The 56944-nt window shown below is 58.8% G+C and carries 55 protein-coding genes and 2 tRNA genes (2 of these 57 running past the window's edge); 18 read left to right on the plus strand and 39 right to left on the minus strand.

Annotation, left to right across the window (positions count from 1 at the left end; translation table 11 throughout):
- On the minus strand, nt 1-170 hold the start of the coding sequence (locus ACP39K_RS15330) for a GNAT family N-acetyltransferase (protein ID WP_016929312.1). It extends 334 nt beyond the left edge of the window; only the first 170 of its 504 coding nucleotides appear in the window; it begins with the start codon at nt 168-170; its stop codon lies off the left edge, out of view.
- Nucleotides 164-685 (minus strand): ubiquinone anaerobic biosynthesis accessory factor UbiT, encoded by a 522-nt coding sequence (gene ubiT / locus ACP39K_RS15335; RefSeq protein ID WP_028127577.1) that lies wholly within the window; start codon nt 683-685, stop codon nt 164-166. Before ubiT ends, ACP39K_RS15330 begins: the two co-directional genes overlap by 7 nt.
- Before the next feature lie 258 nt (nt 686-943).
- Here ubiT and ubiU point away from each other — a divergent pair, with 258 nt between their 5' ends.
- Together ubiU and ACP39K_RS15345 are read left to right on the plus strand one after the other, a co-directional pair.
- Nucleotides 944-1939, plus strand: a complete 996-nt coding sequence (ubiU, locus tag ACP39K_RS15340) for a ubiquinone anaerobic biosynthesis protein UbiU (RefSeq protein ID WP_497008640.1) — start codon at nt 944-946, stop codon at nt 1937-1939.
- 11 nt (nt 1940-1950) lie between these two features.
- Nucleotides 1951-2829: a U32 family peptidase gene (locus ACP39K_RS15345; protein WP_033638898.1), complete on the plus strand. Its 879-nt coding sequence runs from the start codon at nt 1951-1953 to the stop codon at nt 2827-2829.
- A gap of 420 nt (nt 2830-3249) precedes the next feature.
- On the opposite strand, the gene ACP39K_RS15350 is transcribed toward ACP39K_RS15345, so the two are convergent.
- The 4 genes from ACP39K_RS15350 to ACP39K_RS15365 form a co-directional block, all read right to left on the minus strand.
- Nucleotides 3250-3510 (minus strand): hypothetical protein, encoded by a 261-nt coding sequence (locus tag ACP39K_RS15350; RefSeq protein WP_497008641.1) that lies wholly within the window; start codon nt 3508-3510, stop codon nt 3250-3252.
- A gap of 153 nt (nt 3511-3663) precedes the next feature.
- A complete protein-coding gene (locus tag ACP39K_RS15355) occupies nt 3664-4803 on the minus strand; it encodes an ABC transporter permease (RefSeq protein ID WP_025305062.1) in 1140 nt (379 codons plus the stop codon).
- Nucleotides 4800-5954: an ABC transporter permease gene (locus ACP39K_RS15360; protein WP_028127576.1), complete on the minus strand. Its 1155-nt coding sequence runs from the start codon at nt 5952-5954 to the stop codon at nt 4800-4802. The genes ACP39K_RS15355 and ACP39K_RS15360 overlap by 4 nt, the downstream gene beginning before the upstream one ends.
- A complete protein-coding gene (locus tag ACP39K_RS15365; RefSeq protein WP_033638900.1) occupies nt 5936-6907 on the minus strand; it encodes an HlyD family secretion protein in 972 nt (323 codons plus the stop codon). Before ACP39K_RS15365 ends, ACP39K_RS15360 begins: the two co-directional genes overlap by 19 nt.
- Before the next feature lie 232 nt (nt 6908-7139).
- On the opposite strand from ACP39K_RS15365, the gene ACP39K_RS15370 reads away from it, so the two are divergent.
- Nucleotides 7140-8153 carry a luciferase-like monooxygenase gene (locus ACP39K_RS15370; protein ID WP_497008642.1) on the plus strand — a complete coding sequence of 338 codons (1014 nt, stop codon included), beginning with the start codon at nt 7140-7142 and terminating at the stop codon, nt 8151-8153.
- Between the two features lie 37 nt (nt 8154-8190).
- Here the strand turns inward: ACP39K_RS15370 and yedF are convergent, their stop codons facing one another.
- From yedF to rlmE, 19 genes are all read right to left on the minus strand, one after another.
- Nucleotides 8191-8430, minus strand: a complete 240-nt coding sequence (gene yedF / locus ACP39K_RS15375; RefSeq protein WP_004933486.1) for a sulfurtransferase-like selenium metabolism protein YedF — start codon at nt 8428-8430, stop codon at nt 8191-8193.
- Nucleotides 8427-9641 carry a selenium metabolism membrane protein YedE/FdhT gene (gene yedE / locus ACP39K_RS15380; RefSeq protein WP_048796080.1) on the minus strand — a complete coding sequence of 405 codons (1215 nt, stop codon included), beginning with the start codon at nt 9639-9641 and terminating at the stop codon, nt 8427-8429. Before yedE ends, yedF begins: the two co-directional genes overlap by 4 nt.
- A gap of 146 nt (nt 9642-9787) precedes the next feature.
- The gene (locus ACP39K_RS15385; protein WP_033638901.1) at nt 9788-11701 is read right to left on the minus strand and encodes a DEAD/DEAH family ATP-dependent RNA helicase; all 1914 of its coding nucleotides are present in this window, start codon (nt 11699-11701) and stop codon (nt 9788-9790) included.
- Nucleotides 11691-11771, minus strand: coding sequence for a protein YrbN (gene yrbN, locus ACP39K_RS15390; protein WP_099032700.1), 81 nt, complete (start codon nt 11769-11771; stop codon nt 11691-11693). Before yrbN ends, ACP39K_RS15385 begins: the two co-directional genes overlap by 11 nt.
- Before the next feature lie 116 nt (nt 11772-11887).
- Complete coding sequence (nlpI, locus tag ACP39K_RS15395; RefSeq protein ID WP_004933495.1) at nt 11888-12772, minus strand: lipoprotein NlpI; 885 nt, start codon at nt 12770-12772, stop codon at nt 11888-11890.
- A 128-nt stretch (nt 12773-12900) separates the two neighbouring features.
- A complete protein-coding gene (gene pnp, locus ACP39K_RS15400) occupies nt 12901-15018 on the minus strand; it encodes a polyribonucleotide nucleotidyltransferase (RefSeq protein ID WP_016929321.1) in 2118 nt (705 codons plus the stop codon).
- Between the two features lie 256 nt (nt 15019-15274).
- Nucleotides 15275-15544, minus strand: a complete 270-nt coding sequence (gene rpsO, locus ACP39K_RS15405) for a 30S ribosomal protein S15 (RefSeq protein ID WP_004933502.1) — start codon at nt 15542-15544, stop codon at nt 15275-15277.
- A gap of 124 nt (nt 15545-15668) precedes the next feature.
- A complete protein-coding gene (gene truB, locus ACP39K_RS15410) occupies nt 15669-16613 on the minus strand; it encodes a tRNA pseudouridine(55) synthase TruB (RefSeq protein ID WP_039567792.1) in 945 nt (314 codons plus the stop codon).
- Nucleotides 16613-17023: a 30S ribosome-binding factor RbfA gene (gene rbfA / locus ACP39K_RS15415; RefSeq protein ID WP_004933508.1), complete on the minus strand. Its 411-nt coding sequence runs from the start codon at nt 17021-17023 to the stop codon at nt 16613-16615. Before rbfA ends, truB begins: the two co-directional genes overlap by 1 nt.
- 70 nt (nt 17024-17093) lie before the next feature.
- Nucleotides 17094-19781, minus strand: coding sequence for a translation initiation factor IF-2 (gene infB, locus ACP39K_RS15420; protein WP_004933511.1), 2688 nt, complete (start codon nt 19779-19781; stop codon nt 17094-17096).
- 23 nt (nt 19782-19804) lie between these two features.
- A complete protein-coding gene (nusA, locus tag ACP39K_RS15425; protein ID WP_004933514.1) occupies nt 19805-21313 on the minus strand; it encodes a transcription termination factor NusA in 1509 nt (502 codons plus the stop codon).
- A gap of 21 nt (nt 21314-21334) precedes the next feature.
- Nucleotides 21335-21787 (minus strand): ribosome maturation factor RimP, encoded by a 453-nt coding sequence (rimP, locus tag ACP39K_RS15430; RefSeq protein ID WP_028127574.1) that lies wholly within the window; start codon nt 21785-21787, stop codon nt 21335-21337.
- 217 nt (nt 21788-22004) lie between these two features.
- A tRNA-Met gene (locus ACP39K_RS15435) sits at nt 22005-22081 on the minus strand.
- A 60-nt stretch (nt 22082-22141) separates the two neighbouring features.
- A tRNA-Leu gene (locus ACP39K_RS15440) sits at nt 22142-22228 on the minus strand.
- Between the two features lie 68 nt (nt 22229-22296).
- Nucleotides 22297-22632 carry a preprotein translocase subunit SecG gene (secG, locus tag ACP39K_RS15445; protein WP_004933519.1) on the minus strand — a complete coding sequence of 112 codons (336 nt, stop codon included), beginning with the start codon at nt 22630-22632 and terminating at the stop codon, nt 22297-22299.
- Nucleotides 22633-22852: 220 nt separating this feature from the next.
- On the minus strand, nt 22853-24190 hold the full coding sequence (glmM, locus tag ACP39K_RS15450) for a phosphoglucosamine mutase (protein WP_004933522.1): 1338 nt from the start codon (nt 24188-24190) through the stop codon (nt 22853-22855).
- Between the two features lie 4 nt (nt 24191-24194).
- Nucleotides 24195-25031, minus strand: coding sequence for a dihydropteroate synthase (gene folP, locus ACP39K_RS15455; RefSeq protein ID WP_033638906.1), 837 nt, complete (start codon nt 25029-25031; stop codon nt 24195-24197).
- 92 nt (nt 25032-25123) lie between these two features.
- The gene (ftsH, locus tag ACP39K_RS15460) at nt 25124-27055 is read right to left on the minus strand and encodes an ATP-dependent zinc metalloprotease FtsH (RefSeq protein ID WP_004933529.1); all 1932 of its coding nucleotides are present in this window, start codon (nt 27053-27055) and stop codon (nt 25124-25126) included.
- A 56-nt stretch (nt 27056-27111) separates the two neighbouring features.
- On the minus strand, nt 27112-27741 hold the full coding sequence (rlmE, locus tag ACP39K_RS15465; protein ID WP_004933533.1) for a 23S rRNA (uridine(2552)-2'-O)-methyltransferase RlmE: 630 nt from the start codon (nt 27739-27741) through the stop codon (nt 27112-27114).
- A gap of 143 nt (nt 27742-27884) precedes the next feature.
- Here rlmE and yhbY point away from each other — a divergent pair, with 143 nt between their 5' ends.
- Nucleotides 27885-28178 carry a ribosome assembly RNA-binding protein YhbY gene (yhbY, locus tag ACP39K_RS15470; RefSeq protein ID WP_004933536.1) on the plus strand — a complete coding sequence of 98 codons (294 nt, stop codon included), beginning with the start codon at nt 27885-27887 and terminating at the stop codon, nt 28176-28178.
- 112 nt (nt 28179-28290) lie between these two features.
- Here the strand turns inward: yhbY and greA are convergent, their stop codons facing one another.
- Nucleotides 28291-28767, minus strand: coding sequence for a transcription elongation factor GreA (greA, locus tag ACP39K_RS15475; protein WP_004933539.1), 477 nt, complete (start codon nt 28765-28767; stop codon nt 28291-28293).
- A gap of 256 nt (nt 28768-29023) precedes the next feature.
- On the opposite strand from greA, the gene dacB reads away from it, so the two are divergent.
- Genes dacB through pmrB form a run of 3 tightly spaced genes read left to right on the plus strand, consistent with a single transcriptional unit; the run spans nt 29024 to nt 32186 of the window.
- The gene (gene dacB, locus ACP39K_RS15480; RefSeq protein ID WP_497008643.1) at nt 29024-30457 is read left to right on the plus strand and encodes a serine-type D-Ala-D-Ala carboxypeptidase; all 1434 of its coding nucleotides are present in this window, start codon (nt 29024-29026) and stop codon (nt 30455-30457) included.
- Nucleotides 30458-30465: 8 nt separating this feature from the next.
- Complete coding sequence (gene pmrA, locus ACP39K_RS15485) at nt 30466-31128, plus strand: two-component system response regulator PmrA (protein ID WP_004933545.1); 663 nt, start codon at nt 30466-30468, stop codon at nt 31126-31128.
- Entirely contained in the window at nt 31125-32186 is a 1062-nt protein-coding gene (gene pmrB, locus ACP39K_RS15490) for a two-component system sensor histidine kinase PmrB (RefSeq protein WP_021504259.1), read from the plus strand. Before pmrA ends, pmrB begins: the two co-directional genes overlap by 4 nt.
- A 36-nt stretch (nt 32187-32222) precedes the next feature.
- Here pmrB and cgtA read toward each other — a convergent pair whose 3' ends face one another.
- From cgtA to rplU, 4 genes are all read right to left on the minus strand, one after another.
- Nucleotides 32223-33395, minus strand: a complete 1173-nt coding sequence (gene cgtA / locus ACP39K_RS15495) for an Obg family GTPase CgtA (protein ID WP_004933553.1) — start codon at nt 33393-33395, stop codon at nt 32223-32225.
- Between the two features lie 16 nt (nt 33396-33411).
- Nucleotides 33412-34383 (minus strand): DMT family transporter, encoded by a 972-nt coding sequence (locus ACP39K_RS15500; protein ID WP_021504260.1) that lies wholly within the window; start codon nt 34381-34383, stop codon nt 33412-33414.
- 105 nt (nt 34384-34488) lie between these two features.
- Entirely contained in the window at nt 34489-34746 is a 258-nt protein-coding gene (gene rpmA / locus ACP39K_RS15505) for a 50S ribosomal protein L27 (RefSeq protein ID WP_004933559.1), read from the minus strand.
- Nucleotides 34747-34763: 17 nt separating this feature from the next.
- Complete coding sequence (gene rplU / locus ACP39K_RS15510) at nt 34764-35075, minus strand: 50S ribosomal protein L21 (protein ID WP_004933561.1); 312 nt, start codon at nt 35073-35075, stop codon at nt 34764-34766.
- A gap of 270 nt (nt 35076-35345) precedes the next feature.
- Between rplU and ispB the strand changes: the two genes are divergently transcribed.
- The gene (ispB, locus tag ACP39K_RS15515) at nt 35346-36317 is read left to right on the plus strand and encodes an octaprenyl diphosphate synthase (RefSeq protein ID WP_049198340.1); all 972 of its coding nucleotides are present in this window, start codon (nt 35346-35348) and stop codon (nt 36315-36317) included.
- 49 nt (nt 36318-36366) lie between these two features.
- Here ispB and ACP39K_RS15520 read toward each other — a convergent pair whose 3' ends face one another.
- Nucleotides 36367-36723 (minus strand): DNA-binding protein, encoded by a 357-nt coding sequence (locus tag ACP39K_RS15520; RefSeq protein ID WP_028127572.1) that lies wholly within the window; start codon nt 36721-36723, stop codon nt 36367-36369.
- Between the two features lie 181 nt (nt 36724-36904).
- Here ACP39K_RS15520 and ACP39K_RS15525 point away from each other — a divergent pair, with 181 nt between their 5' ends.
- A complete protein-coding gene (locus ACP39K_RS15525; RefSeq protein ID WP_004933567.1) occupies nt 36905-37165 on the plus strand; it encodes a helix-turn-helix domain-containing protein in 261 nt (86 codons plus the stop codon).
- Between the two features lie 67 nt (nt 37166-37232).
- On the opposite strand, the gene mdh is transcribed toward ACP39K_RS15525, so the two are convergent.
- Nucleotides 37233-38171: a malate dehydrogenase gene (mdh, locus tag ACP39K_RS15530; RefSeq protein WP_048796300.1), complete on the minus strand. Its 939-nt coding sequence runs from the start codon at nt 38169-38171 to the stop codon at nt 37233-37235.
- A gap of 464 nt (nt 38172-38635) precedes the next feature.
- Here mdh and argR point away from each other — a divergent pair, with 464 nt between their 5' ends.
- The 3 genes from argR to yhcN (ACP39K_RS15545) all read left to right on the plus strand — a co-directional run bounded on the left by argR (nt 38636) and on the right by yhcN (ACP39K_RS15545) (nt 40157).
- Complete coding sequence (argR, locus tag ACP39K_RS15535; protein WP_016929335.1) at nt 38636-39106, plus strand: transcriptional regulator ArgR; 471 nt, start codon at nt 38636-38638, stop codon at nt 39104-39106.
- A 403-nt stretch (nt 39107-39509) separates the two neighbouring features.
- Nucleotides 39510-39773, plus strand: coding sequence for a peroxide/acid stress response protein YhcN (gene yhcN, locus ACP39K_RS15540; protein WP_004933574.1), 264 nt, complete (start codon nt 39510-39512; stop codon nt 39771-39773).
- Nucleotides 39774-39893: 120 nt separating this feature from the next.
- Nucleotides 39894-40157, plus strand: a complete 264-nt coding sequence (gene yhcN / locus ACP39K_RS15545) for a peroxide/acid stress response protein YhcN (RefSeq protein WP_497008644.1) — start codon at nt 39894-39896, stop codon at nt 40155-40157.
- A gap of 197 nt (nt 40158-40354) precedes the next feature.
- Here the strand turns inward: yhcN (ACP39K_RS15545) and mpl are convergent, their stop codons facing one another.
- Nucleotides 40355-41734: a UDP-N-acetylmuramate:L-alanyl-gamma-D-glutamyl-meso-diaminopimelate ligase gene (mpl, locus tag ACP39K_RS15550; protein WP_016929338.1), complete on the minus strand. Its 1380-nt coding sequence runs from the start codon at nt 41732-41734 to the stop codon at nt 40355-40357.
- Nucleotides 41735-41903: 169 nt separating this feature from the next.
- Between mpl and fbp the strand changes: the two genes are divergently transcribed.
- Nucleotides 41904-42908, plus strand: coding sequence for a class 1 fructose-bisphosphatase (fbp, locus tag ACP39K_RS15555; RefSeq protein WP_004933587.1), 1005 nt, complete (start codon nt 41904-41906; stop codon nt 42906-42908).
- A 45-nt stretch (nt 42909-42953) separates the two neighbouring features.
- Here fbp and ACP39K_RS15560 read toward each other — a convergent pair whose 3' ends face one another.
- Complete coding sequence (locus ACP39K_RS15560) at nt 42954-44507, minus strand: methyl-accepting chemotaxis protein (protein ID WP_016929339.1); 1554 nt, start codon at nt 44505-44507, stop codon at nt 42954-42956.
- A 260-nt stretch (nt 44508-44767) separates the two neighbouring features.
- Here ACP39K_RS15560 and ppa point away from each other — a divergent pair, with 260 nt between their 5' ends.
- Nucleotides 44768-45298 carry an inorganic diphosphatase gene (gene ppa, locus ACP39K_RS15565; RefSeq protein ID WP_004933594.1) on the plus strand — a complete coding sequence of 177 codons (531 nt, stop codon included), beginning with the start codon at nt 44768-44770 and terminating at the stop codon, nt 45296-45298.
- A 52-nt stretch (nt 45299-45350) separates the two neighbouring features.
- Here ppa and ACP39K_RS15570 read toward each other — a convergent pair whose 3' ends face one another.
- The 3 genes from ACP39K_RS15570 to tamA are packed head-to-tail and all read right to left on the minus strand — an operon-like array spanning nt 45351 to nt 51234.
- A complete protein-coding gene (locus ACP39K_RS15570) occupies nt 45351-45698 on the minus strand; it encodes a gamma-glutamylcyclotransferase family protein (RefSeq protein WP_004933596.1) in 348 nt (115 codons plus the stop codon).
- Nucleotides 45699-45700: 2 nt separating this feature from the next.
- Complete coding sequence (gene tamB / locus ACP39K_RS15575; protein ID WP_497008645.1) at nt 45701-49519, minus strand: autotransporter assembly complex protein TamB; 3819 nt, start codon at nt 49517-49519, stop codon at nt 45701-45703.
- Nucleotides 49516-51234, minus strand: a complete 1719-nt coding sequence (tamA, locus tag ACP39K_RS15580; protein ID WP_249339672.1) for an autotransporter assembly complex protein TamA — start codon at nt 51232-51234, stop codon at nt 49516-49518. Before tamA ends, tamB begins: the two co-directional genes overlap by 4 nt.
- A 307-nt stretch (nt 51235-51541) precedes the next feature.
- Between tamA and msrA the strand changes: the two genes are divergently transcribed.
- Complete coding sequence (gene msrA / locus ACP39K_RS15585; RefSeq protein WP_086013601.1) at nt 51542-52180, plus strand: peptide-methionine (S)-S-oxide reductase MsrA; 639 nt, start codon at nt 51542-51544, stop codon at nt 52178-52180.
- Nucleotides 52181-52360: 180 nt separating this feature from the next.
- Nucleotides 52361-53692 carry a polyamine export protein PaeA gene (gene paeA, locus ACP39K_RS15590; RefSeq protein ID WP_016929344.1) on the plus strand — a complete coding sequence of 444 codons (1332 nt, stop codon included), beginning with the start codon at nt 52361-52363 and terminating at the stop codon, nt 53690-53692.
- A 68-nt stretch (nt 53693-53760) separates the two neighbouring features.
- On the opposite strand, the gene ACP39K_RS15595 is transcribed toward paeA, so the two are convergent.
- Nucleotides 53761-53967, minus strand: a complete 207-nt coding sequence (locus ACP39K_RS15595; RefSeq protein ID WP_004933604.1) for a DUF1107 domain-containing protein — start codon at nt 53965-53967, stop codon at nt 53761-53763.
- A gap of 330 nt (nt 53968-54297) precedes the next feature.
- Between ACP39K_RS15595 and ACP39K_RS15600 the strand changes: the two genes are divergently transcribed.
- Complete coding sequence (locus tag ACP39K_RS15600) at nt 54298-54855, plus strand: YtfJ family protein (RefSeq protein WP_025159587.1); 558 nt, start codon at nt 54298-54300, stop codon at nt 54853-54855.
- A 1-nt stretch (nt 54856) separates the two neighbouring features.
- Here the strand turns inward: ACP39K_RS15600 and cysQ are convergent, their stop codons facing one another.
- The gene (gene cysQ / locus ACP39K_RS15605) at nt 54857-55597 is read right to left on the minus strand and encodes a 3'(2'),5'-bisphosphate nucleotidase CysQ (RefSeq protein ID WP_004933611.1); all 741 of its coding nucleotides are present in this window, start codon (nt 55595-55597) and stop codon (nt 54857-54859) included.
- Nucleotides 55598-55852: 255 nt separating this feature from the next.
- Here cysQ and ACP39K_RS15610 point away from each other — a divergent pair, with 255 nt between their 5' ends.
- Nucleotides 55853-56944, plus strand: partial view of a bifunctional 2',3'-cyclic-nucleotide 2'-phosphodiesterase/3'-nucleotidase gene (locus tag ACP39K_RS15610; protein ID WP_497008646.1) — the 5' portion only. The gene runs 861 nt beyond the window's last position; 1092 of the gene's 1953 nt are visible here — the first part of the coding sequence; its start codon is at nt 55853-55855; its stop codon lies off the right edge, out of view.

A 56944-nucleotide genomic window follows, 5' to 3' on the forward strand; every position in this document is an offset into this window, starting at 1 on the left:
GCGTAACCCACTACCCCGCCTTCGTCGTCAGTGGCGACCACGCCCAGCGTCAGCAGGCCGTCTTCACGCAGCTGCTGCACCAGATCGGCTTCGTCGTCGCGGCCAAAGGCGCGGCGCAGCAAGGCGTCAATGCCCGCCGCGTCTACCGGGATCTCTACGCGGATCAGCATGATACCGCCACACGGGAAACCGACGCCGTGCCCTCCTGCAGCCCTGCTTCGACAAAATCAGCCAACTGCAGCAGCCCCATGCGCAGCGGCGCAGGCATGCTTTCCAGCTCGATGGCGTCCATCAAATTTTTCACATACAGGCCCAATTCGGTATCCCCTTCAATCTGCAGCCGACGCTGAAAGAACAGCGTATCCGGATCTTGCTTGCGCGCCGCGATCAGGATCAGATCGTTGGCGTCGCCGCTGAAGCTGACGTCCGCTTCGGCGTGCTGGCTGACCACCAGTTTGTCGTTTTCTACCGTCATAAACCAGTGTAGCGCCAGATCGCGAACTTCGATCTTCAACCAGCGCGATTCGAGAAATTCCAGCTCGCCATCCGCCAACGCCTGGCGGAACTGCCAGCTCAGCACCTGTTGCAGCAACTGGCGCTGCAGGGCGAACGGCGTGAATTTCAGCGGGATGCGCAGCAGCGACGGCCCCTGGCGCACAAGGCGTGCTCGTAGTTGTTCCAACACGGTCATCCACTCCTTTCAATACGGACTACCGCTATTTTGCCACACTGGCGCGCGGCTTCAGCGGTCTATATCAACAAATAGTGCATTTCACCGCCATGTTTATCAATACGCCATAAGCTGCCCCAAATCAAAACCTGTGTGCGCCCCTTTGCCTAAAATGGCCTCCCCGATTCGCGTTTGCCGGCGGAACACCGCCGCCGGCAACCTTTAAAGACAGCGTGCGCCCGGCCGGGCGTACGGCTAAGCCAGGATAAATCTATGGAGCTGCTTTGTCCCGCCGGCAACCTGCCGGCCCTGAAGGCCGCGGTGGATAACGGCGCCGACGCCGTTTACATCGGTCTGAAAGACGATACCAACGCGCGCCACTTCGCCGGCCTCAACTTCACCGAGAAAAAGCTGCAGGAAGCGGTCGATTACGTGCATCGCCACGGCCGCAAACTGCATATCGCCATCAACACCTTCGCCCATCCCGACGGCTACGCCCGCTGGCAGCACGCGGTGGATATGGCGGCCCAACTGGGCGCCGACGCCCTGATTCTGGCGGATCTGGCGATGCTGGAATATGCCGCCCAACGCTACCCGCAGCTGGAGCGACACGTTTCGGTGCAGGCTTCCGCCACCAACGAGGAAGCGATCCGTTTCTACCAACGCAACTTCGAGGTCGGCCGGGTGGTGCTGCCGCGCGTGCTGTCGATGCACCAGGTGAAACAGCTGGCGCGCACCAGCCCGGTGCCGCTGGAAGTGTTCGCTTTCGGCAGCCTGTGCATCATGGCCGAGGGGCGCTGCTACCTCTCCTCCTACCTGACCGGCGAGTCGCCGAACACCGTCGGCGCCTGTTCGCCGGCGCGTTTCGTGCGCTGGCAGCAAACCCCGCAGGGCATGGAGTCGCGCCTGAACGACGTGCTGATCGACCGCTACCAGGACCATGAAAACGCCGGTTACCCGACGCTGTGCAAGGGCCGCTATCTGGTGGACGACGTGCGCTACCACGCGCTGGAAGAGCCCACCAGCCTCAATACGCTGGAGCTGCTGCCGGCGCTGCTGGCCGCCAACATCGCCTCGGTGAAGATCGAAGGCCGCCAGCGCAGCCCGGCTTACGTCAGCCAGGTGGCGCGCGTCTGGCGTCAGGCGATCGACCGTTGTCAGGCCAATCCCGCCGCCTATCGCGCCGACGCCGCCTGGATGGAGACGCTGGGCGCGATGTCCGAGGGCACCCAAACCACGTTGGGCGCCTATCACCGCAAATGGCAGTAGCCGGAGGAAACATGAAATACGCACTGGGGCCGGTGCTCTACTACTGGCCGAAAAACGACATCGCGGCGTTCTATCAACAGGCGGCGGAGAGCAGCGCCGACATCATTTACCTCGGCGAGAGCGTCTGCACCAAGCGGCGCGAGATGAAGGTCGGCGATTGGCTGGCGCTGGCGCGTGAAATCGCCCGCAGCGGCAAGCAGGTGGTGATCTCCACGTTGGCGCTGCTGCAGGCGCCGTCCGAACTGAATGAGCTGAAACGCTATGTGGAGAACGGCGAGTTTCTGTTTGAAGCCAACGACCTGGGCGCGGTCAACATGGCGGCGGAGCGCGGTCTGCCGTTCGTCGCCGGCCATGCGCTGAACTGCTACAACGCCTATACCCTGCGCCTGCTGCGCCGCCAGGGCATGATGCGCTGGTGCATGCCGGTCGAGCTGTCGCGCGACTGGCTGGCCAACCTGCTGACGCAGTGCGACGAACTGGGCTTCCGCCACGACTTCGAAGTGGAGGTGCTGAGCTACGGCCACCTGCCGCTGGCCTATTCGGCGCGCTGCTTCACCGCCCGCTCGGAAAACCGCGGCAAGGACGAGTGCGAAACCTGCTGCATCAAGTATCCGCAGGGTCGCATGATGCGCTCCCAGGAACAGCAGCAGGTGTTCGTGCTCAATGGCATCCAGACCATGAGCGGCTACTGCTACAACCTTGGCAACGAGCTGCCGAGCATGCAAGGGCTGGTGGACATCGTGCGGCTATCGCCGCAGGGCGCCGAGACGCTGGCGCAAATCGACGCCTTCCGCGCCAACGAGTATGGCGAGCAGCCGCTGACTTTGACCGACCACGCCGACTGCAACGGTTACTGGCGCCGCGTGGCGGGACTGGAGTTGGTGTCTTAGCGAGGTAAGCGCCGGCGGCGGACGCTGCCGGCACTGTTTATTTATCAAGATTAATGCGGTCATTTCTACCGTGGAACCAATGGAATAAACTCACACACATCAGGCAGCAGCTTCTGATACCAAAATACGTGAAAACCGCGATGGCCGCATCTACCAAATGTTCTCCGTATGAAATAATACTCAATGAGGAGAACGAGATAAGTAACATACTCAACGTTAGCGCCATCATATTACAAAGCGGGTTTAAAAGACGCCTGTTAACCATAACCCACCCTCTATTTTTGACACTCTAAAAGCGATTGACTCATCACCAGCGACATTGCCCATTAACGCTATTGGCGTTTTTATTCCCGCCCAAGGCACCACCGTTATTCTTATTATTCCCGGCTGGGCTGTTATCTGCGCAAGAGACCGCCCCCATTAAGCCACCGGCAACGGCCATTCCGACCATCCCAGGCGGGCTGCCGGAAAACCGGTAAATGCGCCAATGATAATGCCCATTCCAACCTGATTGGCACAAGAGTTTGGCGCACCTCTGCTTGGCCTATCACGATCGCCGCCGTTATTTCCATCGCCACAACCGCCAATCAGTTTCATCTCGTCAAATGTAAGCATTCTTATTGTTGACATATTATTCCATCCTTTAAATAACACGTTATAGATAAAATTAACGTCAACCATTAACTCCCTAAGCAGGTCGACAATTACAATTACCAAAGTCAAAATAAGAAATCAAATTAAAATAAGAGTGAACATCCCACTAAATAAATCACCTTAACCATATCAATAATACGAAATAATAAAGGCGCCGAAAATGGCGCCTTTATTTATCTCCTACGCCCGCCGCTTCCTGAACATCCCGCGCAGCGCCACGCTGTTGCGCAAGAAACCGACGCCGAAGCCCAGCAGGGTGTAGACCACGCCGAGCACCAGCATCATCATCACATCGCCCCACACTTCATTCAGCGACAGCCCCATCTGGTTGACGCCGGCGATCGCCTTGGTGCCCCAGGTGGAGGGAATGCTGTACGAGATGGCGCGCACCCAGGCCGGCATCGACTGCAGCGGCCAGATGGTGCCGGACAGGTAGAATACCGGCGTCGTGATGAACGCCAGCGTCAGGTAGATCATCTCGACGCTGCGCAGGCACTCGGTCACCAGCTTGCCCAGCCCCAATACCGCCAGCAGGAACGGGAAGGTCAGCAGCAGCAGTTCGGCGATGTTCGCCGTCTGCCGATAGCCCAATACCCACGGCCACAGCACGAACAGCACGATCGACAGGAACAGCCAGATCGGCAGCAGCGCCGTCAGCCCGCCGAGGTGCGCCGCCAGGGGCGCCTTGCCGCCGGGCATGCTCTTCATGGCGATATTGACGCGGATACAGGCGATCAGCAGCGAGTGCTGCAACAGCATCACCAGCAGGCCGGGGAAGATGATCGCCGCGAAGCTGATGCCGGGGTTGAACACGTCCAGCGTTTGCCCCAGTATCGGCGTCAGCAGTATCTGCGCCTGCCGTTCGCTGAAGCCGCTGCGCAGCAGCAGCCCGTTGTTGTACTCCGTCAGCAGCTGCTGGTAGGCCGCCACCACGTCTTGTTGGATCTGGCCGTTGGCCAGGCGGTTGGTGGCGTCGCCGTAGACCGGCACCACGATGTTTTGCCCGCTGAGAATTTTCTTCTCCAGATCCACCGGCATGATGATCACCGCAAACAGCTTGCGCCAGCTGAGATCGCGCTGCGCCTGTTCCAGGCTGTCGTAGGTTTCAATCGCGATCTTGGAGGTGGCGTCCAGTTGGCGGATCAGCTGGCGGCTGGCGGTGCTGTGATCCTGATCGACCACCCCCACCGGCAGATCCCACACCGTGCGGTTGGCGTACACCAGGCTCATGATGCACAGCGACAGGATCAGCATCAGCCACACCGGCCGCTCCAGCATGCCGAGCAGCACCTTAACGAAGGTTTGCCAATAGAGCTTCATCCGGCGTTCCCCTCTTTTGCCAGCCGCGCCGGCAGGCGATTGCGCACCAGCAGCGCGGCCACCAGCGGATAGACCGCCAGCAGCGCGCACACGCTGAAGATGGCGCTGGCGTGCACCTGCCGCAGGAACACGTCGAACATCGCGTACAGCGCGTGGGTCAGCGGTTCGATGTTGGAAATGATGCGCGCCGGCAGCGGCATCGACAGCTCAGGCACCGCCATGCCGGAGAAGGTCATCGCGATACTGACCAAAATACCGATCAGGCTGTAGGCGGTGATGGTGCTGCCGGTAAAGGTGTACAGCAGCAGGCCGATACTCTGCGCCGCCATCACGTAGAACAGGCCAATCATCAGCATAAACAGCGGGTTGCCGCTGACGCGGGCGTCAAAGATGCCCACCAGCGCCGCGATCTCGACCATCAGCAGGGTGGTGAAACACAGCGTGTACGGCGCCAGCTTGCCGAGCAGCGCCAGGCTGAACGGCTTGGCTTGCAGCAGCGACTTGCTGCGCGCCAGCACATAGATCATGCAGGTCACCGCGAACAGCTGCAGCAGGTGGATGGTGGCGGCGAACTGCTGGTAATAGATATAGCTGCCGCTGGCGTTGAACAGGCTGCCGTAGGAGAGCGTCACGTCCGCCAACGGCGGCAGGGTTTTACCCATCTCGGTGGCGATGATGCTGCGGGTGCTGGCGTTGATTTCGTTCATCAGGCCGCCGAAGTCCTGAGTGGAGTACAGCCCGGCGCCGTAGAACAACGCATTGTAGTACATCACCACGCTCGGCTGTTTGCCCGACAGCGCGTTGGCCTCAAGATCCGGCGGGATATACAGCAACGCGTAATCCTGCGCGCTGCGCAGGCGGCTAAGTGACTCCGGCAGCCCGCCGCCGTAAGCCTCGACGTGGGCGTGCGAACCGGCGTCCAGCCGGCGCGTCAGCGATTTGGACAGCGGGCTGTGATCGCTGTCCACCACCGAGACCGGCAGATCGAGCAGCGTGCCTTCGGAGAAGTTGCTGCTGATCAGCGCAAACAGGATCAGCGGAAAGATCCAGCTCAGCCAGTGCACCACCGGGCTGCGAAAGGCGACGCGACACTCTTTGTCGAACGCGTGACTGAAGCAGCGCCAGCCGGCCCTTACTCTTTCCATTGCCATAAGGTGCTCATCCCCGGACGCAGGCCGTCCACCGGCTGTGACGGATACAGGCGCACTTCGAAGGTTTTCAGGTCGAAGTCGCCGGTGGCGCGGGTGGCGCGTTTGGTGGCGTAATCCCCCAGCGGCGCGATGTAGCGCACCTCGGTGTCGATCATTTTGTCCTTCAGCGCCGGCACCCGCAGCTTGACCTTGTCGCCTTTGCGCACGTGGGCCAGGATGTCTTCACGCAGGTTAAACACGAAGTAGGCGTCCGGCACCCGGATCAACGTCACCAGCGGGCTGCCGGCGTTCAGCAATTCGCCCACTTCGGCCGGGATCGGCCCCACTTCACCGTCCACCGGCGCTTTCACCTGCAGATCGTCGCTCTGCGCCTGGATCTGCAGCAGGTTCTCTTCCGCCGCCCGCAGCGCCGCCGCATATTGCTGCCGCTGCTCGACGCGGTCGCCGTTGATGCCTTCATCCAGGTTGGCCTTGGCGGCCTGCACCTGCTGGAAGGCGGTGTCGCGCGACCGGCGCGAAGCGTCCAGCTCGGACTTCGAGATATAGCCCTTGCCGGCCACGCTCAGGTTACGGTTGTAGTCGTTTTGCGCATTGCGATACTGCGCCTCGGCCTGCGCCAGGTTGGCGCGCAGGTTGCGGATGCTCTCTTCACGGGTGCCGTGCAGCGACAGCTCGAGCTGCGCTTTGGCCTCGTCGCGCGTCGCCTGCGCGGAACGCAGCTGCGCCATCAGTTCGGGGCTGTCGAGTTGGATGATCAGTTGGCCGCTTTTCACGTCGTCGCCGCGTTCGATCAGGCGTTCAACGACTCGGCCTTTCGCCTTGGATGCGACGATCACTTCGGGGGCATCCACTTCACCCTGCAGTAACAGATCCTGATTGTGCGCGCGGAACAGGATCGCCAATGCGATCGCCGCCAACATCAGCAACAGGGTAAACAGCGTCTTTTTTTTCATTATGTCAGCTCCCGGAACGGTAAGCGGCGGGCGGGGATCATCATTTCCATGTCTCAAATTGCTCCAAAAAACACCATTGCACTCATGAGGATATCACAAGCACATATCTCCTCTTTTATAACTATAAATTGGATTATGCTTTTAACACTAAAAAGCATCTTTTTTTCGGCCTTTTAGTATGCAGACTCCTGCAATCGCCCTTTAAGCGATCCACTCTCTGATGGACGATGTCATGACTGAACACACTGCCGTACCGCTTTCGGTACTGGATTTATCGCCAATCCCGCAAGGGGCCAAGGCGCGCGACGCTTTCCACTGTTCGCTGGATCTGGCGCAGCACACCGAACGCTGGGGCTACCAGCGTTACTGGCTGGCCGAGCACCACAATATGACCGGCATCGGCAGCGCCGCCACCTCGGTGCTGCTGGGCTATCTGGCCGCCGGCACCCAGAGCATTCGCCTCGGCTCCGGCGGCGTGATGCTGCCGAACCATGCGCCGCTGGTGATCGCCGAGCAGTTCGGCACGCTGGAGTCGCTCTACCCCGGCCGCATCGATCTGGGGCTGGGCCGCGCGCCCGGCACCGATCAACGCACCATGATGGCGCTGCGTCGCCACCTGTCCGGCGACGTGGATACCTTCCCGCGCGACGTGCAGGAACTGCAAAACTACTTCTGCGACGCGCAGCCCGGCCAGCCGGTGCAGGCGGTGCCGGGCCAGGGGCTGCATGTGCCGCTCTGGCTGCTCGGCTCCAGCCTCTACAGCGCCCAGCTGGCGGCGCAGCTCGGCCTGCCGTTCGCCTTCGCTTCGCACTTCGCTCCGGATATGCTGTTCCAGGCGCTGCAGCTGTACCGCGAGAACTTCAAACCCTCCAAACAGCTGGCGCAGCCGCACGCCATGGTGTGCGTCAACGTGATCGCCGCCGACAGCGATAGCGACGCGCGCTTCCTGTTCAGCTCGATGCAGCAGCAATTCATCAATCTGCGCCGCGGTTCGCCCGGCCCGCTGCCGCCGCCGGTGGATAACATCCACGCGCTGTGGACCGCCGGCGAGCAGTACGGCGTCGAACAGGCGCTGCGGATGTCGATCGTCGGCGATGAAAAAACGGTGCGTCACGGGCTGCAAACGCTGCTGCGTGAAACCGATGCCGACGAGATCATGGTCAACGGCCAGATCTTCGATCATCAGGCGCGGCTGCGTTCGTTCGAGATCGTCGCCGGGGTGAAAGGCGACATCGTGAAGGGCTAAAAAGCGAAAAGGCGGTGGGAACCCCGCCGCCTTAGCGTTAACGCTGGATCAGATAGCGGATGGTCGGCCCGTCCTGCTGGATATCCAGAACCTTGTAGCCGTGGTTACGCGCATCAAGCGGGATGTTGTTGATCGACTGCGGGCAATCGCTGATCACCTCCAGGATCTCCCCCGGCTTCAGCTGCGGCATCGCCTCCAGCGTCGCCACCGCCGGGTACGGGCAAGGCTCGCCCAGCATGTCCAGCCGGTAGTCCGGCACTATCGTCGTCTCTTTCATGGCATGCTCCTCAAATTCACCACCTGCGCCTCAGGCCGGGCGCGGAAAAAGCGTTTCTCCCACCACAGCATGGCGGCGAAGGCCAGCGCCAGCAGCAGGTAAGTCACCAGCAGGCCGCCGATCGGGCCGAAGGTATCGAGCAGGTTGATCTTGTCGTAATCGGTCGCCAGCGCCGGCGCCAGCTCGTCCCAGTAATAGGCCAGCAGCGTAGCGCCGATGATGTTGCCCAGCCCCACCCACCAGTAGTGCACCTGCCCTTCCACCGCACGGTACATCCAACCGGTCTCGCAGCCGCCGGCCAGCACGATGCCGAAGCCGAACAGCAAACCGCCCAGCACCGCATTCGGGCCGGCCCACATGATCTTCGGCGCCACGCCGAGCTGCACATAGCTGAAGATGCCGATGGCGCTCACCGCCATGCCGATGATGATGGCTTTCGCCATGTGGGTGCGGCCGGTGATCCACAGATCGCGGAACGCCGAGGTGAAGCAGATCTGCGCGCGTTCGATCAGCAGGCCAAAGCCGATGCCGAACAGCATGGCGATGCCAAGCTTCGGCGCATCGAACAGCGTCCACAGCGACCAGGCCACCGCCAGGCCGAAGACGGCCATGCCCAGCCGGAAGCGGCGGCGCGCCTGCTCAGGCTTCTGCGTCAGCGGCGCGGCGGCCTTCACCTTTTGCAATTTGACCGGGATGCGGAACATCGGCAGCAGCGTGAATTTGGCGCCGAAGTAGGAGCCGGCGGCAGTCGCCAGCGCGAAGAACCAGGCGTGCAACGAGAACTGCGGAATGCCGGTGAAGAATGCCGCCAGGTTGCAGCCCATCGCCAGGCGTGCGCCGAAGCCGGCGATGATGCCGCCCAGCAGCGCCTGCACGATGCGAATGCGGTGCTGCGGCTGACGCAGTTTGATGTTGTTGGCCCACAGCGCGGCGGCGATGCAGCCGGCGAACATGCCGATGATCATGCGCCCGTCGATGCGCTCCAGCGGCGTGCCCTGCAGGCCGATAACCTTGAAATAGCCCCACTGCTCAGGGTGCAGGCCGAACCACTGCAGCACATGGCCGCCCCAGCGAGTGAATTCGCCGGTCACCGCCCAGAAGGTGCCGGTCATGCCGAAGTAGTAGGTAGAAAGGATCCCGGCGGCGATCACCGCCGGCAGCGGCGCCCAAAAGCGCACCAGGTATTGAGATTTAAACTGCTGCCAACTCATGGCATCTCCCGTGCATATCATCCGTAAGAAAAAACCTTATGAATGATACGCCATTCAGGGGCGTTTGACGGCAACTTTCAGGCATAAAAAAACCAGCCCGCAGGCTGGTTTTTCAGAGCGCTTCACCGCGAACGGCGAATCAGCGATTACGCGTCGCCGAAACGACGACGTGGTGCCGCCGGTGCGCCGTCATCACGGCGTGGAGCCGGCTTGCCGTCGCGGTTGTAGTTGCCGCCGCGACGCTCGCCGCCGTTACCGCCTTCACGACGTTCGCCGAAGGAGCGACGCGGGCCGCCTTCACGACGTTCGCCGTTGAACGGACGACCGTTGCCGCGACGCTCGCCGCCGTTGCCGCCGTCACGACGCTCGCGACGTTCGAACGGCTGTGCATCGCCCAGCAGCTGCATGTTCATCGGCTTGTTCAGGATGCGAGTGCGAGTGAAGTGATTCAGGATCTCGCCCGGCATGCCTTTTGGCAGTTCGATGGTGGAGTGGGAAGCGAACAGCTTGATGTTACCGATGTAACGGCTGCTGATGTCGCCTTCGTTAGCGATAGCGCCAACGATGTGACGCACTTCTACGCCATCGTCACGGCCCACTTCGATGCGGTACAGCTGCATTTCGCCAACGTCACGACGTTCGCGACGCGGACGATCGCCGTCACGGCTGTCACGACGGTCACCGCGACGATCGTCACGGTCGTTGAACTCGCGGCGCTGACGCGGTTTGAAGACCGGATCCGGCGGCAGGATCAGCGGACGTTCGCCCTGAGCCATTTTCAGCAGCGCTGCGGCCAGGGTTTCCATATCCAGCTCTTCTTCCGGCTGCAGTTTGGTCAGCAGTGCGCGGTACAGGTCCAGATCGCTGCTTTCCAGCTGCTGCTGAACTTTCGCGGCGAACTTGGCCAGACGACGCTCGCCCAGCAGTTCTGCGTTCGGCAGTTCCACTTCAGGGATGGTCAGCTTCATGGTGCGTTCGATATTGCGCAGCAGGCGGCGTTCGCGGTTTTCCACGAACAGCAGCGCGCGGCCGGCGCGGCCCGCACGACCGGTACGGCCGATACGGTGAACGTAAGACTCGGAGTCCATCGGGATGTCGTAGTTGACAACCAGGCTGATGCGCTCAACGTCCAGGCCACGGGCCGCAACGTCGGTCGCGATCAGGATATCCAGACGACCGTCTTTCAGACGCTCCAGAGTCTGCTCACGCAGCGCCTGGTTCATGTCGCCGTTCAGCGCGGCGCTGCTGTAACCGCTGCGCTCCAGCGCTTCGGCCACTTCCAGGGTCGCGTTCTTGGTACGGACGAAGATGATCGCCGCGTCAAAGTCTTCGGCTTCCAGGAAACGCACCAGCGCTTCGTTTTTACGCATGCCGTAGACCGACCAGTAGCTCTGGCTAATGTCCGGACGGGTGGTCACGCTGGATTGGATGCGCACTTCCTGCGGCTCTTTCATGAAGCGGCGGGTAATGCGACGGATCGCTTCCGGCATGGTGGCGGAGAACAGCGCGGTCTGATGTTCAGCCGGGATCTCAGCCATGATGGTTTCTACGTCTTCGATAAAGCCCATGCGCAGCATTTCGTCGGCTTCATCCAGCACCAGACCGCTCAGGTTGGAGAGGTTCAGGGTGCCGCGCTTCAGGTGGTCCAGCAGGCGGCCTGGGGTACCCACAACGATTTGCGGGCCCTGGCGCAGAGCGCGCAGCTGCACGTCGTAACGCTGGCCGCCGTACAGGGCTACCACGTTGACGCCGTTCATGTGTTTGGAGAAATCGGTCATCGCTTCGGCAACCTGAACCGCCAGTTCGCGGGTCGGCGCCAGCACCAGGATCTGAGGTGCTTTCAGGTCTGCCTGCAGGTTGTGCAGCAGCGGCAGCGAGAACGCTGCAGTTTTACCACTACCGGTCTGCGCCATGCCCAGCACGTCGCGGCCGTTCAACAGGTGAGGAATACACTCAGCCTGGATCGGAGATGGTTTTTCATAGCCCAGATCGTTCAGGGCGGAAATGATTGGAGCAGACAGCCCCAGATCAGCAAAAGAGGTTTCAAACTCAGTCGTCATGTACACGTGCCTCATTAATAATGGCAGCCAGTCTACATAACTCGTCGAGAAAATTTTCAGTCATTTTCATTGAAAAGTGTGAACCGGCTCAAATTAGATTATAAAACGAACAAAAAAGCCCTCGCCCGTGAAGGCGATAACTTTGGTTAAAAACCAATGTCCATCAGGCTGATAGGTGTTCGTCAGCTATTGCTGGTCCGATTCCGATAGGTCGTCTTGCTCTTGGCCCAAAAGCGCCAATTCCAACAATGCATAGCGGTGCTCAACGAAGTTGTGAACGTTGTTAGACACCGTCAGTTTGAACAGCGCCGAAGCGGTGTCCTTGTCCCCCAGACTCAGGTAGTGTTTACCCAAATAGAAGTCAGTTTCACTGAGATGCTCAGCGAGCGAAGTGTTATCCGTTGCATCTGCCTTGAGGCGTTCCATCAGCGTTTTTTCGCTGATCTTGCCCAGGTAGAATTCGACAATATTCCATCCCCATTGCCCTCTGTCCGCTTTGTCATAGCGCTGCTGAAGCGCTACCTCGGCCTTCTTGGGATCGATTTCTCTCTCCACCAGATACAGCCATAACGAACGGAAGGGATCGTTTGGGTCGTCTTGATAAAACGCCTGCAGATCATCCTGCGCCAACGGGAAGCGGCCGCCATAATACAGTGCGATGCCCCGGTTTAAACGCGCGTAATTGTAAGTTGGATCAAGCTCTAGTACAGAATCAAACGCTTCATAGGCAGCATCAAAATTGCCTGCCTGCGTTAAGTAAATGCCCAGGTAGTTGAAAACTTCCGGCATGTCGGGACGTATCGCCAGCGCCTGCGAGAAATCATTGCGCGCTAATGCACGTAACCCGAGGCTATCATACAGCACACCGCGCTCATATAAAAGCTGTGCGCGTTCGTCATCCGTCAGTGCCCGGCTGGCAAGAATTTGTTCCATGCGCGCCAGGATCACTTCCTGCTGCAACGTTGGCTGCAACGGGATTGCCAAAACTTCGTCTTTACGCCAATCATGGTTGCTGCATCCTGCCAGCATGAGTGCTGTCGCAACGTAACACCAGCGCAAGAAAGGCTTCATTTCCCACTCCCGAAGACAAACATTGGATGAACGTCCTGTCCTCCGTTTGCTAAAACGCGGGCATCCTACCCGCGCGATACGAACAGCTCCCAACCCCGTGGCGGGGAGCTGTAAAACTATCTATACAGTTATTCTGCTTCAGGCGCAGGTGAACCCGCTTCCGGCGCCATCGCTTCTTTGATGCTCAGACGCACGCGGCCCTGACGGTCAACTTCCAGTACCTTAACCGGCACTTCCTGACCCATCTGCAGATAGTCGGTCACTTTCTCAACGCGCTTGTCGGCGATCTGAGAAATGTGCACCAGGCCTTCTTTACCACCGCCGATAGCGACGAATGCGCCGAAATCAACGATACGGGTCACTTTACCCTGATAGATACGGCCAACTTCGATCTCTGCCGTGATCTCTTCGATGCGACGGATAGCGAATTTCGCTTTCTCACCGTCGGTCGCAGCGATTTTAACTGTACCATCATCTTCGATTTCGATGGTAGTGCCAGTCTCTTCGGTCAGCGCGCGGATAACGGAACCGCCCTTACCGATCACGTCTTTGATTTTATCCGGGTTGATGCGGATAGTATGAATGCGCGGTGCGAATTCGGAGATATCGCCGCGCGGAGTGCTGATAGCCTGTTCCATCACGCCCAGGATGTGCAGACGCGCGCCCTTGGCCTGGTTCAGAGCCACCTGCATGATTTCGCGGGTGATGCCTTCGATTTTGATGTCCATCTGCAGCGCGGTGATACCGTCGCGGCTACCGGCCACTTTGAAGTCCATGTCGCCCAGGTGATCTTCGTCACCCAGAATGTCGGACAGAACCACATAGTTGTCGGCTTCTTTCACCAGGCCCATCGCGATGCCCGCAACGGCAGCCTTGATTGGCACACCGGCGTCCATCAGCGCCAGAGACGCGCCGCACACGGAAGCCATGGAAGAAGAACCGTTGGATTCGGTGATTTCAGACACCACGCGAACCGTGTACGGGAAATCTTCCGGTTTAGGCATCATAGCCAATACGCCGCGTTTCGCCAGGCGACCGTGACCGATTTCACGACGCTTAGGAGAACCGACCATGCCGGTTTCACCTACGGAGTACGGAGGGAAGTTGTAGTGGAACAGGAAGCTGTCGGTCTTCTCGCCCATCAGCTCGTCCAGGTTCTGTGCGTCGCGCGCGGTGCCCAGGGTCGCGGTAACCAGCGCCTGAGTTTCGCCACGGGTGAACAGCGCGGAACCGTGGGTGCGCGGCAGTACGCCGGTGCGCACGTCCAGGCCACGGATCATGTCTTTTTCACGGCCGTCGATACGCGGCTCGCCACGCAGTACGCGGCTGCGCACCACGTTTTTCTCGACGGTGCCCAGGATGTCCTGGATTTCACCGGCGTCCAGCGTCTCGTCCTGCGCCAGCAGGGTTTCAACAACGCTGTCTTTGATCGCGTCAACCTGAGCGTAACGCTCTTGTTTTTCGGTGATGTGGTAAGCGTCGCCCAGGCGAGCTTCGGCCAGTTCAGCCACGCGCGCGTGCAGCGCTTCGTTGACCGCAGGCGCCTGCCAATCCCACTTCGGTTTGCCCGCTTCGGCAACCAGCGCGTTGATGTTTTCGATAACCACTTGCTGCTGGTCATGGCCGAACACCACGGCGCCCAGCATCTGGTCTTCGCTCAGCACGTCCGCTTCGGATTCAACCATCAGCACCGCGCCTGCAGTACCGGCAACCACCAGATCCAGACGGCTTTCTTTCAGTTCGTCAGTCGTTGGGTTCAGTACGTACTGGTCGTTGATGTAACCTACGCGCGCGGCACCGATTGGGCCGTTGAACGGAATACCGGACAGGCTCAGGGCTGCGGAAGCACCGATCATCGCAACGATGTCCGGGTTCACCTGCGGGTTAACGGAAACCACGGTCGCAATCACCTGAACTTCGTTCAGGAAGCTGTCCGGGAACAGTGGACGGATCGGACGGTCGATCAGACGAGAAGTCAGCGTCTCGCCTTCGCTCGGACGGCCTTCGCGACGGAAGAAGCTGCCCGGGATGCGGCCGGCGGCGTAGGTACGCTCTTGGTAGTTAACGGTCAGCGGGAAGAAGCTCTGGCCCGGCTTGGCTTTTTTCTGGCCAACGACGGTAACGAATACGGCGGTGTCATCCATGCTCACCATAACGGCGGCGGTGGCCTGACGCGCCATCATACCGGTTTCGATGGTGACGGTATGCTGGCCATACTGGAATTTGCGAATGATCGGTGTCAGCAAAATTATATCCTTGATTAACGGCGCGCAATCGCATTGACGACTCGACACGCCTGTGACTCGATTTGCCTTCTCACTACATCCTCGCGACTAATGACAATCCTTATCTCAGGCGGGAGATAAAGCCTCTCATTAGCCGCGCGAACCTCTGTAACGGAAGAACCTGTTTGGAAACATCAGTAATACATTAACCTGATTTGCTTATGCTTCCTAGAAGAAAGGGGCCAAAATAGGCCCCTTTCCACTGAAACTTGCTAGATTAGCGACGCAGACCCAGACGCTCGATCAGGCTGGTGTAACGTGCTACATCTTTACGCTTCAGGTAGTCCAGCAGCTTACGACGCTGAGAAACCATACGCAGCAGACCACGACGGCTGTGGTGATCTTTTTTGTGCTCGGAGAAGTGGCCTTGCAGATGGTTGATCTGCGCAGTCAGCAGGGCAACCTGAACTTCGGTAGAACCGCTGTCGTTAGTACCACGACCGAAATCAGCTACGATTTGAGCTTTAGCTTCAACACTTAGAGACATTGTAATACTCCAGATTATAGATAATAAAAACAGGCGCCGATCTCTAATTCAGCAACCCAATGCATAAGCTGCGCCATTCTACTCTTAGCGCAGTGCGATCGCAAGGCGACGCAGTGCCCCGCCGTCAGTCGAAATGCTCGACCACCAGGCGGCGCGGTGCCACGCGACCATCCTCGGCGATGTCGCCAACGCCGATGAATTTTCGCTCTTCACCCTCGGTGATGCGCACCAGGCCGGAAGCCGGCGCGCCGGCCACTTGCACCGGTTGCCCCTGCTTGACGTAACCCGCGACCACCGGCAGCAAATTCACTTCCGGATAGTTCTCAACCGGGCTGTCCATCGGCATCAGCAGCGGATCGAGCAGCTCGCCGGGCGCGATCGCTTGTTCCTGCGCCTGCGCCAGCAAGGCGTTCAGCTGTTCCAGCGTCACCATGCGCGCGATCGGATAAGTCGCCACCTGCAGGCGGCGCAGATAGATCACGTGCGCGCCGCAGCCCAGCAGCTCGCCGAGATCGTCGGTGATGGTGCGGATGTAGGTGCCTTTCGAGCAGTGGATCTCCAGCTCCAGCTCATCCCCTTCCCAACGGATAAACTGCAGCTCGTACACCGTGATGCTGCGCGCTTCTCGCGGCACTTCAATCCCCTGGCGCGCATACTCGTAGAGTTTCTTGCCCTGGTATTTCAGCGCCGAATACATCGATGGCACCTGCTGGATGTCGCCGCGGAAGGTGTCCAGCGCCGCGTCGAGCTGCGCCTGGGTGAAGTTCACCGGGCGTTCCTGCACGATCTGACCGTCGGCGTCGGAGGTATCGGTACGCTGCCCCAGCTTGGCGATCACCCGATAGCGCTTGTCGGAATCGAGCAGGTATTGCGAAAACTTGGTCGCTTCGCCCAGGCAGATAGGCAGCATGCCGGTCGCCAACGGATCGAGCGCGCCGGTATGGCCCGCTCGGTTGGCGTTGTACAGGCGTTTTACTTTTTGCAGCGCATCGTTGGACGACAACCCTTGCGGCTTGTCCAGCAACAGCACGCCGTGGATATCACGGCCGCGGCGACGAGGGCGACTCATTAATCCTCCTTGTCATCGCCTGAGGCGGAACGGCGCTCGGCGTCGTTCTTCACCACGTTGGTCACCAGGTTGGACATACGCATGCCTTCCACCAGGGAGTTGTCGTAGGCGAAGGTCAGCTCCGGCACCACGCGCAGGCGCATCGCTTTGCCCAGCAGGGTGCGGATATAGCCGGAAGCGTCCTGCAACGCTTTGATGCCGTTGGTGACCAGATCCGGATCGTGGTTCTCGGTCAGCACGTTCAGGAAGGTGACGTAAACCTTGGCATACGCCAGGTCACGGGAGACTTCCACGCCGGAAACGGTCGCCATGCCGACGCGCGGATCTTTCACTTCACGCTGCAGAATGATCGCAATCTCTTTCTGCATCTCTTGCGCCACGCGTTGACCGCGGCTGAATTCTTTTGCCATTTTGGATTCTCCAGACAAATCGGGGGGCACAAAGGCCCCCCGTAAACAGATATAAGCAGATGTGCAATCGTTAAGCGATGGTGCGTTGGATCTCAATGATTTCGAACACTTCGATCATGTCGCCGACGCGCACGTCGTTATAGTTCTTAACGCCGATACCACATTCCATGCCGTTACGGACTTCGTTAACGTCATCTTTGAAGCGGCGCAGGGATTCCAGCTCGCCTTCATAGATAACCACGTTGTCGCGCAGTACGCGGATTGGGTTGTGACGCTTGATGGTCCCTTCGGTAACCATACAGCCGGCGATAGCGCCGAACTTAGGCGATTTGAACACGTCGCGCACTTCGGCCAGGCCGATGATCTGCTGCTTGTATTCCGGCGCCAGCATGCCGCTCATCGCCTGCTTCACTTCGTCGATCAGGTTATAGATCACGGAGTAGTAACGCAGATCCAGGCTTTCCGCTTCGATTACGCGGCGCGCAGAAGCGTCGGCACGCACGTTGAAGCCCAGGATGATGGCGTTGGAAGCCGCAGCCAGCGTCGCGTCGGTTTCGGTGATCCCGCCTACGCCGGAGCCGACAATCTTCACCTTCACTTCGTCGGTGGAGAGTTTCAGCAGCGAGTCGCTGATCGCTTCGCAAGAACCCTGTACGTCGGATTTCAGTACGATGTTCAGCTCGGACACTTCGCCGTCGGTCATGTTGGCGAACATGTTTTCCAGCTTGGACTTCTGCTGACGCGCCAGTTTGACTTCGCGGAACTTACCCTGACGGTACAGAGCCACTTCACGCGCTTTCTTCTCGTCGCGCACCACGGTCGCTTCGTCACCCGCTGCAGGCACGCTGGACAGACCCAGGATTTCCACAGGGATAGACGGACCGGCGGAGGTCACTTCACGGCCCAGCTCGTCGCGCATCGCACGCACACGGCCGTATTCGAAGCCACACAGGACGATGTCGCCCTTGTTCAGCGTACCTTCCTGAACCAGCACGGTGGCAACCGGGCCACGGCCTTTATCCAGGAAGGACTCGATCACCACGCCGCTCGCCATGCCGCTGCGTACCGCTTTCAGTTCCAGAACTTCGGCCTGCAGCAGGATAGCCTGCAGCAGTTCGTCGATACCGGTACCGGCTTTCGCGGACACGTGGACGAACTGCGCTTCGCCGCCCCACTCTTCCGGCATCACGCCGTACTGAGACAGTTCTTGCTTAACGCGGTCCGGATCGGCTTCCGGCTTGTCGATTTTGTTCACCGCAACCACCAACGGCACCTGCGCCGCTTTCGCGTGCTGGATAGCTTCGATGGTCTGTGGCATCACGCCGTCATCAGCCGCCACCACCAGAACCACGATGTCAGTCGCCTGAGCACCGCGAGCACGCATCGAGGTAAACGCGGCGTGGCCCGGGGTATCCAGGAAGGTGATCATGCCGTTCTCGGTTTCTACGTGGTAGGCACCGATGTGCTGGGTAATGCCGCCGGCTTCGCCCGCCGCCACTTTGGTGGAGCGAATGTAGTCCAGCAGAGAGGTTTTACCGTGGTCAACGTGGCCCATGATGGTCACGACCGGCGCGCGCGGCTCGGCCGCAGCGCCCGTATCACGGTCGCTCATCAGCGCTTCTTCCAGCTCGTTTTCACGACGCAGGATAACTTTGTGGCCCATCTCTTCGGCAACCAGCTGCGCGGTTTCCTGGTCGATAACCTGGTTGATGGTGGCCATGGCGCCCAGCTTCATCATCACTTTGATGACCTGAGAACCTTTTACCGCCATCTTGTTGGCCAACTCGGCCACGGTGATGGTTTCGCCGATCACCACGTCGCGGTTAACCACCTGCGCCGGCTTGTTGAAGCCCTGCTGCAGAGCGCTAGGCTTGCGTTTGCCTTTACCGCCACGGGTAACGGCGCGCGCTTCTTCGCGATCCGCTTTGGATTCGGACAGCTTGTTGCCTTTCTTCTGCTTGGTCGCTTTGCCGCCGCGGGTGCGGCTGCGACGATCGCCTTCAACTTTGGCGTCGTTTTCATCTTCTGCGGCACGGGCGTGCTGAGAGGTGGTCACGTGATAGTCGGCGCTTTCAACCGCGGCGCTTGCCGCGTCTGCCTGGGCCCACTTCTCGCCGTTCTCTTCGGCCATGCGACGGGCTTCTTCCGCCACGCGCTTGGCTTCCTCTTCAACCTTGCGGCGCACTTCCTCTTCCGCTTTGCGTTTCAGTTCAGCGGCTTCGGCTTCACGGCGTGCTTTTTCCGCCTGAGCTGGCTTGGTCATTTCGTCGGTATGTTGATTGGTCACTTTTTCTTTTTCCGCTGAATTACGCTTAGCAATCTCCGCGGCCTCACGTTTGGCTTGCTCTTCGGCTGCGCGCTTCGCTTCCGCTTCGCGTTTTGCGAGCTCTTCCGCTTCGCGCCGTGCCTGCTCTTCCGCTTCACGCTGTGCCTGCTCTGCCGCTTCAGCCAACTGGGCTTCCTGCGTATCGCGATTTACATAAGTGCGTTTCTTGCGGACCTCAATTTGCACCGATTTACTTTTACCGCCGGTGCTCGGGATATTCAAGGTGCTGCGCGTTTTGCGCTGCAAAGTGAGTTTACCCGGCGCGCTGCCGTGTTCACGGTTCAGGTGCGCCAGCAATGTTTCTTTTTCTTGCTGGGTAACAGAGTCCGACTCGGACTTGTTGATCCCTGCATCAGCAAACTGCTGTACCAGGCGATCAACCGGAGTCTGAATCTCTGCTGCCAGCGATTTTACGGTTACATCTGTCGTCATGCTGTTCCTTCCTGCTACAGTTATTACGCGTTGTCGCCAAACCAACAGATATTGCGCGCAGCCATGATCAGCTCGCCGGCTTGCTCGTCGCTAAGCCCTTCAATATCAGCCAGATCGTCAACACCCTGCTCGGCAAGATCTTCCAGCGTACAAACCCCACGCGCGGCCAGTTTAAAGGCCATGCTGCGCTCAAGACCCGGCAGGTTGAGCAAATCGTCGGCCGGTTTGTTGTCGCCCAGGCTTTCTTCTTGTGCCAGGGCCAGCGTGGTCAATGCAGCTTTGGCGCGTTCGCGCAATGCTTCAACCGTATCTTCATCCAGACCGTCGATTTCCAACAGCTCTTTGATCGGCACGTAGGCCAGCTCTTCCAGCGTGGAGAAGCCTTCTTCAACCAGTACGGTGGCGAAATCTTCGTCGATATCAAGATACTTGGTGAAGGTATCAATAGCGGCATGAGCCTCGGCCTGGTGCTTGGCCTGCAGGTCGTCCGCCGTCATCACGTTCAGTTCCCAACGATCGTCGCCGCGGTGTTGTTTCAGCAACTGGGAAGCCAAACGCACGTTTTGGCCGTTACGGCCGATCGCCTGTGCCAGGTTGCTGGCTTCAACGGCGATATCCATGGTGCAGTTATCTTCATCTACCACGATCGACGCGACGTCGGCCGGCGCCATGGCGTTGATGACGAATTGCGCTGGGTTATCATCCCACAGAATGATGTCGATGCGTTCGCCGCCGAGCTCGCTCGACACGGCCTGAACGCGCGCACCGCGCATACCTACGCAGGCGCCGACCGGGTCGATACGCTTGTCGTTGGTTTTCACTGCAATTTTCGCACGGGAGCCAGGATCGCGGGCTGCCGCTTTAATTTCAATCACTTCTTCGCCGATTTCCGGCACTTCGATGCGGAACAGTTCTTTCAGCATTTCCGGGCTGGAACGGCTGACGAACAGCTGCGCGCCGCGGGCTTCAGGACGCACGGCGTACAGTACGCCACGAATGCGGTCGCCCGGACGGAAGTTTTCGCGCGGCAGCATGTCTTCACGGCCAATCACCGCTTCGGCGTTGTTGCCCAGATCCAGCGCGATGCTGTCACGGTTCACTTTCTTCACCACGCCGGTGACGATCTCACCTTCGTGTTCACGGAAAGCGTCGACCACCATCGCACGCTCGGCCTCGCGCACTTTCTGTACGATAACCTGCTTGGCGGTTTGGGTGGTGATGCGGTCGAAGGTCACGGATTCGATCTGATCTTCGACGTAGCCGCCGAGCTCGATGCTCGGATCTTCAAACTGAGCGGCTTCCAGCGTGATTTCACGCGTTGGCTGCGTCACTTCGTCTACGGCGACCCAACGGCGGAAGGTATCGAAATCGCCGGTTCTGCGGTCAATGCTGACGCGCACGTCGATTTCCTGCTCGTATTTTTTCTTGGTTGCGGTGGCTAATGCAGTTTCCAGCGCTTCGAAAATCTTCTCGCGCGGAAGGGATTTTTCATTGGAAACTGCTTCAACAACAGCCAGAATCTCTTTGTTCATCCTAGTTGCCTCTTCCAAACTTTAAAAGTGGGGTACCAGGTTCGCTTTCTGGATGTTGCTCAGCGCGAACACTTCATCTTTCCCTTCCACAGTAACCGTGATCATCTCGCCTTCGACAGACTTGATAATACCCTGCCACTTGCGACGGTTCTGTACCGCCATGCGCAGGACCAGGCTGACTTCTTCACCGAGGAAACGCGTATAGTGCTCTGCGGTGAACATCGGGCGATCAAGGCCAGGAGAGGAGACTTCCAAGTTGTAAGCGACCGTGATTGGATCTTCGACGTCCAATACAGCGCTGACCTGGTGGCTGACATCAGCGCAATCATCAACATTGATGCCGTTATCACTATCAATATAGATGCGGAGCGTCGATTGGCGCGCACGAATGAATTCGATGCCTACAAGCTCAAAGCCCAACGCTTCTACCGGTGCCGAAAGCATCTCTGTTAACTGTTGCTCTAATGTGGACAAGCCCACCCCCAAGACATAAAAAAAGGGCTAAATAGCCCAGTGATTCTGTTGCCAAATAACAAAAAACCCCGAAAAATCGGGGCTTTATGCAACTGGACCCTGTTTGCCGCTAGGCGGCCTCGGTACAACTTTCGAGCAAGTGTCATTTTCAAATGATGATCGAGAAAAGCGGATTTCAATCGAAAAGTGTATTTGAAAATAAACACTTAAAGGAAAGTGGTTGCGGGGGCCGGATTTGAACCGACGACCTTCGGGTTATGAGCCCGACGAGCTACCAGGCTGCTCCACCCCGCGTCCGAAAACGTGGCAAATACTACGCCGATAATCGCAAAATTGCAAGTTATCTCTGGGATTTGGTACCGAGGATGGGACTCGAACCCACAAGCCCGTTAGGGCACTACCACCTCAAGGTAGCGTGTCTACCAATTCCACCACCTCGGTACTGATTCTTACTGCTAACAGCCGTTGTTCTTTCGAGTTCACAACCACCGTTTACAAACTTTTACGGCTTACTGCGGGATGTCGCTGCTCGGCTTGGCAGGTGCTGCCGGCGCGGTTGTCTGCTCAGTTTTCACCGGCTGACCCAGATTTTCCCACTCGCTGCCTTTCTTGCTTTGGTTGCTGCTGAGGTTGCCCAGAATCAGGCTGATGACGAAGAACAGCGTCGCCAATACAGCAGTCATGCGGGTCATAAAGTTACCGGAACCACTCGAACCGAACAACGTGCCTGATGCACCTGCTCCGAAAGAGGCTCCCATATCAGCGCCTTTACCTTGCTGCAACATAATCAGAGCAACCAGCCCGATTGAAATCAGCAGGAAAATTACCAGAAGAGCTTCGTACATAGTAGTACCCGTATCCTTGCGGTCTCACCGCATGCCAAATGCTTCACACTCATCAAGCAGGCGTGTTTATAAACTGCCTACTGAAGCGGGTGTGAATACTAACCAAAGCCGCCAACCCGCGCAAGGGCAATTTGCAGCCGCCGGCGCGTTTGCGGAAAAAAACGCCAACAATCGTCTATTCGGGCTCAGCGATGCCAAGCCCGGTGGCTAACTGTCTGTTTTAACCTGCGGATTTCACCGCGTCGGCGATGCGATGCGCCAGCGCGGTCACCTGCTGCTCGTCCTCGCCCTCCACCATCACGCGGATCAGCGGCTCGGTGCCCGATTTACGCAGCAGCACCCGGCCGCGGCCGGCCAGCTCGGCTTCCACCTGTTCGGTGACCTTGCGCACCGCTTCAGATTCCAGCGGATTGTGATCGCCGGCGAAACGCACGTTGACCAGGATCTGCGGCAACAGCTTCATGCCGCTGCACAGATCATGCAGGCTCATGTGGTTGCGTACCATGGCGGTCAGCACCTGCAACCCGGCCACGATGCCATCGCCGGTGGTGGTTTTGTCCAGCAGGATCACATGGCCGGAGTTTTCCGCACCGATGCGCCAGCCCAACTCCTGCAGCTTCTCCAGCACGTAACGGTCGCCCACTTTGGCGCGAGCGAACGGAATGCCCAGCTGTTTCAGCGCCAGTTCCAGCCCCATATTGCTCATCAGGGTGCCGACCGCGCCACCGCGCAGCTGACCCTGACGCAGGCCTTCGCGGGCGATGATGTACAGGATCTGATCGCCGTCCACCTTGTTGCCTAGGTGATCCACCATCATCACGCGGTCGCCGTCGCCGTCGAACGCCAGGCCAACGTGCGCTTTTTCCTGCAGCACGCGCTCCTGCAGCTGACGCACATCGGTAGCGCCGCATTTCTCGTTGATGTTCATGCCGTCCGGCTCAACGCCGATGGCGATCACCGTGGCGCCCAGCTCACGCAGCACGCTCGGCGCGATGTGGTAAGTCGCGCCGTTGGCGCAGTCGACCACGATTTTCAGCCCTTTCAGGCTCAGCTCGCTCGGAAAGGTGCCTTTGCAGAATTCGATATAGCGGCCGGCGGCGTCGATGATGCGGCTGGCTTTACCCAGCTCCGAGGACTCCACGCAGGTCAGCGGCTTTTCCATCTCGGCCTCGATCGCTTCTTCGACATTGTCCGGCAGCTTGGCGCCGTCGATCGAGAAAAACTTGATGCCGTTGTCATAGAACGGGTTATGCGAAGCGGAAATGACAATGCCCGCTTCAGCACGGAAGGTACGCGTCAAATAAGCCACCGCCGGCGTGGGCATCGGCCCGGTGAAGGAGGCGGACAATCCGGCGGCCGCCAGACCGGCTTCCAGCGCGGACTCCAGCATATAGCCGGAGATGCGCGTATCCTTACCGATGATGATCTTGCGGGAACCGTGACGCGCCAGCACCTTGCCGGCCGCCCAGCCCAGCTTCAGCACGAAGTCCGGCGTGATGGGGCTGTCCCCGACCTTGCCACGAATGCCGTCGGTGCCAAAATATTTGCGCTCGCTCATGTCTCTACTGTCCCTTAGCTGAAAGTGTTGCCTCGACGACACGCATCGCCTCGACGGTTTCTTTAACGTCATGCACTCTGACAATCTGCGCACCCTGCATCGCCGCGATCACCGCGCAGGCCACGCTGCCGATAACCCGTTGATCCGGCGGCACGTTCAGCAGTTGTCCAATCATCGATTTGCGCGACATGCCGACCAACAGCGGCAAACCAAAACGATGAAACTCCGACAACCGGGCCAGAAGCTGATAGTTGTGCGACAAATTTTTACCGAAACCGAAGCCTGGGTCGAGCAGCAATTTCTGATTTGTTATCCCTGCCTCGTTACAGCGCCGGATATGGTGTTCGAAAAACGCCTGAACGTCGGCGATCAGATCGTCGTAGTGCGGTGCCTGCTGCATGGTGCGCGGCTGCCCCTGCATGTGCATCAGGCAGACCGGCAGGCCGCTTTCCGCCGCCGCCGCCAGGGCACCCGGCTCCTGCAGCGAACGAATGTCGTTGATCAGATGCGCGCCGGCGTGCGCCGATTCGCGGATCACGCCCGCTTTCGAGGTATCGACCGAGATGAAGACTTCGAAACGCTGCGCCAGCGCTTCCACCACCGGCACGACCCGTTCCAATTCTTCCTCTTCACTCACCTCCGCCGCCCCCGGCCTTGTCGACTCGCCGCCGATATCAATCATCGTAGCGCCGGCCGAAATCAGCGCATGCGCGTGCACCAGCGCCTGGTTCAGGGTGTTGTGGCGGCCGCCGTCGGAAAATGAATCCGGCGTCACGTTGAGGATGCCCATCACCTGTGGATGGGAGAGATTGAGCGTCATGTCGCGCACGGTTAACTGCATGGTTGGTCCACCTTACTGTTGCCTGGTTCACTGCCCGCCGGGCAAAAAAAAACCCCGGCGTACCGGGGTTTGATGTTATTACACAGCCGTTCTTACTTGTCGAGCTGTTCGGACATGGTGTTGCCCGGCGTTGGGGTGCGCGGCTCATCTACCGGCGTCGGGGCTTTCGGGGTGCCGCCGTTGTCGGAGCTGTTGCCTTTGTTCGCATCGTCCCAGCCCGCCGGCGGACGCACGTCTTTGCGGTTCATCAGATCGTCGATCTGCGGCGCATCGATGGTTTCATACTTCATCAGCGCATCCTTCATCGAGTGCAGGATGTCCATGTTTTCCATCAGCAGCGAGCGAGCACGCGTGTAGTTACGTTCGATCAGCGACTTCACTTCCTGGTCGATGATACGCGCGGTTTCATCCGACATGTGCTTCGCCTTGGCCACGGAGCGGCCCAGGAACACTTCACCTTCTTCTTCCGCATACAGCAGCGGCCCCAGCTTCTCGGAGAAGCCCCATTGGGTCACCATGTTGCGGGCGATGGAGGTCGCCACTTTGATGTCGTTCGACGCACCGGTAGAGACTTTTTCCGGCCCGTAGATGATCTCTTCCGCCAGACGGCCGCCGTACAGGGTGGAGATTTGGCTCTCCAGCTTCTGACGGCTGGCGCTGATCGCATCCCCTTCCGGCAGGAAGAAGGTCACGCCAAGCGCACGGCCACGAGGAATGATCGTCACTTTGTGTACCGGATCGTGTTCAGGAACCAGGCGGCCGATGATGGCGTGGCCCGCTTCGTGATACGCGGTCGACTCTTTCTGCGCTTCGGTCATCACCATGGAGCGACGTTCCGCACCCATCATGATCTTGTCTTTGGCTTTCTCGAACTCCACCATCGACACCACGCGCTTGTTGCCGCGGGCGGCGAACAGCGCCGCTTCGTTGACCAGGTTGGCCAGGTCGGCACCGGAGAAGCCCGGCGTACCGCGCGCAATGACGGAGGCGTCGATGTCGGCAGCCAACGGCACGCGGCGCATGTGCACCTTCAGGATCTGCTCACGGCCACGCACATCCGGCAGCCCGACCACGACCTGACGGTCGAAACGGCCCGGGCGCAGCAGCGCAGGGTCAAGCACGTCCGGACGGTTGGTGGCCGCGATGACGATGATGCCCTCGTTGCCTTCGAAACCGTCCATCTCAACCAGCATCTGGTTCAGGGTCTGCTCGCGCTCATCGTGACCGCCACCCAGGCCGGCGCCACGCTGGCGGCCGACGGCGTCGATTTCATCGATGAAGATGATGCACGGCGCGGCTTTCTTCGCTTGTTCAAACATATCACGCACGCGGGATGCCCCCACGCCGACGAACATTTCAACGAAGTCGGAACCGGAAATGGTGAAGAACGGCACCTTCGCTTCGCCGGCGATCGCTTTCGCCAACAGCGTTTTACCGGTCCCCGGCGGGCCGACCATCAGCACGCCTTTCGGGATCTTGCCGCCCAATTTCTGGAAACGGCTCGGCTCGCGCAGGTATTCCACCAGTTCGCTCACCTCTTCTTTCGCTTCGTCACACCCGGCGACATCGGCGAAAGTGGTCTTGATCTGGTCTTCCGTCAGCATGCGGGCCTTGCTCTTGCCGAAGGACATCGCGCCCTTGCCGCCGCCGCCCTGCATTTGCCGCATAAAGAAGATCCAGACCCCGATCAGCAACAGCATCGGGAACCAGGAGATAAAGATAGAAGCCAGCAGGCTCGGCTCTTCAGGCGGCTCGCCGACAACTTTCACATTCTTCGTTAACAACGTATCCAGCAACTTGGGATCGTTGACAGGGATGTAGGTCGTGTATTTGTTACTGTCTTTCTTGGTAACGTTAATTTCACGTCCGTTGATTCGCGCTTCGCGAACCTGGTCCTGGGTCAGTTCGGACATGAAGGTAGAGTAATCCACCCTACGGCCATTCGACTCGCTGGGCCCAAAGCTCTGGAATACAGACATCAACACTACCGCGATGACTAACCAGAGAATTAGGTTTTTCGCCATGTCACTCAAGGGATTAACCTCATCTTACAACTGTGTTAACAAACAGCGTTAGGGTACTACAGTTTGCGCCCTGTCGCTACAATGTACACTTCGCGCGAACGGGCGCGGGAAGCGTCTGGCTTACGAATCTTAACCTTCGTAAACAGGGAGCGAATTTCCCGTAGGTACTCGTCAAAGCCATCTCCCTGGAACACCTTCACCAGGAAACTTCCGCCTGGTGCGAGGACATCACGACACATATCCAGCGCCAACTCCACCAGATACATCGACCTTGGAATGTCGACCGCCGGGGTGCCACTCATATTCGGGGCCATATCTGACATGACCACCTGAACCTTACTCTCGCCTACTCGTTCCAACAGCGCCTTCAGCACCAGTTCATCACGAAAATCGCCCTGAAGGAAATCGACGCCAACGATAGGATCCATTGGCAAAATATCACAGGCGATGATGCGCCCGGTACCGCCGATTTGGGTGACCACATACTGCGACCAGCCGCCCGGTGCGGCGCCCAGGTCAACCACGGTCATGCCCGGTTTGAACAGTTTGTCGCTCTGCTGTATTTCATCAAGTTTAAACCAGGCACGGGAACGCAGTCCCTTTTTCTGCGCCTGCTGTACATATTTATCGCTAAAGTGTTCTTGTAACCAGCGACTGGAGCTAGCCGAACGCTTTTTATTAGCCATCTCGTTTTCCAACTATCATAAAAAGAGTCTTATGTCAGGGTCGCTGCTCACGTAGACTCACACCGGTGAAGACCGATTTGGTGATATACATGAGATGGCGGTAGAATGTACCGTTTTCAATCCCAACTTAAGCAAAAAAGACAATGAATCTGAATAATAAACAAAAACAGCACCTGAAAGGCCTGGCGCATCCGTTAAAACCGGTGGTGATGCTGGGCAATAACGGTCTTACCGAAGGGGTGCTGGCTGAAATTGAACAGGCTCTGGAGCATCATGAGCTGATCAAGGTAAAAATCGCCGCTGAAGATCGCGAAACCAAGACCCTGATCGCCGACGCTATCGTGCGTGAAACGGGCGCCTGCAATGTGCAAGTTATCGGCAGTACGCTTATTCTTTACCGCCCGTCGAAAGAGCGCAAGATCAGTCTACCGCGTTAATAACCATCAGGTTAACGAAAAGGTGCCATGCGCCTGACCAAGATAAAAGGCCGCTTGCGGCCTTTTTCCTATCTTTACAAAACGTTGGCGCATTAATGACCAACGGTCCCGATCAGAGATACTCGACCTTCAGGATCTCGTATTCCACGTCGCCGCCAGGGGTTTTGATCACCACCACATCGTCTTGCTCTTTGCCGATCAGGCCGCGCGCCATCGGCGAGTTTACCGAAATCAGATTTTTCTTGAAATCGGCCTCATCGTCGCCAACGATGCGGTAAGTCACTTCTTCTTCGCTGTCCAGATTCATCACCGATACGGTGGCGCCGAAGATCACCCGACCGGTGTTCGGCATCTTGGTGATATCGATCACCTGCGCATTGGACAGCTTGGCTTCGATCTCCTGAATGCGGCCTTCGCAGAAACCCTGCTGTTCGCGGGCGGCATGGTACTCGGCATTTTCTTTCAAGTCGCCGTGTTCACGCGCTTCAGCGATATCCGCAATGATTTTCGGGCGGCGCACGCTTTTCAGATATTCGAGCTCTTCGCGCAGTTTTTCAGCGCCAAACAAGGTCATCGGAATTTGGTTCATCGTATAAATACCTCTAAATCTTTCCTGTTCAAATAACCGTCATCCTGACGTATTCGTATGAAAACACGGTTGGCATTCCGCCCCCCGCCTCCAGGCGACAAACAAAAGAAACCTGACTCGGAACGGGGCCCAAGCCAAGATCGGTTTTGCATTTTGATACGCATTTTAGCCTAGAGTTCCTTGAGGGTCATCGTTTACTTTTTCCCTGATTGCACCGTAGTATGACGGCACGTTATCCAGCTGTTATCCCGAGATTATGCGTTTTTCACGAATTGTCAGTGCATTGGCTTGCGCATTTGTTCTGAATGCGAATGCGGCCCCGGTTGAAGAGTACACACAATATCTGCCTGATGGGGCCAACCTTGCCCTGGTCGTTCAGAAGATCGGTGCCGGTGCGCCGACGATCGATTATCACTCTCAGCAGATGGCGCTGCCGGCCAGTACCCAAAAAGTGCTGACGGCGCTGGCGGCATTGCTGCAACTCGGGCCCGATTACCGTTTCACCACCACGCTGGAGAGCCAGGGCGATATCCGCGACGGCGTGCTGCGCGGCAACCTGATCGCCCGCTTCAGCGGCGATCCGACCTTCAAACGTCAGAGCCTGCGCAATATGGTGGCCGTCCTGAAGAAGCAGGGCGTGCGCCAAATCAGCGGCGACGTGCTGGTCGATACCTCGGTCTTCGCCAGCCATGACAAGGCGCCCGGTTGGCCGTGGAACGATCTGACGCAGTGCTTCAGCGCGCCGCCGGCCGCCGCCATCGTCGATCGCAACTGTTTCTCGGTCTCGCTGTACAGCGCGCCGAACCCGGGCGACATGGCGTTTATCCGCGTCGCCTCCTATTATCCGGTCAATATGTTTAGCCAGGTGCGCACCCTGGCGCGCGGATCCGCAGACGCGCAATACTGCGAACTGGACGTGGTGCCGGGCGAGCTGAACCGCTTTACCCTGACCGGCTGCCTGACGCAGCGCAGCGAACCGCTGCCGTTGGCCTTCGCCATCCAGGACGGTGCCAGCTATGCGGGCGCCATACTGAAAGACGAGCTGACTCAGGCCGATATCCAGATCGACGGGCATTTGAAACGCCAAACGCGCCCCGGCATCACCGGCACGGTGATCGCGCAAACCCAGTCGGCGCCGCTGCACGATCTGTTGAAAATCATGCTGAAGAAATCGGACAACATGATCGCCGATACCGTCTTCCGCACGATCGGCCACGAGCGCTTCGGCGTGCCGGGCACCTGGCGAGCAGGTTCCGATGCGGTACGCCAGGTGCTGCGCCAGAAGGCCGGCATCGATCTGGGCAACACCATCATCGCCGACGGTTCCGGCCTGTCGCGCCACAACCTGCTGGCCCCGGCGACCATGATGCAGGCGCTGCAGTACATCGCGCAGCACGACAGCGAGCTGAACTTTATCTCGATGCTGCCGCTGTCCGGTTATGACGGCACCCTGCGCTACCGCGGCGGCCTGCATGAGGCCGGCGTAGACGGCAAGGTGTCGGCCAAGACCGGCGCGCTGCAGGGCGTCTACAACCTGGCGGGCTTCATCACTACCGCCAGCGGCCAGCGCATGGCCTTCGTGCAGTATCTCTCCGGCTACGCCGTGCCGCCGGAAGATCAGAAACAGCGCCGCGCGCCGCTGGTGCGTTTCGAAAGTCGCCTGTATCGGGATATTTACCAAAACAACTGAGGATCGCCATGAAGCTGCTGGTCGTTGAAGATGATGAACTGCTGCAACAAGGGTTGGCGCTGGCGCTGACCGGCGAAGGCTACGTGTGCGACTGCGCCGCCACAGCGGCGGAAGCCAGCAGCCTGCTCATCACCAGCCAATACAGCATGGTGATCCTGGATCTCGGTCTGCCGGACATGGACGGCGCCGCGCTGCTGCGGCAGTGGCGCCGCCAACAGATCGATCTGCCGGTGCTGATCCTGACCGCCCGCGACGCCCTGGAAGACCGCGTCGATGGGCTGGACGCCGGCGCCGACGACTACCTGGTCAAACCCTTCGCGCTGGTTGAGTTGCAGGCGCGCGTGCGCGCCCTCCTGCGGCGCTACCAGGGTCACAGCGACAATCTGATGCAGGTGGATGACCTGCAGTTGAATCTCTCCAGCCAGCAGGTCTATCTGCAACAGCAGCCGGTGGAGGTCACGCCGAAAGAGTTCGCCATTCTGGCGCGCCTGATCATGCGTGCCGGGCAGACGGTCAACCGCGAACTCCTGCAGCAGGATCTCTACACCTGGCAAGACGATTTAGGGTCCAACACCCTGGAAGTGCATATCCACAACCTGCGCCGCAAACTGGGCAAGGATCGCATCCGCACCGTGCGCGGCATCGGCTACCGCCTGGAACCCTCGTCATGATCAGCATGCGCCGCCGCCTGCTGCTGATGCTGGCGCTGATCCTGCTGGTCACGCAACTCATCAGCGCCTTCTGGCTGTGGCACGAAAGCCAGGAGCAGATCAGCTTCCTGGTGGACGAAACCCTGTCCGCCAAAGTGCGTACCGAACGCGTCGATACCGAGATTGCCGAGGCCATCGCGTCGCTGTTGGCGCCTTCGCTGATCATGATGATCGTCACGCTGTTGGCGTCGTTTTGGGCCATCAGTTGGATCATCCGCCCGCTCAACCAATTGCAGCAACGGCTGGAAAAACGCTCTGCCGATAACCTGACGCCGCTGCCGATCACCAGCGACAGTCAGGAAATGGTGGCGGTCACCAATGCGCTCAATCAGCTGTTTTCACGGCTGGATAACACCATTCAACAGGAACGCCTGTTCACTGCCGACGCCGCCCACGAGCTGCGCACGCCGCTGGCCGGCATCCGCCTGCACCTGGAACTGATGGAAAAGCAGGGCGTCAAGGGCAGCCAGGCGCTGATCGCCCGCATCGATCAGCTGATGCACACCGTCGAGCAGTTGCTGATGCTGTCGCGCGCCGGGCAAGACTTCGCCAGCGGCCATTATCAGCATTTCGATTGGGTGGCCGATGTGATCCAGCCGCTGCGTGAAGAGCTCGACGAAATGGCCGCCCAACGCGGGCAGACGCTGGGCTGGCAATTGCCGGCTGCTGCCACCGTGAACGGCGATCCGGTGCTGCTGCGGCTGCTGCTGCGCAACCTGGTCGAAAACGCCCACCGTTACGGCCCGGAAGGCGGCGCGATACAGGTGCGGTTAACGCCGCAAGACAACGGCTATCTGCTGCAGGTCATCGACGATGGCCCGGGAATCAAGGAAGAGATGGTCGGGGAACTGACGCAGGCGTTTCGCCGCATGGATCAACGCTACGGCGGCAGCGGACTGGGCCTGAATATCGTGATCCGCATCGCGCAACTGCACCAGGGGCGTTTGACGCTGGAAAACCGCCGCGATGCGCGCGGCCTGAATGCCCAGTGCTGGCTGCCGGAAAAGGCGCTCAAATAACAAGGGCCCAGCGTTGCTGAGCCCTTTATCACCGAATTACTTCTGGTAAATGATTTCGACGCCTTCGTCGTCGTCTTCGTCCCAGTCGTCATCCCAGTCATCTTCCGCTTCGGCTTCCACTTCCGCGATTTGCTCGCGGTGGTAGTCATCCCACATGAATTCGACTTTTTCCGGTGCGCTTTCTTCGATCGCCATCGCTTTCGGCTGGGTGTTGATGAAGTTCATCACGTCCCAGCACAGCGCATTGACGCCTTCGCGGTTGGCGGCGGAGATCATGTAGTACTTCCCTTCCCAGCCCATGCCTTCCACAATCGCCTTGGCGCGTTCGGCGGCTTCTTCCTCACCAATCACATCAATTTTGTTGAACACCAGCCAGCGCGGCTTCTGCGCCAGATTTTCGCTGTATTGGTTCAACTCGTTGATAATGACTTTGGCGTTTTCCACCGGATCGGATTCGTCGATCGGCGCGATATCCACCAGGTGCAGCAGCACGCGGCAACGCTCCAGGTGTTTCAGGAAACGAATACCCAGGCCGGCGCCTTCGGAGGCGCCTTCGATCAGCCCCGGAATGTCGGCGACCACAAAGCTCTGCTCGTGGTCCATGCGCACCACGCCCAGGCTCGGCACCAGCGTGGTGAACGGATAATCGGCCACCTTCGGCTTGGCGGCGGACACCGCGCGGATGAAGGTCGATTTGCCGGCGTTCGGCAGCCCCAGCATGCCCACATCGGCCAGCAGCAACAGCTCCAGCAACAGGTCACGCGCTTCGCCGGCGGTACCCAGCGTCTTCTGACGCGGCGCGCGGTTGACCGAAGATTTGAAACGGGTGTTGCCCAGACCGTGCCAGCCGCCTTTGGCGACCATCAGCTTCTGCTCGTGGCGGGTCATGTCGCCGAGGATCTCGCCGGTGCCCTGATCCTTCACGCGCGTGCCGACCGGCACCTTGATGATGACGTCTTTACCGCGTTTGCCGGTACAATCGCGGCTCTGGCCATTCTGGCCGCGCTCGGCGCGGAAAGACTTCTCAAAGCGGTAGTCGATCAGGGTGTTAAGGTTCTCGTCCGCCAGCAGGTAGACGTCGCCGCCGTCGCCGCCGTCGCCGCCGTCAGGCCCACCGTTCGGGATATATTTTTCGCGGCGGAAGCTGACGCACCCGTTGCCGCCGTCGCCTGCAACGACCAGAATCGCTGCTTCATCTACAAACTTCATTTACCGTCTCCGTAAATCATTCACCGGGCTGCTTCAAAGGAGCAACCAGGGGGGGGTCTGCCCGTCGCGGCCACCACCGGTGACCAATTGCGGAAAACATGGCGCCCGCCACAACCACAAACGCACCGACATAGCCGACGATGTTCAGCGTCGGCATGGCGAATGCCTGGGGCCAAGCCAGCGCCAATAAATCTGAAAACAGCAGGGTAAACAGCGGGGTCAACGTAACCAACGCGCTCACCTGCGCCGCCTGCCAGCGCGCCATCGCTTCTGCCAGCGCGCCATAGCCGATCAGCGTGTTGGCGCCGCAAAACAGCAGGCACGCCAATTGCCAGCCGCTAAGCTGGAAAATCACCTCGGGTTTGGCCAGAGGGAACAACGCAATCGCACATAAAGTGTACAACATAACCAGGATCTGCGGCGAAGCCAGCCGGCGCAGCAACACCTTCTGCGCCACGCCATAGCTCACCCAGACCATCGCCGCGCACACGCCCAGCATGACGCCCAGCGTGTAGTCCGTCAGCCGGGTGAAGATCTCTATCAGACTGACGTTGAAAAACAGCATCAGCCCGCAAATCAGCATCAGGGCGCCAATGACCTGGGTGATGCGCATGCGTTCTTTTAAAATCAGCACGCTGGCGAACATCATACCGACTGGCGACAGCTGGCCAATCACCTGCGACGCCGTCGGGCTCAGGTATTGCAGCGAGGAACTGAAGAACACAAAGTTGCCCAGCAGCCCCGCCGTCGCGATCGCCAACAGCAGCAGCCAACGCGGCTGGCGGAACATCGTCAGCGGCGGCAGCTTGCCGCGCACCGCAAGGATCACGCCCAAACCGATGGCGGCCATGGTAAAGCGATACCAGACAACGGTAAACGGCTCCATCACCACCAACACTTCTTTCATCGCGATCGGCAACGCGCCCCAACAAACCGCCGTGGTTAACGCCAGAGAAATGCCAACGCCGACCTGCTGCTTCGTATCCATATCACCTTCGCCAACGCTGACGGACCTGCCCTCAGGCAACCCATAAATGTAAAAAGCCCCGCAACGAATTGCGGGGCTTACATCTATTTCGTAAGGCTCGAAAAATTATTCAGCTTCGATGCTGATGAATTTACGATTGCTCGGGCCTTTAACTTCGAATTTGACTTTACCGTCTTTCAAAGCAAACAGAGTGTGGTCTTTGCCGCAACCCACGTTGGTACCAGCGTGGAATTTGGTGCCGCGCTGACGAACGATGATGCTGCCTGCCAGTACTGCTTCGCCGCCAAAGCGTTTTACGCCCAGACGTTTAGCTTCTGAATCGCGACCGTTACGAGTCGAGCCGCCAGCCTTTTTGTGTGCCATTAATCCGCTCTCCTAACTTAAGCGCTGATGCCGGTGATTTTAACGTCAGTGAACCACTGACGGTGGCCCTGCTGCTTACGGTGGTGTTTACGACGACGAAACTTAACGATTTTAATTTTCTCGCCACGACCGTGAGCAACGACTTCAGCTTTGATCTTGCCGCCATCGACGAAAGGAACGCCGATTTTGATATCTTCGCCATTAGCGATCATCAGAATCTGGTCAAACTCAACCGCTTCACCAGTTGCGATGTCCAGCTTTTCCAAGCGAACGGTCTGACCTTCGCTTACTCGGTGTTGTTTACCACCACTTTGGAAAACCGCGTACATATAAAACTCCGCTTTCCGCGTGCCCGACTGTGTTAGTTCAGAGCGCGCTATAAATATTCACAATAGGGCGCGAATTCTACGCAAAAAAGCAGCGCATGACAAGAGCAGAATAAGATCAGAACAAGAAAAAAGAAGAAAAAAAGCGCAGTTTCTTTCGTGGCGTTTATCTGAACCGTTTTTCAAGTACAATCATAGGGACAGTTACCGCCATGTACCGATGTGAGCAGCGATCTCAACGCGGTGAAGAGAAACACAGCTGAAAAAAACACAATGAACCTAGAGCAAATTACCGAGTTAACCGCGCAAGATATGGCGGCCGTGAACGCAACAATTCTCGAACAGCTGAATTCCGATGTCACGCTCATCAATCAGCTTGGCTATTACATTATCAGCGGTGGCGGTAAGCGCATCCGGCCGATGATCGCCGTCCTGGCGGCGCGGGCGTTGGGCTACGAAGGCAACAAGCACGTCACCGTCGCCGCCCTGATCGAATTCATTCATACCGCCACGCTGCTGCATGACGACGTCGTCGACGAATCGGACATGCGCCGCGGCAAAGCCACCGCCAACGCGGCGTTCGGCAACGCCGCCAGCGTGCTGGTCGGCGACTTTATCTATACCCGCGCCTTCCAGATGATGACCAGCCTGGAATCCCTGCGCGTGCTGGCGCTGATGTCGGAGGCGGTCAACGTCATCGCCGAAGGTGAAGTGCTGCAGTTGATGAACGTGCACGATCCCGACATCAGCGAAGAAAGTTATATGCGGGTGATCTACAGCAAAACCGCCCGTCTGTTTGAAGCGGCGGCGCAATCGTCGGCGATCCTGTCCGGCGCCAACGCTGAGCAAGAACAGGCGCTGCAAGATTATGGCCGCTACCTCGGCACCGCTTTCCAGCTGATCGACGATCTGCTCGACTACAGCGCCGACGGCAGCACCCTGGGCAAAAACACCGGCGACGATCTGAACGAAGGGAAACCGACCCTGCCGCTGCTGCACGCGATGCACAACGGCGACGACGCCCAGCGTGACATGATCCGCGGCGCGATTGAGCAAGGCAACGGCCGTCACCTGTTGGAGCCGGTGCTGCAGGCGATGCAGCAATGCGGTTCGCTGGAATACACCCGCAAACGCGCCGAGGAAGAAGCCGACAAGGCGATCGCCGCGCTGCAGGTATTGCCGGCATCAGAGCACCGAACAGCGCTGGAGGGCCTGGCCCATTTGGCGGTACAACGCGACTTTTAAGAAATCGCGTTTCTAAATGTGTTCATCAGGCCCGCCCACGCGGGCCTGCTTAGGTATTGCTCTCTTCGTCGATACGCGCCAGCAGGCCGCCGATCCCTTCCCGCATCAGGAAAGCCACCATTCTCTCGCGCTCGCTCTCCGTCAAATGGTAGTAATACTCGATCCAGACCGCCAACGGATCCTGGCGTTCTACGTCATATGCCGCCCCGTCCTCCTTCAGCGCCAGCAGGTTACGCACGCCTGGAGGCAGGCTGTCGATATGGTACTCCAACGCTTTTCCCTGCACGCCTTTACGCCTGCGGCTGATCCAGCCTTCGCGTCGGGCCATCAGATTGATTCCCTGTGGTGAGGAGGGTAATCCTGCGATGCCTGTCAGTTCCTTGGCGGCAAACCACTCGTTTTTCATAGCCATCATCTCTGGGCAATAGTGGGCAATGTCGTTTTTTGGAAATTACCTGGGTATTTTTTAGGAAATTTAATGGTATTCTTATTTCCGAATAAGCGTTTCACGTTGTTCAAACGCTTAACCATGACCCGTTAGTTATACCACTAACGCAACTTTGGCTAATCAGAAAAGGAATGTAAACATGAATTCAAGGAACCCAGATTGGCATCCGGCAGATATCATCGCGGCGCTACGCAAGCAGGGCACCACGCTGGCGGCAGTGTCGCGCAAGGCCGGATTAAGCTCATCGACGCTGGCCAATGCGCTGTCGCGCCCGTGGCCGAAGGGGGAATGGCTGATCGCCGAAGCGATAGGCATCCACCCTTCGGAGATCTGGCCAAGCCGCTATTACGATCCGCACAGCGATTGCCTGCTGGATCGCAAAGCACGTATCAAATCGTGAACGCGGAGCAAAAAAAAACCGCCGGAACAGCGTCCGGCGGCGTTTATCGGCTGACTATCGGTGTCGATCAGTTATTGATGAACTTCTCGCCCAGTTCGATATCTTTATGCAGCACGTCCAGCATCTCGTTCAGCGCTTTCTGCTCGAAGGCGCTCAGGGTGCCGATATCTTTGCGTTCTTCAACGCCGTTTTTGCCCAGCACCAGCGGCTGCGCGAAGAAGCGAGCGTATTTGCCGTCGCCTTCAACGTAAGCGCATTCCACAACGCCTTTCTCGCCCTGCAGCGCACGCACCAGAGACAGACCGAAACGGGCGGCCGCCTGACCCATGGACAGCGTTGCAGATCCGCCGCCGGCTTTGGCTTCTACCACTTCGGTACCGGCATTCTGAATGCGTTTGGTCAGATCCGCCACTTCCTGCTCGGTGAAGCTCACGCTAGGGATCTGCGACAGCAGAGGCAGGATGGTCACGCCAGAGTGGCCGCCGATCACCGGTACGTTCAACTCTTCCGGCTGCTTGCCTTTCAGCTCGGCCACGAAGGTGTTGGAACGGATGATATCCAGCGAAGTCACGCCGAACAGTTTGTTCTTGTCGTAAACGCCGGCTTTTTTCAGCACTTCCGCCGCGATGGCAACCGTGGTGTTAACCGGGTTGGTGATGATGCCGATGCAGGCTTTCGGGCAAGTTTTCGCCACTTGCTCAATCAGATTACGCACGATGCCGGCGTTAACGTTGAACAGGTCAGAGCGATCCATGCCAGGCTTACGGGCCACGCCGGCGGAAATCAGCACCACATCCGCGCCGTGCAGAGCCGGAGTCGCGTCTTCGCCGCTGAAGCCTTTGATTTTAACTGCGGTTGGGATGTGGCTTAAGTCGACGGCAACGCCTGGGGTAACGGGGGCAATGTCGTAGAGAGAGAGTTCAGAACCTGAAGGAAGCTGGGTTTTGAGTAGAAGGGCGAGGGCCTGGCCGATACCGCCAGCAGCACCGAGAACTGCAACTTTCATCCTATACTCCTTTATTATCTTAAATATATAAAGCGCCGTGAATGTGTTGGTTACGGACCTTAAGTTATTACACCTTTCAAAACAATAAATTAGCCAATTCTTGCCTGCAGGTGTAATAAAACGGCCGCTGTCGCGCCCATTTTAGATTAAATCGCTTACGCATGAAGGGCATAGCGCACACTAATCAAAAATAGTGCGAGGTTATTCACGAGCAAGTTAACCGGCCGTTACATTACACCCTTACGCAACATCAGAACAACATCATTTTAATAACATTTTATTTACCACCGCAGGCCGATTTTCCGTCGTCAAAAGGGCATATTCATCGCGGCCGGATTTTGTTAAAATGCCGCCCTTTCCTCGCCGTCCGGTCATTTTTATTTTCTTTGGGGCGGCCTTTGTTGCATAAAAATTCATCTATATGCATAATCATGACTTCCACTATCAACATTCCACGGTGCAAAATGCGTAATCCCGCAAAACAGGAAGATCTGATCAAGACGTTCAAAGCGTTATTGAAAGAAGAAAAATTCAGTTCTCAAGGCGAGATCGTTTTGGCGCTGCAAGAAGAAGGCTTCGAAAACATTAACCAATCCAAAGTATCGCGCATGCTGACCAAGTTCGGCGCGGTACGTACGCGCAATGCCAAAATGGAAATGGTGTATTGCCTTCCTGCCGAACTCGGCGTGCCGACCACCACCAGCCCATTGAAGAATCTGGTGCTCGACGTCGACCATAACGATGCCGTCGTGGTGATCCACACCAGCCCGGGCGCCGCGCAGCTGATCGCCCGCCTGCTCGACTCACTGGGTAAATCCCAGGGTATCCTCGGCACAATTGCCGGCGACGACACGATTTTCGTCACCCCGTCCAGCGGCTTTACCGCTCAGAAGCTGCATGAAGCGATCCTGGGCGTGTTCGAGCAAGAGCTGTGAAACCTGGCGCTAACAAAGTGCGGCTGTAAACCGCATTTTGTTAGCGCTTCTTTAACCCTCGCATTACCTTCCCAGCCTTCAACCGCGTTTAACACTGCTTTTTTATCCCGCAACAACACATTTCCATGACATATCCATGTAACCAGCAGTACCCACTGTGATCTTCCGCACTTTTGGTCAAAATCACTTACCTTATTGAAATTACATAAATTTAACATCAAAAGATCGTTTTATGAGCGTTTTTTATTCCTTACGGTTATAAAAAATAAGGATCATGAGGTTAAAGTTTCACTAGCAACTGTTAGCGAACTATTAATTTTTCGCGTTACTAGCTGTATACTCATTTTCGTGAACTGAATCACAGTTCGTTGGAACTGATAAAAGAATACGATGAGGTGAGATGATGAAAATTAAAGCTACCGTTGCAACCCTGAGCGTTCTGTCCATGCTTTCCTTTGGTGCATTCGCAGCACAATCTGTTGATGCTACCCAGGCCGCAAAACTGCAGCCCGCCGGTGTGATCACCGTGAGCGGCGTCGCCGCTGCGCCTTCCGACATTCGCCAGGCGCTGTCCGACAAAGCTGACGCCAAAGGGGCGACCGCTTACCGCGTAATCGAAGCGCGCAACGACGGCAACTTCCACGCGACCGCTGAAATCTACAAATAAGTAACGGCATTACCCGGCAACGGGCAATACCTCTCTGGAATCAAACGCTGTCATAACGGCCTTCAAGAATAAAAATCGCTGCCAAGCCCTTCCAGGCTGTTATGAACAAGGATCGCTATCATGAACATAAAAACTACTCTTGCTGCACTCGGTTTGCTGTCCGTCATCTCCTTCGGCGCATCTGCCGCCCAGTTGGTGACTAACGATCAGACCGCCAATCTGCAATCTATCGGCACCATTACCGTCAGCGGTATCGACGGCGCGCCGACCGATATTCGCCAGGCGTTGTCGGAGAAAGCCGACGCGAAAGGCGCGACCGCCTACCGCGTGATCGAAGCCCGTAACGAAGGCAACTACCACGCCACCGCCGAGATTTACAAATAACAACTCTGGGAACGGCTTTGCAGAGCTGATTACCCTCGTCACTGCCACTGCCGAGTTCTGACGCAAACGCCGATTTCCCAGAGACCCTCTCGTCGTCCTATCCGACGAACCCCGTTGCCCTCGCTCGCGAGGGCTTTTTTATGGGCGTAAAAAAGGCCGCGAATGCGGCCCTTAGATTGGCTTATGCGGCTGAACGATCAGTAGGTCACCTTCGGTTCCTGCTTTTTCGCCAACGCGTCCAGCAAGCGATCGTGAATGCCGCCGAAACCGCCGTTGCTCATCACCAGAATGTGGTCGCCCGGCTGCGCGGTTTTCACCACCATCTCCACCAGCGTATCGAGATCCGCGCTCCAATGCGCCGGCTGCACGCAGGCATCCGCCACTTCCGCGACCTGCCACGGAATGTGGTGCGGCTGGAACAGGAACACTTCGTCGGCGCGGCCGAGCGAAGGCGCCAGATCGTTTTTGCTGATGCCCATTTTCATGGTGTTGGATCGCGGCTCCAGCACCGCCAGAATGCGCGCCGTGCCGCCGACCTTGCCGCGCAACGCGGCCAGAGTGGCCAGGATCGCCGTCGGGTGGTGCGCGAAATCGTCGTAAACCGTGACGCCGTTGGCTTCGCCACGCAGCTCCAGGCGGCGGCGGGCGTTGATGAAATCGCCCAACGCGCGGCAGGCGTCCGCCGGCTGCACGCCGACGTGACGGGTCGCGGCGATGGCCATCAGGCCGTTATGCATGTTGTGCTCGCCCACCAGCGCCCAGTTCACTTCGCCGACCTGCTCGCCGTCGAGGAACACCGCGTAGTGGCTGGCGTCCGGCGTCAGCTTCTGCGCACGCCAGGCGCCCTCTTCGCCCACCAGCTCCTGTTCGCTCCAGCAGCCCATCGCCATCACCTGCTTCAGGTGGCTGTCGTTGTCCGGCAGGATGATCTTGCCTTTGCCCGGCACCAGGCGCACCAGGTGGTGGAACTGTTTCTGGATGGCTTTCAGATCGTCGAAGATATCGGCGTGGTCGAACTCCAGGTTGTTCATGATCAGCGTGCGCGGGCTGTAGTGCACGAACTTGGAGCGTTTGTCGAAGAACGCGCAGTCATACTCGTCGGCCTCGATCACGAAGAACGGGCTGCCGCCGAGGCGGGCCGAGACGTCGAAGTTGCCCGGCACGCCGCCGATGACGAAGCCGGGCTGGTAGCCGCAGGCTTCGAGGATCCAGGTCGCCATGCCGGCGGTGGTGGTTTTGCCGTGGGTGCCGGCGACCGCCAGTACCCAGCGATCGCGCAACACGGCATCGTGCAGCCACTGCGGGCCGGAAACGTAAGGGATACCGCGCTCCAGCACCGCCTCCACGCACGGGTTGCCGCGCGTCATGGCGTTGCCGATGATCACCAGATCCGGCGCCGGATCCAGCTGGGCGGGATCATAACCCTGAATCAGATCGATCCCCTGGTTCTCCAGCAGCGTGCTCATCGGCGGATAGACGTTGGCGTCCGAACCGGTGACGTCATGCCCCAGTGAGCGCGCCAGCATCGCCAGCCCGCCCATAAAGGTGCCACAGATCCCAAGAATGTGAATGCGCATAGGTTTCTCATGTGAGTGCATCGAATGTCGGCATATTCTAACGCTCAGAATCGTCCAGAAGAAATGGATTTGCCTATGAATGGCGCGCATCTTTGGGCTACACTGCTCGCGAAAACGTTGGCGGTTTGTTAACAGGCCGCTATCCATCCGTAGATTCAGGGATTGTGTCATGAAAACGTTAGGCGAATTTATCGTCGAGAAACAGCACGACTTCTCGCACGCCACCGGCGAGCTGACCGCGTTACTTTCTGCCATTAAACTGGGCGCCAAAATCATCCACCGCGACATCAACAAGGCCGGCCTGGTTGATATTCTGGGGACCAGCGGGGTGTCCAACGTACAGGGCGAAGTTCAGATGAAACTGGACCTGTACGCGAACGAAAAACTGAAAGCGGCGTTGAAAGCGCGTGGTGAAGTTGCGGGTATCGCTTCCGAAGAAGAAGATGAAATCGTGATATTCGACGGCGAGCGAGCTGAAAATGCCAAGTATGTCGTATTGATGGATCCGTTGGACGGTTCGTCCAACATCGATGTCAACGTCTCGGTCGGTACGATTTTCTCTATCTATCGTCGCATCACGCCAGTCGGCACGCCGGTGACCGAAGAAGACTTCCTGCAGCCGGGCAGCGCCCAGGTCGCAGCGGGTTACGTGGTTTACGGCTCGTCCACCATGCTGGTGTACACCACCGGTTACGGCGTCCACGCCTTCACGTACGATCCGTCTCTGGGCGTGTTCTGTCTCTCTCACGAGAAAGTGCGCTTCCCGGCGAGCGGCAACATGTATTCCATCAACGAAGGCAACTACATCAAGTTCCCTCTCGGCGTGAAGAAATACATCAAGTACTGCCAGGAGCAGGATGAAGCGACGCAGCGCCCTTACACCTCGCGCTACATCGGTTCTCTGGTGGCGGACTTCCACCGCAACCTGCTGAAAGGCGGCATCTACATCTACCCAAGCACCGCCAGCCACCCGCAAGGCAAGCTGCGCCTGCTGTACGAATGCAACCCGATGGCGTTCCTGGCCGAACAGGCCGGCGGCAAGGCCAGCGACGGCAAAAATCGCATTCTGGACATCACGCCGGTGAAACTGCACCAGCGCGCGCCATTCTTCGTCGGCACCAAGTCGATGGTGGAAGACGCAGAACGCTTCATCGCCGAAAACCCGGACGAGTAACGCGTTTCTGGCAAGGGTTCGGCGCCACGCCGAACCCCTATCGCCTTACAGCTTGAACGCCGCCATGCTCTGCGCCAGCAGCTGAGCCTGATCTTCCAGCGAGCGCGTCGCCGCCGCCGACTCTTCCACCAGCGCCGCATTCTGCTGCGCCACCTGATCCATCTGCGCCACCGCCAGGTTCACCTGTTCGATACCGCTGCTTTGTTCCCGCGTCGCCGCCGAGATCTCACGCATCAACGCCGTCACCCGGCCCACTTCACCGGTGATACCGCTCATGGTCTGCGCCGCCGACTCCACCATCTGCTCGCCTTCCTGCACCCGGTTCTGCGACGCTTCGATCAACCCTTTGATCTCTTTCGCCGACTGGGCGCTGCGCTGCGCCAGATTGCGCACTTCGCCGGCCACCACCGCGAAACCGCGGCCCTGTTCGCCGGCGCGCGCCGCTTCCACCGCTGCGTTCAACGCCAGGATATTGGTCTGGAAGGCGATGCCGTCCATCACGCTGATGATGTCGGCGATGCGGCGCGAGCTGTCGGTGATCGCCTGCATCTTGCTCATGACCTGACTGACCACGTCGCTGCCCTGGTTGGCGATATCGGACACGCTCAGCGCCAGCTGATTGGCCTGCTCGCAGTTCTCGGCGTTCATTTTCACCGTCGAAGTCAGCTGTTCCATGCTGGCGGCGGTCTCTTCCAGCGACGCGGCCGACTCTTCGGTACGCTGCGCCAGATGCAGGTTGCCGGCCGCCAGTTCGCGCGAACCGGTGTCGATCTGGCTGCTGGCGTCACGCACTTTGCTGACCGAACTGGCCAACGCCTGCTGCATGCGCTGCATCGCCCGCACCAGGCGGCCCATCTCGGTATCGCCCTCACCACGGATCTCATGGGTCAGATCGCCGCCGGCGATGTGTTCCAACTGCGCGATGGACTCATCCAACGGGCGCAAAATGATCACGCGCAGCGCGAACCAGGCCAGCACCGCCAGCAGCACGCTGAGCAGGCCCGCCACCACGATCAACGAGATCTTGGTGCTGGCGTTGTTTTCCGCGTCATACACCTGCTTTTCGCCGAGCTTCATGGCGAAGCTGCGGAAATCGCTGAGATCCTTTTCAAACGCGATGCTCAACGCAGAGATGCGGGTCTCCTGAATATGGTAATACTCATCGATTTTACCGGCCTTGATGGCGGCGGCCATCGGCTTCACGCCCTGCTCGAGGTAGGCGCGATAGCTGTTTTGCAGACGATTGGAGAGTTCGCGGCCGCGCTCGGTCACGGTGCCGACGCCGACAAAGCGCGCCATTTCCTTGTTCGACTGCTCGAGGTAGCCGTAAATGCGGCCCACGGTGGCGTCAGCGACATCGATCTGGCCGATCTCCCGTTGGCGCACCGCCAGCGAGGCGGCGGTGCGGGCGCGCAGCGTCAGGTTGGAGCTGTTGGCCAGCGAGCCCAGCTCTTCGCCGAGGATCTGGTTTAAGGTATGGATCGAGCGCGATCCTTCGTTAATCGCATTGACGCCAATAACGCTGACCATGATCAGCAGCATGGTCATCAGGCTCAGCAGGGCGATCAGCCCAGCCTTCACCGTAATCTTTTTTAGCATGAGTTCTTCCCGGCTTCAGAATAGTGAGATCAGACGTAGTAGGGGTGGCAAAACGCGGAGCCAGCTTTGCTGGCTCATTATTGTTTGTTGAAGTTATCGGCAGGCGGAGACAAAACTTCATGCCGCGGCGGGATTAATCTGGAAATTATCCCTGCGCCGGCACGCGGGGTTTTCAACGATGAAAAGGGCAGGAAATCGCAAAAGAGTCCGCTATAATAGCCGCCACTCCATTTCTGGTTTGATGATTAAAGGAAACCGACATGAGCTTGAATCTGGTCCCTGCTGGCAAAGACCTGCCGGAAGACATCTACGTAGTAATCGAAATCCCGGCCAACGCCGATCCAATCAAATACGAAATCGACAAAGAAACCGGCGCGCTGTTCGTTGACCGTTTCATGTCCACCGCGATGTTCTACCCGTGCAACTACGGCTACATCAACCACACTCTGTCTCTGGACGGTGATCCGGTTGACGTGCTGGTCCCAACCCCATACCCGCTGCAGCCGGGCTCCGTGATCCGCTGCCGTCCGGTTGGCGTGCTGAAGATGACCGACGAAGCCGGTGAAGACGCCAAGCTGGTTGCGGTACCGCACAGCAAGCTGACCAAAGAGTACGATCACGTGAAAGACGTGAACGACCTGCCGGAACTGCTGAAAGCCCAGATCGCTCACTTCTTCGAGCACTACAAAGATCTGGAAAAAGGCAAATGGGTGAAAGTGGAAGGCTGGGCAGACGCTGCCGCGGCTAAAGCGGAAATCATCGCCTCCTTCGAACGCGCTGCCAAGAAGTAATTTTCGCCGCCGTCCGATGAAAAAACACCGCTCATTGAGCGGTGTTTTTTTATTACTGATCTTCGAGGCGTTTCAGCCAGTCACCGCTGGTAATTCGCGGGTAACCGTCCACGCTGTGTTTATACAGGTAGATCCACGCACTCCCATAAGGCGTCTGAATCAGCTCGCGCTTATAGTCCTTGGTGTTGCTTTTCAGTTCGTCCAGCTCTGCCAGAATCGATGAGTTAATACGATACACTTCGCAATGTATCGTGCCCTCTCCAGGGATCGCCGCCGGGTAATGGCCCAGATTATAAATCTGATAGCCTTCGAGCTCGTGCTCGCCGAGCCATTGGGCGTTGGTCATCCAATGGCTGTTTCCCTGTTTGCGCCGTAAACTGCCGTAGACAATTATTCGCATCGCTAAAACTCAAACTGATAGAGCAAATCTAATGCCTGGTCGAGACCAGACACCGCTTCAAGATACAACTTAGGCATCAGGCGATAACGCAACGTCAGCGTGGCCAGCGAGTCGAAAATGCCCACCCCATATTTTACTTGTAAGCCTGGGAGGACATAGCCGCTCACGACAACCTGGGAATTGTCGCCAACCCCTTGGGTGTCCAGAGCCAAATTACTCACGCCGAATGCCTCGCCGATTTTACCCACAAGTTGACCACTTTGTGCAACCCCCATGCCGATTAACATCGACGTCATGGCGTTGCCGTCGGCGCCGGAGCTGTTCAAGCCCTGGCCGCGCAGCAGATAAGACAGGGCTTCCTGTTGCGATTTGGCCGGATCGGAGAACACTTCCAGCTTCGGCGCATCCGCCAGGCCGGTCACGCGCACGCCGGCGGTCACGTCGTCCTCGGTGGATTCCGGGTTGCGGATCGCTTCGATATTGAGCAGCGGCTGATCCGGCGGGCCGGAGAACATCAGCTGCCCTTTACGCACGATCAAATCCTGACCATAAGCATGGAAGCGACCGGAAGGGATGTCAATCTGGCCGTTGAGGCCCAGCCCTTTCTTGTCCTGCACCACTTTCAAATCTCCCTTCAAACGGGCTTTCAGGCCAAAGGCGTCCAGCCGCACGTCGTTGCCGACGTGGATCATCAGGTTGCTGTTGATCGGGATCGAGGCGGTCTTCGGTTGAATCGGCTTCAGCTGATCGTCCAGCATGACTTCGTCGGAAGAGACGCCCACCGCGCTTTCCGGCAGCTCCTGCACCGTGATGCGCGCCCAGGGAATGTCGACCTTGCCGTTGAGCGAGAACAGCTGCGGCGTGGCTTCGAACACCAGATCCGGCGATACGTCGATGCGGATCATCGGCGGCACCGTCACCCGCAGCTTGTCACCCTTGGCGGCAATGCGCGCGCGCCAGGCGTTGATGTCACGCCAGTCGGCATCGCCCGCCAGATTCAGCTGGCCGCGCGTGGTGCTGAGCAGCCCTTCCAGCGTCGAGGTCATGCCGTTGAAATTCACCGCCAGCCGCGCGTCGGTCATATCGAACGGCATCCAGTGCCCCTGCACCTTCGCCCGATCCAACGCCAGACGCCCGAACACCAGCGGCTTCTGCGCGCTGCCGCCCAGACGCAGGTTGGCGTTCAGCATGCCCGCCGCGCTTTCGCCCTTCATCAGCGCCGGGTTGATCAGCGCCAGCGAGATGTTGGTGATATTGACGTTGCCGCTGATGGTGCGCCGCACCTGCGGATCCGCCACCTGGATATTGCCGTCGAACTGGCCGTTGTTGGTCAGTTTGATCCGCCAGTCGGCCTGCGCGCGGCCGTTGTTCAGGCCGGCGTTGAGGGTCAGCGCATCGAAGGCGATCGGCAACGCGTTGCCCTGCACCTGCTGCACCACCTTGACGCCGTTGCCGGCGAGCGTGACTTTCGCCTCCGGCAGCGCGCCGCCCGGCTTCCAGCTAACGTCGGCCCGGCCGGTGAACACGCCGCTCAGGGCGGTTTCCGGGCCAAGGAACGGCTTGATCATCGCCAGATCGAACCGGTTGAGCACCACGCTGGCCTGGCCGCTCTGGCCGGCTTCAATGGTCTTTGGCACGCACAGCTCGGCGTTCGGGTTCTGCCAACAGTGCGGCCCGACGCTGATTTTCTGCTCGGCGTTCAGGTAGTCCAGCGCGATGGCGCGCGTCAGGCGCCACTCCCCTACCGGCGTATCGAAGCGGGTATTGTTCAAATTGCCGCGCCAGCGCTGCTGCTGACGATCGAAGCTGCCCTGCAGCGCCAGCTGGCCGGAGACCGGTTTGCCGTCGATCTTCAACTGCAGTTGGTGCTGCTTCTCGCTGCCCTTGGCGTCGAGGGTCAGCAGGCTGACCTCCAGCGCGTCCTGCTTCAGCTGCTCGACACGTACCGCCAACTGCCCCTGAATCTGATCCGTGGAGCGCACGTCGCCGTCGATCTTCACGCGGTTGATGCGCAGCGCCTGCCACTGCAGGCCGGAAGCGGTCAAATCCGCCAGCAGCTGCGGCGCCTGCAGATTGCCGCGCAGTTTCAACAGCCCTTTGGCGGTGCCGCCGAGGCCCGGCAGCGCGCCGTCCAGACGCGGCGCGTCGATGTTGGCGTCCAGGTTCCAGCTCTTCTCGTCCAGCTGCCCTTTGACGTTCAACTGGTTGCGCCCCAGCGTCAGATCGATGCCGGGGATTTTCCACTGCCCGGCGGCGTTACCGCTCAGCGTGCCGCGCGCCGTGACCTTATTCTGCTTCACGTTGCCGTCCAGCTGCAGCACCGGCACCTGCAGCTGCCAGCTGCCGCCGTGCAGGCTGCCGCGCGTGGTGATCTTGCCATCCAGCTTCGCCGGCCATTCCGGCCACTGCTTGGCGGTATTGATGCCGCTCAGCGTCAATTGCGAGGTCCAACTGATGGCCTTGCTCCAGTCCACTAGCGCGGTGAGGTCGGTATTGCCCTGCAGCGCCGCCAGCCGCAGGCGCTCCAGCTTGAACTGCTCGACGTTGCCTTTGCCGTCCAGCGTCAGCACCGCCGGAGGCAGATCCTGGCCTTTCAGATTGGCGCGCGTCGACAGCGCGTAATCGGTCGCCTTGCCGTTAAAGCGCAGGCGGAAATCGTTGACCTGGTACTGCGCCTCGCCGCTCAGCGGCCATTTCAGCTGTTTGCTCTGCAGCGTCAGCGCCAGCGGCAGGCCGGCTTCGGCCAGCCGAGTTTGCACATCGAGCTGGGCGCCGACCGGGCCGGACAGGTTCAGCACCACCTTCAGCTCGTCACGCAACCCGCCGCCGATGTTCAGCTTCACCTTCTCGCCCTTCAGCGGATCAATGTTCAACGCGCTGTTGGCGGTCAGCGCCACCGGCCAGTCGCCGGTCAGGGTCGCCTGCCCCTGCACCGACAGCGTGCCCTGCGGCGACTTCACGTCGAAATTGTCCAGCTGGATATGCTGATCCTGCGTGCTGGCCTGCAGCAACAGGCTCGTGATCAGCACGTCGGTATCGCCGGTCAAGCGCAGCTGTTCGCCGCTGATCTCTTTCACGGTGATATCCAGCGGCAGGCGGATGTCCGGCAGATCCGGCAACAGCGGTTTGGCGAACAGTTCCTTCAGCGTTTCGCCGAGCGGCTTCTCTTCCGGCTGCGGCGCCGGTTTCGCCGCGTCGGTGACCTGCTCGCCGACCTTTTTCGCCACCTCGACCGCCGGTTGCACCGCTTCCGGCAACGGATTTTGCGGCGTTTTCGGCAAGGCGATCAGCAACGAGCCGATCTTGGTCGGCATCAGCGTCAGCGCGCGCTCTTGCCACTGCGCGCCGGTGCGGAACTCGGCCAGAGAGATGGCGGTATCGTCGACGGTGACCTTGACGTTATTCAGCGCCAACAGGCGCAGGGTGATCGGATAAGGGGTGCTGAGATTGGTGGTCGGCTCACTGCTCTCCTCCACCGGCGCGGAGGGCGCCATTTCTTTGGTGTTCACCGCCACGTCCACGTCCTGAGCGGTCAAGGCGTTGACGCACAGCGAGCTGCGTTTAAAGCAGGAGAGATCGAGGGACAGATGGAATTGCCCGGCGTTGACCGTCACGCCCGGCATCTGATACTTCACCCCCTTCAGCGTCAGATCGCGCCAGCCGCCGCTGACGCCGGCGATCTCCAGCCCCGGCACCCAGCGCGCCGCGCCGTTGATGACCATATGCAAACCGGTGGTAGTGCCCACCAGAAAGGCCAGCCCGCCGATCAGCAACAGCAGGACGACCAGAAATCCGAGACAAATCTTTTTAACCAGGCTCATAGTTCAGGCCCCAAACCGATGTAGAACTGCATCCCGTGGGTGTCCTTGTCCCCCACGGGCGCGGCGATATCCAGCTTCACCGGCCCCACCGGCGACTGCCAGCGCACGCCTACGCCGGCGCCGGTCTTGAAGTTGCTCTGCTTGATATCGTTCACCGCTTCACCGGAATCGACGAACATCGCCCCCCACCATTTGCCGGTCACGTTGTATTGGTACTCCAGCGAGCCGGTCAGCATCTTGGAGGCGCCGGTCAGCTTGCCGTCGTCGCCGCGCGGCGAAATGTCTTTGTACTTGTAGCCGCGAATGCTGCGGTCACCGCCGGCGAAGAAACGCAGATCCGGCGGCACCTTGTCGAAGTCGTTGGTTTCGATCCAGCCCACCTGCCCGCGCGCCACGAAACGGTGCTTGTCGGCCAGGGTGCGGATCCAGACGTTCTGCGCCTGCATCAGCGCGAAGTCCACGCCGGAGCCCCAGGAGGTGTCGGATACGTCGATGGAATAGCGCTGGCTGTCGCCCCAGGTCGGCATCAGCCCGCCGCGCGAACGGGTGCGGTTGAAGCTGACGCCGGGGTACAGCAGCATGGTGGTATTGCTGACGTTGCCCTGGGTAAAGTTATCCCAGCGCCAGGTCAGGTTGATCGCCCGCTGCCAGCCGCTGGAGAGATCCCAGTTGCGCGAGGCCACCACTTTGGAGGTCACGGATTTGGTGTCGTTAAGATCGACGTTCTTGAGCCCGCCCTGCAGCAGGTAATACTGCTCCAGCGGATTCTTCAGCAACGGGATCTTATAGGTCAGATCCAGCTGCTGCTCCGGCGCCGACACGCTGGCGCTGGTTTCCAGGCTATGCCCGCGATCGTTGAGCCAGGGCTTTTTCCAGGTGCCTTTCACCCGCGGGCCGACGTCGGTGGAATAACCGATACCGGTTTCGACGGTGTTGCGCGTGCGCGGCGTCACCAGCGCGTCCAACGGCAAAATCTTGTTCTCTTTGGCATCGTTGAAATCAGGGGACACCACCACCGAGTTAAACCAGTTGGTGGCGGACAAACGGCGATTCAGCTCGGCCAAATCCTCCGAACTGTAGTAATCCCCCTGATGAAAGGGCACCAGATTTTGCAGATAGTCTTCGCGAATTTGCGAACCGGTGAATTTCACCTTGCCGAAGCGGTAACGTTCGCCGCTGTTGAAATCGATATCCCAAAACGCCTTGTGCAGATCTTCGGCCACGCCGAGCTGGCTTTTGGTCATATCGGCGTCGAAGTAGCCTTTGCGCAGCGCCAGGCCGGTCAGCGAGCCTTTGAAACTGTCATACTTGCCGTGGTTGAGGATCTCGCCGATGGTCGGCCGCCCCTTCTTTACCAGCGTCAGGTAGTCCTCATCGGTCTTTGCGCCGCCCTCCAGCACGATGTTGGCGCCGGCGATGCGCACCGGCTCGCCCGGATTGACCTTGGCGTGCAACACCGGGCGCGACATCCCCGGCCGATCGTCCAGCGTAAACTCGATGGTCGGCTGGTAATAGCCGAGCGCGCGCAGCCCCTGGCGCACCGCCTCATCCACCCGCGCGCGGAAGCGGCCGTCGGTGCCAACCTCTTCAGGCGTGATCGACGACAGCCGCACCCGGACGTTTTTTTCCAACTCTCCGCTTAACCCCTCCACCTGCAGCCGCACGTTGGCCGCATAGGCTGCAGGTGCCGCAAGCAACACAGATATCAAGCACATGACCGGGTACTTTGGCACGTGTTCTCCTTATTGATTTTACTGTCCTGTTATGGTGTTCGCTCCGGGGCCAGGGCAGACTCCGCGCTATCATGACGGCAGCCCTCTTCAACCTTATTCCGGACGCCGCCCGCCGCGCTTTGCCACCGCCGCGCAACAGGCGAATTCTTCACTTTTGGCGCTCAAAATACTGCGTTAAGCTTATACAAAATCCAACTTGCCGCTTATTGTGGGCAAAGACGCGGTGAGATACAACCGAACCACCGCCATGTAGGGTCAATTCTTACTGTGACAACAGGAGTCAACCGTGGTGCCATTTTTTGATAAATCACAAACCGTCGATAAGGCAAGCGCGCTGCCTGGCCGCACCACGCCAATGCCTGTCGCAACGCTCAACGTGGTCACCGAGCACTCGATGACCCAGGTGCCGGCAGGCATGGACGTGGCGATCTTCGCCATGGGCTGTTTCTGGGGCGTTGAGCGTCTGTTCTGGCAACAGCCGGGCGTCTACAGCACCGCCGCCGGCTACAGCGGCGGCTATACGCCGAACCCGACCTACCGCGAAGTGTGCAGCGGCCAGACCGGCCACGCCGAAGTGGTGCGCGTGGTGTTCGATCCGCAGATCGTCAGCTACAAACAGCTGCTGCAGCTGTTCTGGGAAAATCACGATCCGGCGCAGGGCATGCGCCAGGGCGGCGACGTCGGCACGCAGTACCGCTCGGCGATTTATACGCTGAGCCCAGAGCAGCAGGCCGAGGCGGAAAGCAGCCTGCAACGCTTCCAGCAGGCGATGGACGCGGCGGGCGACAAGCGCGTCATCACCACCGAGATCGCGCCGGCGCTGCCGTTCTATTACGCGGAAGACGATCACCAACAGTACCTGTACAAGAACCCGGAAGGCTACTGCGGGCTGGGCGGCATCGGCGTTTGCCTGCCGCCGCAGGGCTGATTTGATGCCGGCCGGCGGCACTTTTTTAACCGCTGGCGGCCCCTGTGGGGCAACTGCTATACTATGCGGGCCGCTTCTGCGGCCCGATAGCTTCCCTTCTGGTTGTTATCGCTGCTTTTTTTACTATGTACTACCCTTCCTCAAGAGCGCCGTCATCCCGTCGGCACGTATGGATAGATTATGTTAAACAGTATTTTACTGATTCTTTTTCTGATCGCGGTGAGTGCGTTCTTCTCACTGTCGGAAATCTCTCTGGCCGCCTCGCGCAAGATCAAACTGAAGCTGATGGCTGACGAAGGTAACGTCAACGCCGCCAGAGTGCTCAAGCTGCAAGAAACCCCTGGCATCTTCTTCACCGTGGTGCAGATCGGCCTGAACGCCGTGGCCATCCTCGGCGGTATCGTGGGCGACGCGGCTTTCTCTCCCACCTTCAAGGTGTTGTTCGATCGTTTCCTGTCGCCCGAATTGGCGGAACAGGTCAGCTTCATCTGCTCTTTCGTGCTGGTGACCAGCCTGTTTATCCTGTTCGCCGATTTGACCCCGAAGCGCATCGGTATGATTGCACCAGAGACGGTCGCCGTCCGGATCATCAACCCGATGCGTTTCTCCATCATGATCTTCCGCCCGCTGGTGTGGTTCTTCAACGGCATGGCCAACCTGATCTTCCGCATGTTCAAGCTGCCGATGGTGCGTAAGGACGACATCACCTCCGATGACATCTACGCGGTGGTGGAAGCCGGCGCCCTGGCGGGCGTGCTGCGCAAGCAGGAGCACGAGCTGATTGAAAACGTGTTCGAACTGGAATCGCGCACCGTGCCGTCTTCGATGACCTCGCGCGAAAGCGTGGTGTACTTCGATCTGCGCGAAAGCGAAGAGAGCATCAAGGAGAAGGTCTCGACCCATCCGCATTCCAAGTTCCTGGTGTGCGACGGCCATATCGATCAGGTGGTGGGTTACGTCGATTCCAAAGACCTGCTGAACCGCGTGCTGGGCAACCAGAGCCTGGTGCTGAGCAGCGGCGTGCAGATCCGCTCGGCGCTGATCGTGCCGGATACGCTGACGCTGTCCGAAGCGCTGGAAAGCTTCAAAACCGCCGGCGAAGACTTCGCGGTGATCCTCAATGAATATGCGTTGGTGGTGGGCATCATCACGCTTAACGACGTGATGACCACGCTGATGGGCGATCTGGTCGGCCAGGGCCAGGAAGAGCAGATCGTGGCGCGCGACGAAAGCTCATGGCTGATTGAAGGCGGCACGCCGATCGACGACGTGATGCGCGTGCTGGACATCGATGAGTTCCCTCAGGCGGGCAACTACGAGACCATCGGCGGCTTTATGATGTATATGCTGCGCAAGATCCCGAAACGCACCGACTTCGTCAAATACGCCGGCTACAAGTTCGAAGTGGTGGATATCGACAGCTACAAGATAGACCAGCTGCTGGTCACCCGACTGAGCGACAAACCGGCGGCGGTGCTGCCGAAAGCGCCGGACGACGCGCCTGCGGCCTGACGGCGGTAAGACAAAAACATCAGCGGCCCCATCGGGGCCGCATTTTTTTACCGCTGTCAGCGAGGTGTTCACCCCATCTCGGTCTGCAACAGCAGCACCTGACGGTTCACTTCAGACATCACGCTGAAATGGCGCTTGTCGCGAATCTTCGGCGGCAGGATTTTCCCCTCGTCGAATTCAAATGCGCCCACGTCCTTGATATACAGCCTTCCGCGAAACAGGGTCTTAACGTACTTTGCCACTTTCAAAGGGTTATAACGCTGGAAGATTCTCATTCTTTTACGCTCCTCCCGTTGATCCATGCGCTCAGCGAGCCGCCAAAGGTGGCAGCCTCGAAATTCAGAACGCAACTTGATTGCATGTAGTAGACCCAGTAAAGACCAGAACGTTCACTTCTGCCCGGATTTCTACGCTGGATTTACACTTTTTGACAGAATTGTATATGATAATTTATAACGTTTTCAGGATATCCCTTCAAAATCTGATGATTAGCGAACCAAGGGAAAATCTGCGATCCGGTTAACAGGACAGACCTCTTATCACATCCTATGCTTTAGGCTGTCGAAGTGCTGTCGCACAAATTCCCCCCATTACAAGGAGAAAGCATGAAAACAAGTCGCATGCTGATGGTATCCCTGCTGCTCGCCCCGCTTTTCGCTTCCGCGCACAACTTCCAGCTCCAGCAGCGCGTGGCGCCGGTCGGCGTCAGCGACAAAGGAGAGCTCAATTACGCTGACGGTAATTTTAGCTACCAAAACTGGAACAGCGCGCAGCTCAGTGGAAAAGTGCGAGTGATACAACATATTGCCGGCCGCAGCTCCGCCAAAGACATGAACGACCCACTGATTGAAGCGATCAAGAAAGCGAAGCTACCACACGATCGTTACCAAACGACGACAATCGTCAACACCGACGATGCCCTGATGGGCACGGCGATGTTCGTGCGCAGCAGCATTGAAGACAGCAAGAAGGAGTTTCCATGGTCGCAGTTTATCGTCGACAGCGACGGCAACGTGCGCAAAGCCTGGGATCTGCAGCCGAAAGGCTCCGCCATCGTGGTGCTGGATAAGCAAGGGCGCATCCAGTTCGCCAAAGACGGCGCGCTGACGCCGGAAGAGGTGCAGCAGGTGATGTCCAAACTGCACCAGTTGTTGGCGAACTAACTCAGAACAGCGACACCCGGAAGCCGGGGTTGAGGAAAGATTCACGCGGGGTATAGAGCAATGGCTTACCCTGCCAATCGTGAATTTGCGCCCCGGCGGCCACCGCCACCGCATGCCCTGCGGCGGTATCCCAAATGTTGGTCGGCCCGAAGCGCGGATAGAGCTGCGCCTTGCCTTCCGCCACCAGACAGAACTTCAGCGAGGAACCGACTGACACGGTCTGGTGCTCGCCCAGCTGCTGCAAATAATCTTTCAGTTCGTCGTCGATATGCGAGCGGCTCACCACCACCAGCGGCGGATGCGCGTTGCTGACGCCGATCGCCTGCCGCACGCCCTTCTCTTCTTTCCAGGCCTTGCCGCGCTCCGCCAGATACAACACGTCGATCGCCGGGGCGTACACCACCCCCATCACCGCCTGCCCGTCTTCAATCAGGGCGATATTGACCGTGAACTCGCCGTTGCGGTGCAAAAACTCTTTGGTGCCATCCAGCGGATCGACCAGCCAGTAACGCGTCCAGCTGCGGCGCTCTTCCCACGCCGGCGGATCCTCTTCCGACAGCAGCGGCACCTCGGGCGTCAGCGCCGCCAGGCCGCGCTTGATGATGTGATGCGCCGCCAGATCGGCCGCCGTCACCGGTGAATCATCTTTTTTCTGTGCGACATCAAGCGGTTGTTCACCGTCGTACACCGCCATGATCGCCGCCCCCGCCTCGCGGGACAGTTGGCAAATTCGCTCTAACATCATGCACCTCAACTCCGCATCTCCGTGGGAAATTTCCCCCTGTCTCTGCTAGCAGACTAGTTTTTTTTACGCCGAATATCCATCTCAACCGCCTAAGCCCCGGGAATTCCTCAGTTCTTGTTGGGCACAACTGTGAACTTCCCCGCGTTACCCGCCGCCGTTTTCTGCCACACTTCACAGTTTGCTGTGGCAAGCAATGTTAATTACATTTCCCTCTGCGATAACACTCGAATAATGGAATGGAGAGAACCCCAAATGATGAAGCATCCACTGACGCTGTCCGCGCTTGCGCTGCTGGTGTGCGCCTCCGCGCAAGCGGCCACCGTCGATCTGCGCGTGCTGGAAACCACCGATCTGCACAGCAATATGATGGACTTCGATTACTACAAGGACACGCCGACCGACAAGTTCGGCCTGGTGCGCACCGCCAGCCTGATCCAACAGGCGCGCCAGCAGGCCGCCAACGCGGTGTTGGTGGACAACGGCGACATCATTCAGGGCAGCCCGCTCGGCGACTACATGGCGGCCAAGGGGCTGAAACCGGGCGACGTGCACCCGGTCTATAAGGCGATGAACACGCTGGACTACGTCGTCGGCAACATCGGCAACCATGAGTTCAACTATGGGCTGGACTACCTGAAGAACGCCATCACCGGCGCCAAATTCCCGTATATCAACGCCAACGTCATCGACGCCAAAACGCAAAAACCGCTGTTCACGCCGTACATCATCGTCGATACGCCGGTGAAAGACCGCGACGGCAAGGCGCATACGCTGCGCATCGGCTACATCGGCTTCGTGCCGCCGCAGATCCTGGTGTGGGACAAGGCCAACCTGCAGGGCAAAGTGACGGTGGACGACATCACCGCCACCGCCAAGCGCTACGTGCCGCAGATGCGTAAAGAGGGCGCCGATCTGGTGGTGGCGATCCCGCATTCCGGGCTGTCCAGCGAGCCTTACAAGGCGATGGCGGAAAACTCGGTCTATTACCTCAGCCAGGTGCCGGGCATCGACGCCATCATGTTCGGCCACGCTCATGCGGTGTTCCCGAGCAAGGACTTTGCCAACATCAAAGGCGCGGATATCGACAAAGGTCTGCTGAACGGCGTGCCGGCGGTGATGCCGGGACAATGGGGCGATCATCTCGGCGTGGTCGACCTGCAGCTCAACAACGATGGCGGCAGCTGGAAAGTGACCGCCGCCAACGCGGAAGCGCGGCCGATCTACGACAAAGAGAACAAGAAATCGCTGGCGGCGGAAGATGCCGCGCTGGTGAAGGCATTGGCGGACGATCACAAAGGCACGCGCGAGTTCGTCAGCCAGCCGATCGGTAAATCCGACGGCAAC

Source organism: Serratia sp. EC4 (assembly GCF_059652115.1).

Coding starts and splice junctions, on each gene's coding strand:
- dacB (WP_497008643.1), top strand. CDS start 29,024: ATGCGTTTTTCACGAATTGTCAGTGCATTGGCTTGCGCATTTGTTCTG.
- ACP39K_RS15525 (WP_004933567.1), top strand. CDS start 36,905: ATGAATTCAAGGAACCCAGATTGGCATCCGGCAGATATCATCGCGGCG.
- ispB (WP_049198340.1), top strand. CDS start 35,346: ATGAACCTAGAGCAAATTACCGAGTTAACCGCGCAAGATATGGCGGCC.
- yedE (WP_048796080.1), bottom strand. CDS start 9,641: ATGAGTTGGCAGCAGTTTAAATCTCAATACCTGGTGCGCTTTTGGGCG.
- tamB (WP_497008645.1), bottom strand. CDS start 49,519: ATGAGCCTGGTTAAAAAGATTTGTCTCGGATTTCTGGTCGTCCTGCTG.
- rpmA (WP_004933559.1), bottom strand. CDS start 34,746: ATGGCACACAAAAAGGCTGGCGGCTCGACTCGTAACGGTCGCGATTCA.
- yhcN (WP_004933574.1), top strand. CDS start 39,510: ATGAAAATTAAAGCTACCGTTGCAACCCTGAGCGTTCTGTCCATGCTT.
- rbfA (WP_004933508.1), bottom strand. CDS start 17,023: ATGGCAAAAGAATTCAGCCGCGGTCAACGCGTGGCGCAAGAGATGCAG.
- rlmE (WP_004933533.1), bottom strand. CDS start 27,741: ATGGCTAATAAAAAGCGTTCGGCTAGCTCCAGTCGCTGGTTACAAGAA.
- cysQ (WP_004933611.1), bottom strand. CDS start 55,597: ATGTTAGAGCGAATTTGCCAACTGTCCCGCGAGGCGGGGGCGGCGATC.
- truB (WP_039567792.1), bottom strand. CDS start 16,613: ATGAGTCGCCCTCGTCGCCGCGGCCGTGATATCCACGGCGTGCTGTTG.
- pmrA (WP_004933545.1), top strand. CDS start 30,466: ATGAAGCTGCTGGTCGTTGAAGATGATGAACTGCTGCAACAAGGGTTG.
- ubiU (WP_497008640.1), top strand. CDS start 944: ATGGAGCTGCTTTGTCCCGCCGGCAACCTGCCGGCCCTGAAGGCCGCG.
- ACP39K_RS15355 (WP_025305062.1), bottom strand. CDS start 4,803: ATGAAGCTCTATTGGCAAACCTTCGTTAAGGTGCTGCTCGGCATGCTG.
- ACP39K_RS15385 (WP_033638901.1), bottom strand. CDS start 11,701: ATGACGACTGAGTTTGAAACCTCTTTTGCTGATCTGGGGCTGTCTGCT.
- ppa (WP_004933594.1), top strand. CDS start 44,768: ATGAGCTTGAATCTGGTCCCTGCTGGCAAAGACCTGCCGGAAGACATC.
- argR (WP_016929335.1), top strand. CDS start 38,636: ATGCGTAATCCCGCAAAACAGGAAGATCTGATCAAGACGTTCAAAGCG.
- ACP39K_RS15350 (WP_497008641.1), bottom strand. CDS start 3,510: ATGGTTGACGTTAATTTTATCTATAACGTGTTATTTAAAGGATGGAAT.
- ftsH (WP_004933529.1), bottom strand. CDS start 27,055: ATGGCGAAAAACCTAATTCTCTGGTTAGTCATCGCGGTAGTGTTGATG.
- glmM (WP_004933522.1), bottom strand. CDS start 24,190: ATGAGCGAGCGCAAATATTTTGGCACCGACGGCATTCGTGGCAAGGTC.
- ACP39K_RS15345 (WP_033638898.1), top strand. CDS start 1,951: ATGAAATACGCACTGGGGCCGGTGCTCTACTACTGGCCGAAAAACGAC.
- yedF (WP_004933486.1), bottom strand. CDS start 8,430: ATGAAAGAGACGACGATAGTGCCGGACTACCGGCTGGACATGCTGGGC.
- rpsO (WP_004933502.1), bottom strand. CDS start 15,544: ATGTCTCTAAGTGTTGAAGCTAAAGCTCAAATCGTAGCTGATTTCGGT.
- fbp (WP_004933587.1), top strand. CDS start 41,904: ATGAAAACGTTAGGCGAATTTATCGTCGAGAAACAGCACGACTTCTCG.
- ACP39K_RS15500 (WP_021504260.1), bottom strand. CDS start 34,383: ATGGATACGAAGCAGCAGGTCGGCGTTGGCATTTCTCTGGCGTTAACC.
- ACP39K_RS15360 (WP_028127576.1), bottom strand. CDS start 5,954: ATGGCAATGGAAAGAGTAAGGGCCGGCTGGCGCTGCTTCAGTCACGCG.
- ACP39K_RS15370 (WP_497008642.1), top strand. CDS start 7,140: ATGACTGAACACACTGCCGTACCGCTTTCGGTACTGGATTTATCGCCA.
- cgtA (WP_004933553.1), bottom strand. CDS start 33,395: ATGAAGTTTGTAGATGAAGCAGCGATTCTGGTCGTTGCAGGCGACGGC.
- rplU (WP_004933561.1), bottom strand. CDS start 35,075: ATGTACGCGGTTTTCCAAAGTGGTGGTAAACAACACCGAGTAAGCGAA.
- greA (WP_004933539.1), bottom strand. CDS start 28,767: ATGAACCAAATTCCGATGACCTTGTTTGGCGCTGAAAAACTGCGCGAA.
- infB (WP_004933511.1), bottom strand. CDS start 19,781: ATGACGACAGATGTAACCGTAAAATCGCTGGCAGCAGAGATTCAGACT.
- yhbY (WP_004933536.1), top strand. CDS start 27,885: ATGAATCTGAATAATAAACAAAAACAGCACCTGAAAGGCCTGGCGCAT.
- pmrB (WP_021504259.1), top strand. CDS start 31,125: ATGATCAGCATGCGCCGCCGCCTGCTGCTGATGCTGGCGCTGATCCTG.
- ACP39K_RS15520 (WP_028127572.1), bottom strand. CDS start 36,723: ATGAAAAACGAGTGGTTTGCCGCCAAGGAACTGACAGGCATCGCAGGA.
- paeA (WP_016929344.1), top strand. CDS start 52,361: ATGTTAAACAGTATTTTACTGATTCTTTTTCTGATCGCGGTGAGTGCG.
- secG (WP_004933519.1), bottom strand. CDS start 22,632: ATGTACGAAGCTCTTCTGGTAATTTTCCTGCTGATTTCAATCGGGCTG.
- mpl (WP_016929338.1), bottom strand. CDS start 41,734: ATGCGCATTCACATTCTTGGGATCTGTGGCACCTTTATGGGCGGGCTG.
- folP (WP_033638906.1), bottom strand. CDS start 25,031: ATGCAGTTAACCGTGCGCGACATGACGCTCAATCTCTCCCATCCACAG.
- ACP39K_RS15600 (WP_025159587.1), top strand. CDS start 54,298: ATGAAAACAAGTCGCATGCTGATGGTATCCCTGCTGCTCGCCCCGCTT.
- mdh (WP_048796300.1), bottom strand. CDS start 38,171: ATGAAAGTTGCAGTTCTCGGTGCTGCTGGCGGTATCGGCCAGGCCCTC.
- ACP39K_RS15560 (WP_016929339.1), bottom strand. CDS start 44,507: ATGCTAAAAAAGATTACGGTGAAGGCTGGGCTGATCGCCCTGCTGAGC.
- nlpI (WP_004933495.1), bottom strand. CDS start 12,772: ATGAAGCCTTTCTTGCGCTGGTGTTACGTTGCGACAGCACTCATGCTG.
- nusA (WP_004933514.1), bottom strand. CDS start 21,313: ATGAACAAAGAGATTCTGGCTGTTGTTGAAGCAGTTTCCAATGAAAAA.
- tamA (WP_249339672.1), bottom strand. CDS start 51,234: ATGTGCTTGATATCTGTGTTGCTTGCGGCACCTGCAGCCTATGCGGCC.
- ACP39K_RS15570 (WP_004933596.1), bottom strand. CDS start 45,698: ATGCGAATAATTGTCTACGGCAGTTTACGGCGCAAACAGGGAAACAGC.
- ACP39K_RS15595 (WP_004933604.1), bottom strand. CDS start 53,967: ATGAGAATCTTCCAGCGTTATAACCCTTTGAAAGTGGCAAAGTACGTT.
- yrbN (WP_099032700.1), bottom strand. CDS start 11,771: ATGAAAATGACTGAAAATTTTCTCGACGAGTTATGTAGACTGGCTGCC.
- yhcN (WP_497008644.1), top strand. CDS start 39,894: ATGAACATAAAAACTACTCTTGCTGCACTCGGTTTGCTGTCCGTCATC.
- ACP39K_RS15365 (WP_033638900.1), bottom strand. CDS start 6,907: ATGAAAAAAAAGACGCTGTTTACCCTGTTGCTGATGTTGGCGGCGATC.